Raw genomic sequence first — 56,697 nt, forward strand, 5'->3', positions numbered from 1 at the left:
AGGGTTCACCGTCATCGGAGAAACGATAGGCCTGACCGATGCGCCAGGCCCAGCAATTGTGATTGGCGGCGGGATCCGAGACGCTTGCGAGAAAAGCCTTGGCTTCGTCTTCGCTCGCGATCGGTGTCGCCTTGCCGATGAAGCGGCTCTTCTTGATGTCCTGGACGAATTCGACGGAAGTGACGAGCGTGTGGGGCATGGCCGGCTCAGCTGGGCTTCTCGTGGGCCGCGAGCCATTCGGCGAGCGCTGCGATTACCGAAAGCCGCAGGGACGCCTTCATGGCGAGTGCGCGGGTGAGCGAGGCATCGCGGCTGGAGAAACCGAGCTCGGCCATCACACCTGATGGGGAGAGTTTTCGGGCGCGCATCACCGATTCGATCCGCTCGATGGTCGAGGGCAGAAGATAGCGGCCATTGGCGATGAGGGCTGCGGCATCCTCCGGGACAGGCTCGGCGCCTGCAGGCTTCTCAGCACTGGGGCCTGCCGCGCGTGCGCCGGCCGAGACCAGATCGAGGAAGGCTTGGCGCTCCTCGGGATCTGCTGATGTCCAGGCCTTGAGGAGCTTCTTCAGCGGGCTGGGCTTCTCTTTCTTCGACATGACCGGCTTTCTGTTGGTGTCCGTCCATAGCCCGAGCGGGGAGCCGGTGCGAGAAAAAAACTTGAGCTCCCGCTTCTTCCAGTGCCGGGCAAAATTCGGCTTTGGCAACAGCGGCATCGGGGCTGAAAAGGGCCCGGACAGACCTCTCGTGCATTAGCTTTTTCTGCCGGACGGAAAGCGGTCGTTAACCTTTATTTTCTACTCAGATAGCTCAGTTTTCGCGTCCCCGTATCCCGTCAGAGTTCAGGTTTTCGATGCACCCTCCCCGTTCAAATTCCGCTTATCAGGCCAATCAGTTAGGGGACAACCAGGGTGAAGGTGCCGATCAGTCGGCGGCCAACCAGATCGAGGGACGCGAGGAAACGCCCGTCTGGCAGAAGGCCTTCGTGCTGGGACCGAATGTGCGCTTCACGCGCACGCCCGATCGCACGCCGGCCAAGCCGGAGGCCGCCCCAACTCCTGCACCTCAGCCGAGTGCGCCGACTGCGCGGACGGCACCTCCGCAGCAGCAGATGGCGCAGCAACCGCCAAGACAGCCGGTCACGCAGGCGAGCCAGCGCGTAACGGCAAGCCAGCCTCGGCACACGGCTGCACCGTCTACGAGCGTGCCTTATGCAGGCTTGCCGCGCACGGGCGCACCGGCTCCAGCGCCCGCGCCGAAGCCGGAAGCGCCGCGTATGCCGGCGTCTGTGACGCTGCCGCAGCCGCCGGATGCGATCGGCGCACGGGCACTCACCTACAAGCTTCGCCGGGAACTGGCGCGCCAGCAGGCCGAGCAGGCTGCCTGGGAGGCATCCATGGCAGACGGCGGCTTTGGCCAGATCGGACCCGCGCCACAATCACCACAGCCGGCACCACTGGTGCAAGGCATGCGGACCGTGCTCGCGAGCACCCAGGCCGCCAGCGTCGGCGCCACCGTGCAGCCGACAACTGCGGCCCATGTTCCGCCGCATCTGCAGCGATCGATCGCCCAGCAGGCGGAAGCTGCACGCCTTACCGCACAACAGGCAGCACCGGCAGCCCGCCCGCCGATGGTGCGCAACGCGTTCCTGCGCACACCGCCCGTGCAGGCCAATCCGGAGCAGGTTTCGGCACCGGCACCGGCGCCCGTGCAACAGGTTCCTGTCGCCGCAGCAGTCAGCCAGCCGCAAGGATCCGGTTTTGCCGCCTGGGCGCAGATGACCAATCCGCCTGCCCCGCAGGCCGAAGTGGCAGCGCCCATCGTCGACACCGGGGCGCAAGGCGTGCGGCCGCCGATCGCCTCGCTGCTGTCGGACCACGTCTTCTTCGAGGCGATGATCGCGCCTGTCGAGGCACCTCAGGATATCGAGATGGTGCGCCCGAGCGTGCACCAGCCGAGGATGCAGACACCCATGCGCCCGACACCCCAGCCTGTCCGTCAAATCGCACAGCCGGCGGTCCGCACCATGGCGCCGCAGGCTCCCGCTGCCATCCGGGCAGAAGTGGTACGGTATCGCCCCGATGCCCTTATGACCTCGGTGCAGCCTGTGACGGCCCTGCCGCGCAAGCCCGCTTTCGAGGCGACACCCGGATCGGTCGTTGCCCTTTACCGGGAAGTCGCCCACCGCGAGGTGTCGGCTGCCTACTTTGAGCCGACGCAGTCACAAACGCCCATGACGGAGACCGTCGCCCCCCTTGAGGCGGCTGTTCCTGCACCACTCCCGACGACCAATTCGTCAATTGCTCCCATGTCCGCTGCCCTGCCGCGCCAGCCGCTTTTCAAGGCGCAGGAAGCGCTCGGCGAAGGCGAATACGAGCTGCCCTATCTCGACTTCCTGCAGATGCCGCCGGTCCAGACGGGCGTCACGATGACGGCAGAGGCCCTCGAGCAAAGCGCCGGGCTTCTGGAAAGCGTGCTGGAGGATTTCGGCATCAAGGGCGAAGTGATCGACGTGCGTCCCGGCCCTGTTGTCACGCTCTACGAATTCGAGCCGGCACCGGGGGTCAAGTCCTCCCGCGTCATCGGCCTCTCCGACGATATTGCCCGTTCGATGTCGGCGCTGTCTGCCCGCGTCGCTGTTGTGCCCGGCCGCAACGTGATCGGCATCGAGCTGCCGAACCCGGTACGCGAGACGGTCTATCTGCGCGAGTTGATCGAGACGCCCGATTATGCAGAGACGCGCTACAAGCTGCCGGTCTGCCTCGGTAAGACCATCGGTGGCGAGCCTGTGATCGCCGAACTGGCGAAGATGCCGCATCTGCTCGTTGCCGGCACCACCGGCTCGGGCAAGTCGGTGGCGATCAACACGATGATCCTCTCTCTGCTCTACCGGTTCCGTCCGGACGAGTGCCGGTTGATCATGGTCGATCCGAAGATGCTGGAGCTCTCCGTCTATGACGGTATCCCGCATCTGCTCACCCCCGTCGTCACCGACCCGAAGAAGGCCGTCATGGCGCTGAAATGGGCGGTTCGCGAGATGGAGGACCGCTATCGCAAGATGAGCCGCCTCGGCGTTCGCAATATCGATGGCTACAATGCCCGTGCGGCACAGGCGCGCGAAAAGGGCGAAACGATCACCGTCAGCGTCCAGACCGGCTTCGACCGGCAGAGCGGCGAAATCGTCTATGAGGAGCAGGAACTCGACCTTTCGCCGATGCCATACATCGTCGTCGTGGTCGACGAGATGGCCGACCTGATGATGGTCGCTGGCAAGGAAATCGAAGGTGCAATCCAGCGGCTGGCGCAGATGGCGCGGGCGGCCGGCATCCACCTGATCATGGCGACGCAGCGTCCATCGGTCGATGTCATCACCGGCACGATCAAGGCGAACTTCCCGACTCGCGTTTCCTTCCAGGTGACTTCGAAGATCGACAGCCGCACCATTCTGGGTGAACCGGGCGCCGAACATCTGCTCGGCCAGGGCGATATGCTGCACATGGTCGGCGGCGGACGGATCGCCCGCGTGCACGGTCCCTTCGTTTCCGACGAGGAAGTCGAGAAGGTGGTCGCGCATCTGAAGATGCAGGGGCGTCCTGACTATCTGGGCACCGTGACTGAAGATGCCGACGACGTGGAAGACGAGCCGGAAGAGGACGTCGCGGTGTTCGACAAGAGCGCCATGGCGGAAGAGGACGGCAACGATCTCTACGACAAGGCAGTCAAGGTGGTGCTGCGCGACAAGAAGTGCTCGACCTCCTATATCCAGCGCCGGCTATCGATCGGCTACAACAAGGCCGCTTCGCTGGTCGAGCGCATGGAGCAAGAAGGCATCGTGGGCGCTGCCAACCATGTCGGCAAGCGGGCTATCATCGTCGGTGGCCGCGAGGTGAATTCCGAGGGCGATTTCGAAGGCTGAGCCTGCTAGCAACAGGTAAGGGACAGGCCACGTCCCTGACCGCCTTCATCGCCCGCTTGTCGGATGAAAACTCATTTCGTGAGGCCCTTCGTCAGGGCTTGTGACTCGGTATCAGTCCGGGCCAAATGGCGTCATGCGTCGCAGGCTGCGGCGCCTGGCAGGAGGAAGAGCATGAGTCGTCTGGATGGCAAAATCGCGGTTGTGACGGGGGGAACGCAAGGGCTGGGCGCCGAGGTTGCCCGGCTGTTTGCCGAGCGGGGCGCGGCGGGCCTGGTCATCTGCGGCCGTAGCGTCGCAAAGGGCGAGGCGAAGGCTGAGGAGATTGGCGCGCGGTATGGCACGCAGGTTCACTTCGTTGCCGCCGATCTGGCGCAGGTGGAGGATTGCCGCAAGGTGATTGCAGCGGCGCGCTCGCATTTCGGGCGGATCGATGCGCTGGTCAACGTGGCGGCCATCACGGATCGCGGGACCATTCTCGACACGGATCCAGAGCTGTTCGACCGGATGTTTGCGATCAACACGCGGGCGCCCTTCTTCCTGATGCAGGACGCAATCAAGCTAATGCTGGAGACGAAGACGGAAGGCACGATCGTCAACATATCCTCGATGTCCGCCATGGCAGGCCAGCCCTTCATCGCGGCCTATTGCGCCTCGAAGGGGGCGCTCGACACGCTGACCCGCAACACCGCCTTCGGGCTTCTCAAGAACCGCATCCGAGTGAACGGGCTGAATATCGGCTGGATGGCGAGCGACGGAGAGGATCGGATCCAGCGGGAGTTTCATGGCGCAGCCGACGACTGGCTGGCGGAAGCGGCCGCAAAGCAGCCGTTCGGCCGGCTGGTCGATCCGGCGGAAGTGGCACGCGCCTGCGCCTATCTCTCGTCACCCGAATCCGGCCTGATGACGGGAGCGACGATCAATTTCGACCAGTCGGTCTGGGGCGCCTATGAGGACAGCCCGCACCCCTCCAAGCCTTTCTGAGGTCAGGCCTGCACAGGCCGGATCACATCGATGGCGATCTCGCCGTCGACGATGCCGCGGCTGAGATCCACGCGGTCATGGGCGATTTCGATGACCGTGTAGAGCTTTGCAGAGCGGAAGGCGCTGGTTCATCAGCGCTGCGTGTTCGATGGTGCCAGGCATGTTCTTCTCCCTCTGGGCGCTTGTTGGGCTGCTTGCAGATCTGAATGGAACATGCCGGCAGGCGGACCGGTTTCTCCGAGAACAAGGAGCCAGACATGCCGCCCACGACGCCCGCACCCTCCCCGCTTGAAGCACGTCATATGGAGGACGAACGGGGGCGGGATGCGCAGAGCCCGGGCGAAATTCCGGCGCGCGGCCTTTGGGACGTATCGCTGAGGCTGCTGTCGCGTGTGACCTCCGACCGGGTGATGCTGGCCGCGGCGGGTGTTTCGTTTTACGTGATGCTGTCGCTGTTTCCCGGGCTCGCGGCGCTTGTATCGCTCTACGGCCTGATCGCCGACCCGACCACGATTGCGGGGCGGCTCGGTTTTCTCTCCGAACTTCTGCCCGCCGATGGCGTGGCATTGATCCTCGGCCAGTTGCAGTCGCTGGCCGACGAAAACGACAGCACCTTGAGTATCGGTTTTCTGGTCGGCCTCGGCGTGTCGCTGTTCAGTGCGCGCAACGGCATGGTCGCCCTCTTCGAGGCGATGAACATTGCCTATCAGGAGCCGGAGAAGCGCGGCTTCATCCAGACCACGCTACTGGCCATCGCGTTTACGCTGGGTGCCATGGCCATTCTCGCCATCATCGTCACGGCGCTGGCGATCCTGCCGATCGTCATCTCTCTCGTCTTCATCTCGGAGCGGGCCGAGATGATGGTCGGATTGATCCGCTGGCCGATCCTGATCTGCGTCGTCTGGCTCGGAACGGTGATGGTTTATCGATACGGGCCGAGCCGGGAGGATGCCAAGCTTCGATGGCTGACCTGGGGCACGCTGCTCAGTTCACTCGTCTGGCTGATCATGTCGCTCGGCTTCTCCTTCTATCTGGAGAATTTTGCCGACTTCAACGCCACGTATGGCGCCCTCGGTACCTTTATCGGCTTCATGTTCTGGACCTGGCTGTCGGTGGTGATCCTGATCGTCGGGGCGATGCTGAACGCGGAACTCGAACATCAGACGGCGGTGGATACGACGACGGGACCGACACAGCCGATGGGCTATCGGGGCGCGCATATGGCGGACACGATCGGCGAGTCGCAGTAGTCGGCAGCAGGTCCCAATGAAAAAGGGTGGCACCGGTGCCGCCCTTTTTTCTCAACACTGTCGTTGCCGCGAGCTTCAGGCGCTGCGGCGCTCCTGGGCGCGACTGCCGGGGAATAGGAGCTGGATGAAGCTCTCGGCCGTCGGCTGTGGCTCGTGATTGGCAAGCCCCGGGCGTTCATTGGCCTCGATGAAGACGTAGTCGGGCTTTGCGGGATCATGGACCATGAAGTCGATGCCGACGACCGGGATCTTGATAGCTTTCGCGATCCGGCAGGCGGCATCGACGAGGTCGGGGTGGACGGTCGCGGTGACGTCGTGGATCGTGCCGCCGGTGTGGAGATTGGCGGCCTTGCGCACGGTGATCTCGCGGCCCTCTTCCAACACGCTGTCGAGATCGAGGTCCTGTTCGGCGAGGCAACGCTTCGTCTCGGCATCAACGGGGATGCGGCTTTCACCGCCGGTTGCGGCAGAGCGGCGGCGGGACTGTTGTTCGATCAGCTTGCGGATGGACGAGCGGCCATCGCCGACGACGCGGGGCGGACGGCGGACGGCGGCGGCGACAAGCTTGTAGTCGATGACCACGAGGCGCAGGTCCTCGCCTTCGAAACAGGCTTCCAGAAGCACGCGGTCGCAGACCTGGCGGGCCATACGGATGGCTGCGTGCAGGGCATCCATTGAGGAGACGCCGACCGAGATGCCCCTACCCTGTTCGCCGCGCGCGGGTTTCACGACCAGCTTGCCGTGCTTTTCGAGAAACGCCTGCTTGTCGGCATCGGGGGAGTCAGCGGAGAGCTGTGCGGGGACGCTGAGGCCCGCCGACTGGGCGAAGCGGCGGGTGACGGCCTTGTCGTCGCAGATCGACATGGCGACCGAAGAGGTGAGATCCGAAAGGCTTTCGCGGCAATGAATGCTGCGTCCGCCATGGCTGAGACGGAAGAAGCCGCCCTCGGGATCTGTCACCTCGACATGGATGCCACGGCGAAGCGCTTCGTCGACGATCAGGCGGGCATAGGGATTGAGCGCCTCGTAGCCCTCGACCGGCTGGGCGAAGAATTTCTCGTTGATGGCGTTCTTGCGCTTCACGGCAAAGAGCGGCACGCGGCGGAAGCCGAGCTTTTCGTAGAGACCGATCGCCTTGTCATTGTCGTGCAGGACGGAGAGGTCGAGATAGGCGAGACCCCGCGCCTGGAAATGTTCGGCGAGGATGCGCACTAGGCCTTCGCCGATGCCCGGTTGACGGGCTTGCGGGTGAACCGCGAGGCACCAGAGCGAGGCGCCGCGCTCCGGGTCGTCGAAGAGGCGGTGATGGTCGATGCCGGTGACCGTTCCCACGATCTCGCCGGTCAGATCGTCCTGCGCGACGAAATAGGTGACGGGGCGGTTGTCGCGCTCGCCGGTAAAGAAGTCTTCGCGCACCTGGACCATGCCGCAGCTGGCATAGACCGCGTTGATGCCCGCCGCATCGCTCTCGGAGGAGAAGCGCCTGAAGGTGACGCCCTTCGGACGGCGGCCTCCGGCGCGATAGGTAGAGAGATCGAGGCGGAAGGTGTGGGACGGATCGAGAAAGATTTCCTGCGGGGCCTGGGCCAGCAGGACATGCGGATCGCCGACGTGGAAGGCGATGTCGCGGGTATCGGGGGCTTCCTCGCGGAGCGCATCAAGCAGGTCCTGATATCGGTCGAAGGTTGGGGTGAAAAGCAAACGGCCCCAGCCGCAATCGAGGGCGATGTTGCGGTTCCGGCCCTCCGTTTCAGAGGGCCGGCTGGTCGTGCCGTGGCTGCCGCTGCCAGGTGTGCGCAGGCGCGTCAGACGATGGGACAAAGCATTGCCGCGACGCGCCTTGCGCGGCTGGTTGGCGGGCTTCTTCTCTGTCTTGCTCACGTCAGTTCTCCTGCGCCTGCAACCACATTTCGAGAAGACCGATCTGCCAGAGCTCGGAGCCCTGCAGCGGCGTGATATGCGAGGCGGGATCGGCCACCAGACGATCGATGTAATCTTGGCGGAAGAGCCCACGTTCGCGGGCAGCCTTGGACGACAGGGCGTCGCGGAGCATGTCGAGATAGGGGCCGGCAATGTATTTCAGCTGAGGCACGGGGAAATAGCCCTTCTTGCGGTCGATGACCTCGGAGGGGATCACCTTGCGGGCGACGTCCTTGACGATGCCCTTGCCGCCGTCGCGGAGCTTTTCCTCAGGCGGAATGCGGGCGGCGAGTTCGACCAGTTCGTGATCGAGGAAGGGCACGCGGGCCTCAAGGCCCCAGGCCATGGTCATGTTGTCGACGCGCTTGACCGGATCGTCGACCAGCATGACGTTGCTGTCGAGCCGGAGCGCCTGATCGACCGGGGTATCGGCACCGGAGCGCAGCAGATGTTCGCGCAGCAGGTCGCCGCTGACGTCTCGATCGGCAATCCAGCGGTCCTGCAACTGGGTTGCGAGCGTTTCATGCGAGCGATCGCGGAAGGCGCGTCCGTAATCTCCGACGACGTCCGTGGAGCCGACCAGCGGCGGATACCAGTGATAACCACCGAAGACCTCGTCGGCGCCCTGGCCCGATTGCACGACCTTGATGTGTTTGGAGACTTCCTTCGAGAGCAGGTAGAAGCCGACATTGTCATAGGAGACCATGGGCTCGGACATGGCGGCGATGGTGCCGGGCAGTGCGCCCATCAGATCGGCCGAGGGCACGAAGATCTTGTGGTGGTCGGTGCCGAAGCGCTTGGCGATCAGATCGGAATAGACGAATTCGTCGCCCTTTTCGCCATTGGCTTCCTCGAAACCGACGGAGAAGCTCATCAGGCCGGTCTGGCCGGCTTCGGCCAGAAGGCCAACGATGAGGCTGGAATCGACACCGCCGGAAAGGAGGACGCCCACGGGCACGTCGGCAATCATCCGGCGCTTGACGGCGAGACGCAGCGCATCGAGCAATTGCTCCTGCCAGTCCTCGCGGCTCATACGGGCGTCTTCGGCGCGGCGCGTGTAGGCTGGATCCCAATAGCGCTTGTCCTCGAAGCTGCCATCGGGCTGGTAGACCCTGATCGTCGCCGGGGGAAGCTTGCGCACGCCCTTGTAGATCGTGCGCGGCGGCGGCACGACGGCGTGGAAAGCCATGTAGTGATGAAGGGCTGTCACATCGATCGCCGTATCGACGCCACCCGCCTTGACCAGGGCCGGCAGCGAAGAGGCGAAGCGCAGGCCGCCGGAGACCTCGGCGAGGTAAAGCGGCTTGATGCCGAACCGGTCGCGCGCCAGGACGACGCGACCGGTGTCGCGTTCGTGGATGGCAAAGGCGAACATGCCGTGGAAGCGGGATACGCAGTCCGTGCCCCAGGCATGCCAGGCCTTGAGGATGACTTCCGTGTCGCCATCGGAGAAGAAGCGGTAGCCCTTCGCTTCCAGTTCGCTGCGCAGCTCACGGAAATTGTAGATGCAGCCGTTGAAGACAAGCGAGAGGCCGAGATCGGGATCGACCATGGGCTGCTGCGATTTGTCGGAGAGGTCGAGGATGCGCAATCGTCGATGGCCGAGCCCGACATTGCCCCTGACCATCACGCCGGCCGAATCCGGCCCTCGTGGGGCCAAGACGTCCGCCATGATCGAAACTGCCGCTACCGATGGCGACGCGCCATCGAATCTCACTTCTCCACAAATGCCACACATGAACTGGGCTGAAACCTCCGTTGAAAAATCAAACGCAAACGTGCCGGCGCGCCGATCAACGATCGTCGGCGTACCGGTCACATGGTTTGCAAATGACGGAGCGGTTCCATTGTTCCAATTTTTTTTGCGGAACATGGCTGGAAGCGAGGCGACGTCCCGGGCGGCCCGGGGCGTCGAATTCGGATCAGCTTAAGGCCTTCTTCAGCGGAGCAACGTGGCGGAAAACCAGGAGGTCGAGAAGGAGGACCGCCAGGAGAACAGCGCCGGAGAGCGGGAAGAGGAGCGCTGTTGCGAGCATGACCAAGGCGCCGGTCTTCCAGAGGGGGCCGGGCTCGCCGACTGAAGGGGCCACCAGGCGGGCTGCACCCTTCGGACGGCGTTTCCACCACATGACGAAGCCGCTGACCGAGAGGAAGATGATCGACAGACAGAAGACGTTGACGAAGACCAGGTTCCAGAGGCCCATGTCGCCCTCGTGAAAGGCGACACCGGCGGCCATGGCCTTGCCGGCTGGGCCGTAGTCACCAAAACCGACATCGGCAAGGATGCGGCCGGTATATTGGTCGATATGGACGGTCCGATCATCAAGCGGATTGGCGCTGTCATTGCTCATTGTGTCGCGGGAGATGGTCCAGACGGCCGTGTCATCTCCGGGGAAAGCCAGCTGGAAGCGCTGGTCGAAACCGAGCGTGCGGGCAAGCGTAACGATGGCATCGAGATTGACGGGCTCGCCATCCGGCGTGCCAGTGACACCGGCATCCGAGCCGGATGCCGGCATCGGGGTCTGCTCCAGCGTCCACGGGACCTGCTTGATGCCGCCATGGTTCATGCTGGCATGGGTCTTGTCCGACAGGGGCACATTGTCCCACTTCTCCGCCGGGAAGGTGCTCCAGGCCTGGGTGAACTTCTCGCCCCAGATGCCGGCCCAGGTGAGGCCCGACAGCAGGAAGACAACGAGAAAGAGCGAGGCATAAAAGCCGATGCTCAGATGCAGCGACTTCCAAAGCTGGCGACCCTTGGCAGAGAGCTGCGGGACAAGCACCGAGCCGAAGCCGCGACCGTCACGCGGCCACCACAGATAAAGGCCGGTGACGACGAGCATGATGGCGAAGCCGGCGGCAATCTCGATCAGGCGGTCTCCGAGATCGCCGATCAGGAGCGTGCCGTGGATGGTGTCGGCGAGATCATAGAGACCATTGCGACGTTCCCAGTTGCCAAGGACCTCGGCCTTGTAGGGATCAACGGCCACCATGAAGGAGGCGTCGCCCTGGTTGATGCGAAAGAGTGCGGCCTGCTCCGGCGTGCGCGGTGCGATGTACTGGATGATCTGGCCGGGGATCTCCAGGGTCGCGGCTCCCGCCTGGGCGGAAACGGAGGCAAGGGTCGCCTGGGGTTCGACCGAATAGATCTTCTCGCCATCACGGCCGAAGAGCGTGGCCGTCCAGAGCATGATCAGGCCGGTGACGGCGAGCATGATCAGGAAGGGAGCCACGTAGAGGCCGGCATAGAAATGCCAGCGCCAGGCCGTGATGTAGAAGCGGCGCGACAGATCCTTGCTGTTCGCCTTGGTGGGGGAGAGGTCGGAAACGATGGTCATCCTGGGTCTCGACTGGTTGGAGAGAGGTTCAGTGGGAAAGCGAGCGATCGCCGGCGGCGAGGCCCGAGAGCTGTTGCGGGTCGAGCACGGTGACGAGATCGCCGCGCTCGATGTCGATGAGGCCTGCCTTCTTGAGGCGGGTGAAACACCGGCTTACGGTCTCGACGGTGAGGCCGAGCCAATCGGCGAGGTCGCCGCGGGTGGGATAAAGATGGAAGGTGATGGCGCCGCGTCGCTTGTCGCGCGCCGGGCGACCGAATTGCCGGGCGAGATCAAGCACGGCAAAGGCCACGCGTTCGGGCGCCGTCTTGCGGCCAAGCAACATGACCAGGCCTTGAGAGCGGGCGAGCATTTCGCTGAGCGCCAGGTCCCGTTCGCTCTGGCTGATGGTGTCAGACACGGCTTCCAGGCGGGTGAAGCCGAGGGTTTCGGCCGAGTATCTGGTGTGTTCACCGAGCCCGAGGCCGATCAGCCGGCCGGGTCCGACAAGGTCGATGATCTGGCGCCGCCCATCCGAGAGGGTCTGTGCTGTGGCGACACAGCCGTCGACCACGCGGTATTGCGGCGAGCCGGCGAGGCCTTCGAGGAAAACCACGGTTCTCGGCGGCAGAAGCGGGCCGGCCAGGGTAGATCTTGTTGGCCTGGGTATTGCGGAAGACGCGGGTGGAAACGCAGGCGACGGCCCACGATCGGCAAGGATTTGCAGCATGACAGACATCCGATTTCGACCGGAGCTGCAAAGCGTGCAAACTCACCGGCCTGACGACACTGGTGACCGGACGCGAGGACGCGCCGGCCGTGACCTTCGATCAGGCGGTGACGGGTGGTGCGCGGGGATGGGTGTCGGGCGGGAAAAGCTGGCGGTAATGCGCCTCTGCCCGCGGCGGCAGGGCGACGGAGGTGACCATGGCCAAACGCGTGCCGACGGCATCGGCAGGCGCCGGCAGGAGGACGGCGGCCGAGATACGGCAGGCCTCGCAATCGGAGGCACCGGCATGGGGCTTCGCCTTACCGTCATCCGACGGCAGGCAGAGCTCCGGCAGACTGCCGTCCGGCAGCATCAGGGCAGCGATTTCTTCCGGGGAGAATTGCGTCGCAGGTGCGGCGACCGGTTGATGCGCGAGGCCGAGCAGAACGAGCGCGATGACGCAGATCATGCGTATCGCTCGCTCAAAGCTCATCCGGACGGCCGTTTCAGTCATTCTATCCCCCGACAGATTTTCCGTGGATAGCATCGGGCAGCGCTGCTCACAAGACGGTGATCTCGCCGCATGTCGTCGCAGCGAGCACCGCTAAAACAGCGGCAACTGAAGCACTGGAGGTCAGGCGGCGGGATGGCTGCGCATCTGGCCGGGTGTGCGGCCATAGGTGCCCTTGAAGACGCGGGTGAAATGCGAAGTGTTCTGGAAACCGACCTGCAGGGCGATATCGATCAGCGAGGCATTGGTCTGCGTGACCAGCATCTTGGCGCGCTCCATCCTGAGCTTCGTGTAGATCCGGGCGGGCGATACATCGATCTTCTGGGCGAAGAGACGCTCCAGCTGGCGGCGCGACAGGCCGACGGAGCGGGCGAGCTGATCAATGGTCAGCTCGTTTTCCAGGCTCTGTTCCATCAGGATCAGGACGGCCTTCACCCGGGGATCGTCGCATTCGATCGTCAGCGGCCTTCGGACCTGGATATCCTTGTTTGTGCGGGCCTTTTCGATCTGCAGGACTTCAAGCGCGTTGCGCTCGGCGTCATGGCCGAGATACTGGCGCACGATAAAGGCTGCGAGATCGGCCGAGCTGCTGCCGCCGGCACAGGAGCCACGGCGGCGATCGAGATTGAACAGGCGATCGGAGCGGACCTCGTGATCGGGGAAACGGTCGCGAAACTCCTGGTAATGCAGCCAGCTGACACAAGTCTGGTGGTTTTTCATCAGGCCGGCTTCGGCGAGGATGAAGGTGCCGGTGCAAAGCCCGATCAAAGGCACCTTCTGCGCATCGGCCTTCTTCAGGAAGGCGATGGTCTGGTCGTCCACCGCCGGCTGGCGGCCGAGCAGGCCGCCGACCACGACGATATAGTCGAAGCGGCTGGGATCGACGAAATCGCTGGTGGGCGCCACCTGCACGCCGCAGCTCGAGGTGATCAGATGGCGTGTGCTGCCGATCACCTGCCAATCGGCGAGAACGCGGCCGGAGCGATCATATTCGTCGCTTGCAAGCCGGATGGTATCGATGAAAAGCGCAAAGGCTGACAGCGTGAACGACCGCGACAGCACGAAGCCGATCTTCAGCCGCGGCCTTTTTGTCGCCTCGTCACCCGCCATTGCCTGATTCTCCGAATTCCGGCGAAATCGCCGAGATAAACGCTAGCAGCGGGCGGATGTCGCTGCAATCACGACTCGTCGGGTTCGTCTGCTTTCAGGCTCTGCCGTGCAGGCTCGACCTTCTGCCGGGTGAAGCCGCGCAGCCCCGAGACCTCTTCGGAATCACGCTCGATCTGCACCTCGCTCGCCGTATAGTAGACCACGAGCTTTGCCACCGACATCAGAGCGTGGAGGTGGATGCGCTCATAGCCGTGGGAGGCATCGACGCCGAAGGCCAGGAGGGCCGTGCGTACGTCATGCCCGGCTTCCACCGCCGAGGCCGCATCGGAGCGGTAATAGCGGAAGACGTCTTTCTGGACCCTGATGCCGTTTTCTGCGCAGAGATCGTAGAGCTTCTTCGACAGATGATAGTCGAAAGGGCCAGTCTGATCGGCCATGGCAAGCGTCACGCCGAACTCGTCGGAATTCTGGCCGGGCGCCGTCGTGCCATTGTCGATGGCGACCAGCGAGGCGATCTCCGGCACAAGGGCGGCAGAGGCGCCGACGCCGACTTCCTCGCCGATGGTGAAGAGCCAGTAGGTATCGACAGGGGTTTCGATCTCTTCGCGCTGCATCGCCTCGATTGCAGCCAGCATGATCGCCACGCCCGCCTTGTCGTCCAGGTGCCTCGATACGATGAAGCCGTTGTCGAGGAATTCCGGCAGGGGGTCGATGGCGACGATATCGCCGATATCGATGCCGAGCTGGACGATGTCGTTTCTGTCGCGCGACAGTGCATCGATACGCAACTCGACATGGCGCCAACCGGTGGGTTGCGTGTCGACTTCCTCATTGAAGGTGTGGCCGGAGGCTTTCAGCGGCAGGATGGATCCGCGGTAGATGCCTTTGGTCGAAAAGATCGAGGCCCGTGCGCCCTCGGCAAAGCGCGCCGACCAATGGCCGATCGATACAAGTTCGAGCCGACCATTGTCCTTGAGCGCCTTGACCTGTGCGCCGAGCGTATCGAGGTGCGAGACGATCGCGCGGGCCGGTCGTTCGGCAGCGCCCGGCCGCCTCGCGCGGATCGCGCCACGGCGGGTCAGCTTGACTTCGAGGCCGAGACGCTCAAGTTCGCGCGCGGTGTAGCGGACGGCCTCGTCCGTGAAGCCTGTCGGGCTCGGGATGGCCAGCAATGCCTTCAGCCGAGACCTCAAATAATCCGGGTCGATGGTGATCGGTGTCTGCATGGGAGCCTTGCTACGGTTGCTTCGGGTATGAAGATGGCGCCGTTGTCACCTCATGGGCGCGGGGTGCCGTGCGAGGCACTCGAACGCACATCATCAAGCCTTGTGGAGAGCCTGCGGCTTATGGGCTGCCCGTTTGCCCGTCTTTGTGCTTTCGACAATGTATTGCGGATCGGACTTGGAAGCCTTGACCGGATGGTCCTTGATGGTGCTGGGTGTCGTCCGCTTCTTGACGACCTTGCCTTGGGTCGTGCCCTGGCTGGTTTCCCACTCGACCTTGTCGCCCTTGCGCAGATCCTTCGCCACGTCCGGCTCTCCCTTGTCCTTGTCGATGCGCAGCGGCGCATGTCCGTCATTCTGGAGAACGACAGACATGGTGCGAGGTTCCAAGCGGCAACTCGGGGCTTGGGTAGGATGGAGATGTCTTGATGGGGATAGATGGCGGACAGGGTGGGATTCGAACCCACGGTACGCTTTCACGCACACACGCGTTCCAGGCGTGCGCCTTAAACCACTCGGCCACCTGTCCAGGGGGATCGCGGGGAAAAACCACCGCGGTTGGTCGGGCGGGATATATACCGAGGAATTTCGGCGGATCAACCGAAATCTATCAGAATTTTGACATCGGCCGACAATTCCCTATCTATAAGGTCGAGCGCGGCGGATTGCAGGCCGTGACGGGCTTCAGCCGGAGACTTTGGTCGTGCGTTTCCTCTTCAGGATCTTGAGTTTGCTTGCGCTTTGCGTCGGCGTCGTGTTCGGCGTGGTGGATTCGATTGCGTCGGTTTCGGCATCGCAGGTCATCCTGACGCCGATTTCGGAGGCCTGGATCGATGCAAATCCGGGTTCGCTCATGACGCTTGAAGGACTGGTCGAGACACGGTTGGGTGCCGGCGCATGGCTTGCCTTGCGCGACGTGGTGCTACCGCAGCCGGCATCGGCCGCCTTCCTCGTTCTGTCGCTTGTACTCTGGATGATCGGCTACAAGCGGCCCTCGCCTGCCGGGCGCTTTGCGGCCTGAGCCGGGACTTCCTTGGCGCGCGGGACAAGCGGTCCCTCGTGCCGGTTGTAAGTTTTAAGCGGGCCCCGCGACTAAGAACATAGAAACAGGAGCTGCAGACAGTGCAGCTTCCAGCGATCCCGCCTCTGGCGGAGCTTCAGACGAACCAGCAGGCCAAGTCCTGGCCTCAGGAGGTAAAAGATGTTCCTGATCGACATGTTCAACAAGAAGACTGTGATGCCAACGGCGGAGAACGCCCTTCCCGGCCGGGCCGAGCCGATCCCGACGGCCGCCACCCATTTCGTGTCCGGCCTGCCCCTCAAGGGACCGGCACCTGAGGGCATGAAGACCATCTATCTCGGCATGGGCTGCTTCTGGGGTGCGGAGCGGCTGCTCTGGCAGACGCCGGGCGTCTATCTCACCGTGTCCGGCTATCAGGGCGGCATCACGCCCAATCCGACCTATCAGGAAACCGTCACAGGGCTGACCGGCCATACTGAGGTGGTGAAGGTGGTCTATGATCCTGCGAAGATCTCGCTGGAAGGGCTGCTGAAGATCTTCTTCGAGGCGCATGATCCTACCCAGGGGATGCGTCAGGGCAATGACATCGGCACAACCTATCGCTCGGCGATCTATGTCGAGGACGAGGACGACATGGCGCTTGCCATCGCCGTTCGCGACCGGTTCCAGGAAGCACTGGTGAAGGCCGGGCGCAACAGCCGGGTGACGACCGAAATCGCCCATGCCGGTCCGTTCTACTATGCCGAGGATTATCACCAGCAGTATCTGGCGAAGAATCCGAATGGTTACTGCGGCCTGCGCGGCACCGGCGTCGCCTGCCCGATCTCGCCCGCTGCTTAAGGGCGAATGCCCAAAGGTGCAGCATAAATCCCATTGATCTGACTGATTTTTCAGCGCGCGGCGCTGAAAAATCAGCAGGCTTGTGAATCTTTACCAGATGAAAAAAATCTGGTGAATTTTGAAACGAGCCATGCAAGGATGAAAGCCAGCCAGGACCTCCGGAAAAGGGGGCGGCGGTTCCGCAGACATGTCTTTCTCATGAGGAAGGCTTGCGGGAGGACCCAACAAGATCAATAGCAACAACAGGGCTGCACCATGAAGAAAACCCTCCTCAGTCTCTTTGCCTTGGCCGCGATGTCGGCGACCGCGCTTGCGGCCGACGTCAAGCCGGCGCTGGTCTACGGCACGGGCGGCAAGTTCGACAAATCCTTCAACGAAGCCGCTTACGGTGGCGCCGAGAAGTTCAAGGCCGAAACCGGCATCGACTACCGCGACTTCGAGCCGACCAGCGACACGCAGGGCGAACAGGCTATCCGCAACTTCGCTTCGCGCGGCTTCAACCCGGTTGTCGCCGTATCCTTCGCCTGGACCTCGGCCGTCGAAAAGGTTGCCGCTGAATTCCCGGATACCCAGTTCGTGATCGTCGATTCCGTCGTCGACAAGCCGAATGTCCGTTCGGTTGTCTACAAGGAAGAGGAAGGTTCCTACCTCGTTGGCCTGCTGGCCGGCATGGCTTCCACCACCGGCAAGGTCGGCTTCGTCGGCGGCATGGACATCCCGCTGATCCGCAAGTTCGCCTGCGGCTACGAGCAGGGCGCACGCGCTGCCAAGGCTGACATCCAGGTCTTCCAGAACATGACCGGCACGACCGGTGCTGCCTGGAACGACCCGGTTCGCGGCGGCGAGCTGACCAAGAACCAGATCGACCAGGGTGCTGATGTCGTTTACGCGGCAGCCGGTGCAACCGGTCTCGGCGTTCTGCAGACAGCTGCCGACAACGGCAAGCTGTCGATCGGCGTCGACTCCAACCAGAACCACCTGCATCCGGGTTCGGTTTTGACCTCGATGGTCAAGCGCGTCGACCTCGCCGTCTACAACGCTTACTCGGATTCGAAGAACGACAAGTTCACGCCCGGTCTGCAGGTTCTCGGCGTCGCACAGGAAGGTGTTGCCTACGCCCTGGACGACAACAACGCCAAGCTGATCACCGAAGAGATGAAGGCTGCTGTCGAGAAGGCCAAGGCCGACATCGCTGCCGGCACCATCAAGGTCCATGACTACATGTCGGACAATTCCTGCCCGAAGTGATCTGAAAGCCGGGCGCAGGACGGCGACATCGTCGTCCTGCGCCCTTTTTGTATGTCTGGGGGACCGGAATGAGTGCAACGAACCAGGCACCCGCGATCGAATTGATCGGCATCGACAAGAAGTTCGGTGCGGTGCATGCCAACAAGAACATCAATCTGACGGTCGCCAAGGGCTCCATCCACGGCATCATCGGTGAAAACGGCGCCGGCAAATCGACGCTGATGTCGATCCTCTACGGCTTCTATCAGGCCGATCAGGGATCCATCCAGATCGACGGCAAGCCGATCACGATCAAGGATAGCCAGGCTGCCATCAATTCCGGGATCGGAATGGTGCACCAGCACTTCATGCTGGTCGAGAATTTCTCCGTGCTCGAAAACCTGATGCTCGGCGCCGAAGGCGGCGCTCTGCTCGGCAAGGGTACGGATGCCGCGCGTGCAGCGCTGAAGAAGCTGGAAGAAGACTACGAGCTGGAAGTGGATCCCGATGCGATCATCGAGGAGCTGCCTGTTGGTCTGCAGCAGCGCGTCGAGATCCTGAAAGCCCTCTATCGCGGCGCCGAGATCCTGATCCTCGACGAACCCACGGGCGTTTTGACGCCGGCGGAAGCCGACCACCTGTTCAAGATCCTCGGTGTACTGCGCGACCAGGGCAAGACGGTCATCCTGATCACCCACAAGCTGCGCGAGATCATGGCGATTACCGATACGGTGTCGGTCATGCGCCGGGGCGAAATGGTCGCGACCCGCAAGACGGCGGAAACGACGGTGGAGGAACTCGCCGAGCTGATGGTCGGCCGTCGGGTTCTGCTGCATGTGGAGAAGAAGCCGGCCAATGCGGGCGAGATCTTCCTCTCGGTGCGCAATCTGACCGTCAAGGACAACCGCGGCGTCGTCATGGTCGATAACGTCTCCTTCGATGTGCGCTCCGGCGAGATCGTCGGGATCGCCGGCGTGGCCGGCAATGGCCAGAGCGAACTTCTCGAAGCAATCACCGGCATTCGCAAACCAACCTCGGGTGAGATCTGGATCAACGGCAATAATGTTGCCGGCCTCGACCCGGCGGAACTGCGCGGCATCGGTGTGGCGCATATCCCGGAAGATCGCCACCACATGGGTCTCGTGCTTCCCTTCGAGGAAAGCCAGAACGCGATCCTCGGCTATCACCGCGACGAGCGCTATGGGAAGGGTATGTTCCTGAACCCGGACCTCATTCGAAAGGCTGCGGTTGAAGAGATCGAGAAATACGACATCCGCCCGCCGAACCCGCGGCTGAAGACCGCCAACTTCTCGGGCGGCAACCAGCAGAAGATTGTCGTTGCCCGCGAAATCGAGCGTGATCCGAAGCTCTTGATCGTCGGCCAGCCCACACGCGGCGTCGACATCGGCGCGATCGAATTCATTCACAAGCGGATCGTCGAGACGCGCGACGCCGGCAAGGCCGTGCTGCTCGTCTCCGTCGAACTGGACGAGATCCGCTCACTCTCCGACCGTATCCTGGTAATGTTTGCCGGCAAGGTCGTCGGCGAGAAGACGCCTGATACAGGCGAACAGACACTCGGCCTGATGATGGCCGGCATTGCCGCTTGAGGATTTGATGAGCACTGCATCCGTACCACTTCCAAACTGGATCAATTATGCGCTGCTGCCGCTGATCAACCTCACGCTCGCCTTTCTGGTGTCGGGCCTCGTGGTCTGGATCATCGGGGAGAACCCCTGGGAGGCGCTGAAGCTGATGCTGGAAGGCGCGCTTGGCAGCGGCGAAGGCATTGGGTTCACGCTGTTTTATGCGACGAACTTCATCTTCACCGGGCTTTCTGTCGCGGTTGCCTATCATGCCGGCCTGTTCAATATCGGGTCGGAAGGTCAGGCCTATCTTGGGGGCTTAGGCGCAGCACTCGCGGCGCTTGCGCTCGATCACTACGTGCCGTGGTATGTCACCATGCCGTTTGCGATCATGGCGGCAGCCCTTTTCGGTGCGGCCTGGGCGCTGATCCCGGCCTGGCTGCAGGCGAAGCGCGGCAGCCATATCGTCATCACCACGATCATGTTCAATTTCATCGGCGCAGCGCTGATGGTCTATCTGCTGGTCAACGTGCTGATCGTTCCCGGCAAGATGGCGCCTGAGACCCGCACCTTCCTCGAAGGCGGCCAGCTGCCGAAGCTTGACTGGCTGATTGCCATGTTCGGCGGCACGCTCGGACCTGCCCCGTTCAACGTGTCCTTCCTGATCGCGCTGGTCATGTGCGTTGTCGTCTGGGTGCTGATCTGGCGCACCAAGCTCGGCTACGAGATGCGCACGCTCGGGATCAGCCGCTCGGCGGCCGCCTATGCCGGCATTCCCTATGTGAAGATCGTCATGATCACCATGCTGATCTCCGGCGGTCTCGCCGGCATGATGGCGCTGAACCCGGTGCTCGGGGCCTCCGCCCGCCTGCAGGTGGAATTCGTGGCTGGCGCCGGTTTCGTCGGGATCGCTGTGTCGCTGATGGGGCGCAACCATCCGCTCGGCATCCTGCTTGCCGCCATCCTGTTCGGCATCCTCTATCAGGGCGGTGCGTGGCTTTCCTTTGATATGCCCAACATCACCCGCGAGATGATCGTGGTCATCCAGGGCCTAGTAATCCTGTTTGCCGGCGCGCTCGAATTCATGTGCCGGCCGATGATCGTGCGCATCTACCAGTCACTGACAAAGGCCTGAGGACGCGACCATGGAATCATTTGACATGCTCATCAGCATCCTCGGCTCGACGATCCGTCTGTCGATCCCGCTGATCCTGGCGGCCCTTGCCGGCCTCTATTCGGAACGCGCCGGTGTCTTCGACATCGGGCTTGAAGGCAAAATGCTGGCGGCAGCCTTTGCGGCAGCCTGCGTTGCCTATCTCACCGGTTCGGCCTGGCTGGGGCTGTTCTCGGGTATTGCCGTTTCGCTCGTTTTCTCGCTGATCCACGGCTTTGCCTCGATCACCAATCGCGGCAACCAGATCGTTTCCGGCGTGGCGTTGAACTTCGTGGCGGCCGGCCTGACTGTCGTGCTTGGCCAGGCCTGGTTCGGCCAAGGCGGACGCACGCCACAGGTTTCGGGCGACGGGCGTTTTGCCCCGATCATCCTGCCGGGTGCCGACATGATGCGTGAGGTGCCGATCATCGGGCCGCTCTATTCCAACGTCATCTCCGGCAACAACATCCTGACCTATATCGCCTTCCTGGCGGTGCCGATCTCCTGGTGGGTGCTTTATCGCACGCGCTTTGGCCTGCGGCTCCGCGCTGTCGGTGAAAATCCGGGTGCGGTCGATACGGCCGGCATTTCGGTGACTTTCCTGCGCTACCGCGCCGTGCTGGTGGCGGGCCTGCTCTGCGGCATTGCCGGAACCTATCTGGCGATCGCCCAGTCGGCGGCCTTCATCAAGGACATGTCGGCGGGCAAGGGCTTCATCGCGCTTGCAGCCCTCATCTTCGCCAAGTGGAAGCCAGTGCCGGTGATGTTCGCCTGCCTGCTGTTCGGCTTCCTCGATGCGCTGGCAAACTTCATGCAGGGCAAGGAGATCCCTGTCATCGGCGAAGTGCCGGTGCAGCTCTTCCAGGCCCTGCCCTATATTCTCACCTGCATTCTGCTTGCGGGCTTCATCGGCTCTGCCAATCCGCCGAAGGCCGGTGGCGTCGCATATTCCAAGGAGCGTTGATCATGGCGCATGATCTTTTCGAAGCCGCGCGTGACGCGATGAAATTCGCGCATGCGCCCTATTCGAAGTTCCCGGTAGGGGCTGCGATCCGTGCCGATGACGGGCGCATCTATACCGGCGCCAATATCGAGAACCTCTCCTTCCCACAGGGCTGGTGTGCCGAGCCGACGGCGATCGGCTGCATGATCATGGGCGGCGGCAAGAAGATCATCGAGATGGCCGTGATTGCCGAGAAGCTGGCGCTTTGCCCGCCCTGTGGCGGTTGCCGTCAGAAGATCTCGGAATTCGCATCCGCCGACACCAAGATCTTTCTCTGCGACGAAGTGGGTGTGCAGAAGACCATGACCATGGACGAGCTTCTGCCGCTCAGCTTCAAGACGGACATCCTCGGATGAAGGCGGCCGTCGATCTGCTCGTCGAGCGGCTCAACGGGCTCGTTCCGCGCCATGCGATCGTGCTCGGCTCGGGCTTGGGATCGCTGGTCAACGAGGTCCGCGATGCGGTGCGCGTTCCGTATGCGGAGCTTCCCGGATTTCCGTTGAGCGGCGTGTCGGGCCATGCGGGCGAGATCGTTGCCGGTTACCTGGGACGCACGCCCGTCATCATGCTCGCCGGACGCATGCATTACTACGAGCACGGCGATGCGAATGCGATGCGCAAGCCGATCGAAGTGCTAATGGGGCTTGGCGTGAAGTCGCTGATCCTCACCAATGCGGCGGGATCGCTGCGTGAAGACATGCCGCCCGGATCGGTCATGCAGATCACCGATCACATCAACTTCTCCGGCAAGAACCCGCTGATCGGCGAGCCAAGCGACGGGCGCTTCGTCGGCATGACATCGGCCTATGATGCCGAGCTGCAGGCAGCCATGCGGGCAGCCGCTGAAGCAGAAGATGTGCTGCTCTCGCAGGGCGTCTATATGTGGTTCTCGGGCCCGAGCTTCGAGACGCCGGCAGAGATCCGCATGGCGCGTGTGTTGGGCGCCGACGCCGTCGGCATGTCGACCGTGCCGGAGGTTATTCTCGCCCGGTTCTATGGCCTGAGGGTTGCAGCTGCCTCCGTGATCACCAATTATGGGGCAGGCATGACCGGTGGCGAACTGAGCCACGAGGAAACCAAAGACATGGCGCCGATCGGCGGCAAACGTCTGGCCACCATCCTGAAACGGATGATCGGCGGAGGAAATGACATTGGATAATCAAGAACTGCGCGCTGTCGCTTCGCGGGCGCTTTCGCTGCTCGACCTCACCAACCTGAAGGACGACTGCACGCCCGAACAGATCGTGACGCTGTGCGGGCGTGCCCAGAGCGCCTTTGGACCGACGGCTGCGATCTGCATCTGGCCGCGCTTCGTTATGCAGGCGCGCACCCTGCTTGGCCCCGACAGCCCGATCCGGATTGCGACCGTCGTCAACTTCCCCTCGGGCGAGATGAAGACCGAGGACGTGCTGGCGGAAACGCGGGATGCCGTGGCTGATGGCGCTGACGATATCGATCTGGTGATCCCTTACCGGGCGCTCGCCAACGGCGATGAAAAGGCGGTGAAGGACATGGTTTCGGCGGTGAAAGCTGCCTGTGGTCCGGCGATCCTGAAGACGATCCTGGAAACGGGTGAGCTCAAGGATATCTCGCTGATCCGCCGCGCCTCGGACCTTTCGATCGCGGCCGGTGCTGATTTCATCAAGACCTCGACCGGCAAGGTCGGCGTCAATGCGACGCTCGAGGCGGCCGACATCATGCTGCAGGCGATCCGCGACAGCCGCAAGAAGGTGGGATTCAAGCCGGCCGGCGGTATTTCGACGGTGGCGGATGCGGCGCTCTATCTCAGCCTCGCCGATACGATCATGGGTGAGGACTGGGTGATGCCCTCGACCTTCCGCTTCGGCGCATCGGGCCTGCTTGACGATATCAACGCCGTGCTCTCAGGCGAGCGCTCGACGGCTGCGGCATCGGGATACTGAGCCATGCTTCCCCAGGAGATCATCCGGCGCAAGCGTGATGGCGGGACCCTGAGCGGGCAAGAGATTGCCGGCTTCATCGAGGGGCTTTCCAAGGAAACGATTTCCGAGGGGCAGGTCGCGGCCTTCGCCATGGCCGTCTTCTTCAAGGGCATGACGCCGGACGAGATCGTAGCGCTGACGCTTGCCATGCGCGATTCCGGCGACGTGCTCTCCTGGGCAGGCGTCGGCAAGCCGGTCGCCGACAAACATTCGACCGGCGGCGTGGGCGACAATGTCTCGCTGATGCTGGCGCCGATCGTGGCAGCCTGCGGGCTCGCTGTCCCGATGATATCAGGGCGCGGGCTCGGCCATACGGGTGGCACGCTCGATAAGCTGCAGGCGATCCCCGGTTACGACGTGATGCCTGACAATGTCACCTTCCGCCGGACGGTTGACCGCGCGGGCTGCGCGATCATCGGACAGACGGGCGATCTGGCACCGGCCGACAAGCGGCTCTATGCGATCCGCGACGTGACGGCGACGGTCGAATCCATTCCGCTGATTACCGCCTCCATCCTGTCGAAGAAGCTGGCGGCCGGGCTTGAAAGCCTGGTTCTCGACGTGAAGGTCGGCAACGGCGCCTTCATGGCGAAGAGCGAAGATGCAGAGGCCTTGGCGCGTTCGCTGGTTCGGGTCGCCAATGGTGCGGGCGTGAAGACCACGGCGCTTTTGACCGACATGAACGAGCCGCTCGCCGACTGTGCCGGCAACGCGATCGAGGTGCAGAACGCCGTGGATTTCCTCAAAGGTCAGAAGAGCGGTACGCGGCTGGAAGAGGTGACGCTGGCGCTCGGTGCCGAGATGCTGGTGAATGCCGGCGTGGAGACGGACCAGGCGGCGGCACTTGCTCGCTGCGCAAAGGTGCTCGCCTCCGGCCAGGCGGCAGAGATCTTCGGGCAGATGGTCAGCGAACTTGGCGGGCCTGTCGATTTCATGGAGAAGGCGGAAGGCTATCTGCCGCGCGCCAAGGTCGAAGTGGCCGTTCTTGCCGAGCAGGACGGTTATCTGAGCGCCTGTGACACGCGCGGGCTTGGGCTTGCCGTTGTCGCCCTTGGTGGTGGTCGCCAGCGTCCGAGCGACACGATCGACCACGGCGTGGGTCTCTCCGGCTTCAAGCCGCTGGGAACGAAGGTGGCGAAGGGTGAGCCAATCGCCTTCGTGCAGGCCAATCACGAGGCTGCCGCAACTCAAGCTGCGAGCACAGTGGCCGAGTGCTATCGGATCTCGGAAACGAAGCCGGCTGCAACGCCGGTTATCGGGCTGCGCATCGGCGCAGAGTGAGGGCCAGAGGCCTTATACCAAGTCTCGATGATAGAAACCTATAGGATCGGCTCGATCGCCCCTGCTGGCTAGGAGAGGTTCGAAGAGCGATGCTGGCGCATCGGTCGAGGAACTCGACGACGCCAGAAGGGACGAGAAGTCGACCGAAGGTGGCTTATGGCGGGCCTCTGGCGTTGTTGCGCCGCTTGGTCGATGCGACAGCATCGCCCGGCGCGTCGCGCCTAGCCAGCGACCCGCCAAAAGCCATCCTATAGGTTCCTATCACAGAGATTTGGTATTACTGGATCATCCGCAGGACGCGCTTCTCGGCGGTATAGGACTTGAGCTTGCTCATGAAGCTCATGCCAACGAGTGTCGACGTAAGCGCCTCGTCGCTCAGGACGAAGGCATCGACTTCCTTCACCCGGATGCTGCCGATCTCGACACGGTCGAGCACGACATGGGCGGCCTTGATCGAGCCATTGGCGGTGTTGACGTTGTGACGGAAATCAAGCGCTGCTGGGCTGAAGCCAAGCCGGCGGGCGGTGGAAACATTGATCGCCACCGTGGAAGCGCCCGTGTCGACCATGGCGTCAACAGGCTTGCCATTCATCTTGAACGTCCCCGTGTAATGGCCGCCAGGTCCCATGGGGAGAACCATCTGACCGGCATGTCCCACTGAGGGCTTGGCCGCAACCTCTTCGGGAGCGTTCGCTTCGCGTTCATCCAGCATGGCCTGGACCTTCTCCACGATGGTCGGCCACTGGCTGGCGGACAAAGCGAGCATCAGGACTGTGAACAGCGTGCGAGCGAACATCTGAAATCCCCGTGGATCGATGCCGGATGGTAGCAGTCGCTGATCAGAAATTGGATAAGGCACCACGCAAAACGGCCCGAAACCGGGGTTTCGGGCCGTCAAACCTTGCGATCTGGTTAAGAAATCACTTCGTTCCGTACATACGGTCGCCGGCATCGCCGAGGCCGGGCATGATGTAGCCCTTCTCGTTCAAGTGGCTGTCGATCGATGCGGTGAAGATCGGCACGTCCGGATGGGCGGCGTGGAAGTTCTTGATACCTTCGGGTGCGGCCAGCAGGCAGAGGAAGCGAATGTTCTTCGCGCCGCGCTCTTTCAGCTTTTCGATGGCGGCGATCGAGGAATTGCCGGTGGCGAGCATGGGATCGACAACGATGATCAGACGCTCCGACAAGGCTTCCGGCGCCTTGAAATAGTATTCGACGGCCTGCAGCGTCTCGTGATCGCGGTAGACGCCAACATGGGCGACGCGGGCGGCAGGAACCAGCTCCAGCATGCCTTCCAGGAGGCCATTGCCGGCGCGCAGGATCGAGGCGAAGACCAGCTTCTTGCCCTCGAGGATCGGCGACTGCATCTCGGTCAGCGGCGTCTCGATCGTCTCCATGGTGAGCTCGAGATCGCGGGTGACCTCGTAGCAGAGGAGCGTCGAGATTTCCCGCAGCAGGCGGCGGAAGCTTGAGGTCGACGTTTCCTTGCGGCGCATAATCGTCAGCTTGTGCTGCACGAGGGGGTGATTGATGACTGTTACGCCGTCCATGGTCGAGCCTTCTTTTCTTGTTTTCTGAGGTGCTTCTATTTTCACGTTCTCTGAAGAGGCCGCAAGAGCGATGCCGCTTTTTGGTCGGTCTTCAACAGTTGCGGCATCACAACCGGGCGAGAAGCCGCGCACGCGTCTCCTCGTCGACGAAGGCCGCCTCTATGGCTGTGCGCGTCATGCCGTCGATTTCGGCAGGGGTGAAGCCGAATTCGCTCGAAGCCCACTCGTATTCCTGGGCGAGCGACGTGCCGAAGAAGGGTGGGTCGTCGGAATTTATGCAGACCTTCACACCGGCCTCGTGGAATTTCCTGAGCGGATGGCTGGCCAAATCGGGGAAGACCTTCAGCGCGATGTTGGAGCCTGGGCAGACTTCGAGCACGGTGCCGAGATCGACGAGACGGCGGACGAGCTCGGGATCCTCGATGGCGCGCACACCATGGCCGATGCGGGCGGGTTTAACGAGGTCGAGTGCATCCGTGACGCTGAAAGCGCCACAGACTTCACCAGCATGGATGGTGAGGCCGAGACCGGCCTCGCGGGCGATGTCGAAGGCGCGGGCGTAATCCGCCACGCGGCCCATGCGCTCTTCGCCGGCCATGTTGAAGCCGGTGATGAGCGGGTTGTTGCTGCGGGCTGCATATTCGGCAGCGGCAATCACGCTTTCAGGCCCGAAATGGCGCTCGCCAGTGACGATGATGCGGGCTTCGATGCCGGTCGCGGCCTTGGCGGCCTCGATGCCGGCAGTGATGCCGGCGAGGTAGGTATCGGCGCCGAGACCAATCCGGTCGCCGTGATCGGGCGAGACGATGATCTCGCTGTAGATCGTATCCACCGCCGCAAGCTCGCGCAGATAGGTCTCGGTCAAGAGTGCGTAGTCCTCTTCCGTGCGAAAGAGAGCCGCCACACGGTCATAGGCCTTGATGAATTCGGCGAAATCGCTCCAGGCATAGATGCCGTCGCGCATGAAGGTCTCAGGGTCCACGCCGTATTTTTCGGCCTGGGACAGCGCCAGCGCTGGCGGCGCCGCACCCTCGATATGACAGTGCAGTTCGGCCTTCTTCAGTCGGTTCGTCACAGGAAGCTCCGTCCATAGCGACCGGGGGCGATCCCCAGATGCGCCGCGATCGTTTCGCCGATATCGGCATAGGTGTTGCGAACGCCGATGTTGCGCGAGCGCACACCGGGGCCAAAGCACATGATCGGCACCCGCTCGCGGGTGTGGTCTGTGCCGCGCCAGGTGGGATCGCAGCCGTGGTCCGCGGTCATGAGAACCATGTCCCCGGGCTTTAGCTTGCGATGGACCTCCGGCAGGCGGCGATCAAAGGCTTCGAGTGCCGCGGCATAACCCGGCACATCCCGGCGGTGACCGAAGAGCATGTCGAAATCGACAAAATTGGTGAAGACAAGATCGCCGTCTTCCGCCTCATCCATGACCTTCAACGTCGCGTCCATCAGCGCCATGTTGCCATTGGCCTTGATGACACGGGAGACGCCCTGATGGGCGAAGATATCGCCGATCTTGCCGACGGCATGGACCTTGCGGCCGGCGTCTATCAGGCGGTCGAGCAGCGTGGGTTCGGGTGGCAGGACGGAATAGTCACGGCGATTGCCTGTGCGCTCGAAGGTCTGGACAGTTTCGCCGATGAAGGGACGGGCGATGACACGGCCGATATTCAAGGGATCGAGCAGTTTGCGGACGTTCTGGCAGAGTTCGAGCAGGCGTTCGAGACCGAAATGGGTTTCGTGGGCTGCGATCTGGAAGACGGAATCGCTCGAGGTGTAGCAGATCGGTTTGCCAGTGCGGACATGCTCATCGCCGAAGCGGGTGATGACTTCGGTGCCCGAGGCGTGGCAATTGCCGAGGATGCCAGGGAGGTTTGCCTCACGACAGATCGCCTCGACGAGATCAGCCGGAAAGGCTTCCTCGCCTTCGGGGAAATAGCCCCAGTCGAACATGACGGGGGTTCCAGCGATTTCCCAGTGGCCAGAGGGGGTATCTTTGCCTTTCGACACTTCGCTGGCTGCGCCATGCAACCCAAAGACCCGCTCGGGGATCGGCATGCCATGCGGCGTGCTGCCCGTGGAGAGCCTGGCTGCGGCAAGCAGGCCAAGCGCCGACATATTGGGGAGCACCAGTGGGCCCTGGCGCAGGCCTTTCCGGTCACCGGCGCCAGCCGCGCAGAATTCGGCGATATGGCCGAGGGTATCAGAGCCGTCGTCACCATAAGCGGGTGCATCGGGTGCACCACCGATGCCGAAGGAATCGAGAACGAAGAGGAAAGCGCGTGCCATGTGCAACTCACGGCCGGGTCTGGTTTGTTGTGTTTGCCGGCCTTCGCCAGCATCCTTAGCGCCTGTCCAAGGCCTTGGCAAACCTGCTCAGCAGTCGCTGCAGGTGACTTCCGTACCGAGGCGCTGGCGGAAATAGAACTCGCGGCCGATCGTCAGGCTTTTGGCCTGCGTGCCGGACAGGCCGGGCAGGTACATCATCAATTCATGCGTGACGCTGAGTTCGCTGCGGATAAGAAAGGTATCGGCCACCAGCATGTCGGCGGGCACGGGAGCCGTTGTTCCGACGGCATAGGGCGCCACCCCGGTGGTCGACCAGGACCACGCCACCTTGGGAGCCTTGGTGGAGTCGATCTTGATCGCGCTCACCTTGATGACGAGATTATTGGAGGGATAGGGAACGAAGACGGCTCCGGACACATCCGCCATGGTGGCGAGGAAGGTCTTGTTGACCTTTTCCTGGCGGGCGACGAGATCGGCCACGGTGCTGCTTGCCATCGACGTCTTTTTGGCGACGCTCAGACCCATGGTGAGTTCGAAAGCCATGAGATAGAGGACGATGAGCATGGGCGCGATGATGGCGAATTCCACGCCTCCGACACCCTGCCGGTCATGCAGGAAGCGCTTGAGCGTGCTTCGAGCACCCGCCACTCCGCGCTGCAGAGAGGCCACGCTTCGTATCAGCAAGGACATATCTCGGCCGCTGGTACTCATGGATAGTTCTCGTTTTGGAAGGCGGTGGTTGCGACGATCAGGAAGTCTGACGGCATGGAGCCATCGGCGGGGCGAATGGTCGTGATGTAGGGGCGGACGAGATCCGTGATCACCTGCCAGCGGTAGTAGGCGCGCAGCATATTGATCGTGGAGGGGCCGCCGGGCGTGAACTTGAAGCTGGTCGGATCGATATCTGCGTAGCTGGCCGTCGAGACACGCGGGATAGTTTTCGGAATGGCAGCGAAACTCGCAAAGGTCCGGGCGTCGATATAGAGCTTGCTCGGCGTGGTGATTTCACTCTCCGAGCACTGGATCATGATGTTCACCTCGTTGCAGAAGGCTCTGCGGAACTTCGTCACATCCATATCCGTGTCGACACGGTTTAGCTGGTAGGTAATCTGTCCGGTGCGCAGCTGCCGGCCGAGCGTATTGACCGCGTTGGTCACAAGCTGCTCGGCGGCAAAGGCAACAAAGGTCTCGATGATCGCGAAGATGATCAGGAAGTAGGGAATCGCCAAGATCGCGAATTCAATGGCAGCCGCGCCATCTCTCGACCGCGCAAGTTTCCGCCAGAGACGGAAGCGTGGTCTACGGATGCGCTCAATCCTTTGATGTCGATCGATATGCTGGCTCGTCATAGCCTTGTTCACCCTCAAAGATGAGGAGAAGCTACGGGCCAAATGTTGATTTTCCGTTTCCCGAATATTTACACTTTGCAGAGCCGGCTGAACCGAAAACTCGCAAACGTTACGGAGTAGCGCCGGTCTGGGCGTGTTCCTCACAGTTCGGCGTGCAGGAAAGGACGGTGCGTGCCGTCGACTTGAACACGCGGACGGTGCTCGCTTCGTCGATGGACACGAGGATCCGCTCATCGACAATCGCATTGCCATCGGCATCGAGCAGGACGAGGTTGGTGGTTCCGTAAGAGCGGCCGGTCAAGACGATCGTCTTTGAATCGGCGACCGTGGCATCCGCCACCTCCGCATTCCCGACGATAACCTTGCTTACGGGACGATCCAGCTTCAGGACCCGCGCGCTATTCATATAGACACGCAGGATGCCTTCATCCTCCGCAAGCACTGCGGGCGCGGGCGCGACCATGGCAATGGCCAGGATCATGGCTGCGGCAGCGGCGAAACGACGATCGGACATGGACGTGCCTTTGGAATACGCGCGTGAAGAGGTGCCGTGAGGATGCAGGCTTTAGGTGAATGAAGCGTTAAACCGGTGAGAAGGCCGACTCGGGGCCCGTCCCGTCGCCCGCGCACGCCTTTTTCATCGCCAGCGCATGCCCGGAACCCTCAACCTGTGCCATCCCGATACGAAAAAGCGGCAGGACTTGTTAACTCGGCTCTTGCCCCCGTCTGCCAAGCGGGCACGTGCTGCGGCGGATACGCCGTCATGGAAGGCAAAAAGCCGGAAACCCAGGGCATTTCGCGGCATCTTAACAGTCGTCTCCAGCATTCGTTTACCACGGCGACTGCTAGCGGCGTTTCACGATCTGCTAACCGTTTTTCTTAAGTCGATGGCAACACGGCGGCGTTTAGTTTGGCGACATCCGAGCAACGGCAAACAGTTGCCGGCAGTGCTGATCAACCTCGCGGAGTAGGAGAAATAACATGACCAAGCTTTTCGCACGTTTCGTCAAGGACGAGTCCGGCGCAACCGCCATCGAATACGGCCTGATCGCCGCCCTGATTTCCGTAGCGCTCATCACCGGTGCGACGACCCTGGGTACGGCTCTGAACAACACGTTCCAGGGCGTATCGACCAAGATGACCGCCGCCGAAGCCAAGGCTAAGTAATACCGGTTTCGACATTGCATGATAAAGGCCGCCTCAAAGGCGGCCTTTATCAGTTTATGAAGACGTTCACGGCTTCGCTGTTTGCCATTTGCAAACAGATTTCAGCCAGAATGGCGATCTGACTGGGAGCTTCACATGTACAATGCGGCCGTCTTTCTCATTCTTCCGATCTGCCTCGTCCTTGCGTCGTTGACAGACTTCCTGGAGATGAAGATCCCCAACAGGATCCCCGCTCTCCTTGCCGCTTCCTTTGTTGTGATCCTACCGTTTAGTGGACTCAACCTTGTTGAGGTCGGCTGGCATCTGGCGGCGGCCCTGATGGTCTTCAGCGTCTGCTTTACCCTTTTTGCTTTCAATGTCATGGGTGGAGGGGATGCAAAGATCCTCACCGCGGCGGCCCTGTGGTTTGGCTTCAACACGTCCCTCTTCGAGTTCCTGGTGTTTACCGGCTATCTCGGCGGTCTATTGACGGTTGCCGTGATCCTGCTGCGCGCCAACTGGGACAAGCTGGCGACGGTCGGGATGAAACTTCCCCAGACCCTGATGGTCGCCAAGAAAATTCCTTACGCGATTGCCATTGGCGCTGCAGGGTTGATATCGTACCCCAGCTCCCCGCTGGTCGTAGCGGCGATCCAGAACGTCCGCTGAGGCTTGGAAGAAACCTTCCGTTAACTACAATTGTAAGCGGCTTATTAACCATAAGTACACCAATTCCTGATCAATCTTGCCGGCAGAACCTATTGCGTCGCCCGAGGATTGATCATGAAACCCGCCCGCCTCATCATACTCGCTGTCGCCGTCGTGGCCGCCGGTATGGCCGGTCTCCTCGCCATGCGGCTGAGCGGCAATCAGACCGTCATCGTTCAAGACTCTGCCGTTGAGAAGGAACCGACGATCGACGTTCTGGTCTCGGCCAAGAACCTGCCCGTCGGTGCCCGGCTCGATGAAACCTCCATGCGCTGGATGCCTTGGCCGGAGGGGAGCCTCGTCGACGGCTTCATCACCTCTTCCACACGGCCTGACGCGCTCACGGAACTGACGGGCGTCGTCGTGCGCCTGCCGGTTTTCGAGGGTGAACCCTTGCGCCGGGAAAAGATCGCCGATTCTTCGTCCCGCATCCTGTCTGCGCTGCTGCCTTCTGGGAAGCGCGCCGTCTCGACCGAAATCTCGGTTGCGACCGGCGCCGGCGGCTTCATCCTGCCGAATGACCGGGTCGACGTGATCATGGTCCGCAAGGGCGAAGAGGACAACTTTCTGACGGAAACCGTTCTGTCCAACGTGCGGGTTCTGGCAATCGACCAGCAAATCGAGGAAGCGCCCGATGGATCCAAGTCGGTCATCGGTACGACCGCGACGCTGGAGCTGACACCGGACCAGACCAAAGTGATTACAGTTGCCCAGCAGATGGCCGACCGCCTGTCGCTGGCACTTCGTTCCGTCGCCGATGCCCAGGAGGAAGACACTTCCGCCGCCGAGCATCTTTTGAGCGGCGGAGACGGCCAGCCGACCATCCAGGTCATCAAGTCCGGCGAGGTCGTCAAATCGACCGCCTCGCCCGCCAATTCCATGCAGTGAGTGGGGACGCATCGTGGCCAGTCTGACGCACAAACTTCGAGTTTCCCTGACCGCCAGCATTGCCTTTGCTGTGGCAATCAGTGGCGTACCGAACTCATTTTCCAAGCACGAATCGCCCGTTCCCGCCGCTGAAGCAGCACAGGATACGGTACTCCGGATCACCAATTCAGGCCCTGGCGCACGCAGGGCCATCAAGTTGGGCCTGAACAAGGCTCTGGTCGTCGATTTGCCGGCGGACGCACACGACATCCTCGTTGCCGACCCTGTAATGGCCGACGCCGTGACGCGCTCATCTCGCCGGATCTATCTGTTCGGCAAGATGGTCGGCCAGACGAATATCTTCATCTTCGGTGCCGACGGCAACGAGATCGTTAGCCTCGATATCCAGATCGAGCGCGATATCTCGGGTCTTGAAACCAATTTGCGGCGCTTCATTCCAGAATCCGACATCAAGGTCGAAATCGTCTCCGATAACATCGTGCTGACGGGCACCGTGCGCACGCCACAGGATGCGGCTCGCGCCGCCAGCCTTGCCGAAGCCTTCCTCAAAGGCGGTGAAGCGACCACCCGCAACACAACCGCGACAAGCGAGAGCAGCGGCGACGGCGCCGTGGCTATCTATGCTGAACAGAGACAGACGTCACAGATCGTCAATCTCCTGACAATCGAGGGCGAGGATCAGGTGACGCTCAAGGTTACCGTGGCGGAAGTAAGCCGACAGGTGTTGAAACAGCTCGGCTTCTCGGGCAGCATTTCCGATGGGTCGACCGGCATCAGCTATGCCAACCCTTCGAACCTCGGCAATGCGATCGATCCGACCGGTACTGCCACGATTTCCGCCGGTATCGGCGGCCTCGGGATCAACACCTACATCAATGCCATGGAACAGGCCGGCGTCATGCGGACGCTCGCAGAGCCCAGCCTCACCGCGATTTCGGGTGAGCCAGCAAAGTTCTATGTCGGCGGTGAGTTCCGACTCGCCGGGCAGCAAGAAGTTACCAGCGACGAAGAGGGCATATCCATCGACCGCACGACACAGTCGATCGACTACGGGATCGAGCTGAACTTCCGTCCTGTGGTGCTCGCCCCCGGCCGGATCAGCCTGCAGATCGAGACCAATGTCTCGGAACCTACCTGGGAAGCGTCGCAGGTGACGGGCAACATCCTGAACCAGGTCCCCGGTTCGACCTATCTCTCGATCCGCAAGCGCGAAGCGTCGACCACGGTAGAGCTGCCGTCCGGTGGTTCGATCGTCATTGCCGGTCTCGTGCAGGACAACATTCGCCAGGCAATGTCGGGCCTGCCGGGCCTTTCCAAGGTTCCGGTGCTGGGCACGCTGTTCCGTAGCAAGGACTTCCAGCGCAACGAGACCGAACTCGTCATCATTGCGACGCCCTATCTGGTGCGGCCTGTGGCGCGTGGCGCCCTGTCGCGGCCGGATGACAATTTCAACCCCGAGAACGACGGTGCGACCTTCTTCCTGAACAAGGTGAACAAGGTCTATGGCCGCCGCGAGAACAGCGAACCGACCGGCCAATACCATGGCGCGGTAGGCTTCATCTACAAGTGAACGGCGCGAGGATCGTGATGAAACACTCGGCACGTCAAGTCAGGGAAAGTCGGCCAGCCATGGCATCCGCACGTCAGTCATTCCAGCGTCTCGTCCTTTCCAGCCTGCTTCTGGGTTCAGCCGCCGTGCTCACCGGGTGCGGCAGCATGAAGGACCAGATGTCGACATCGGCCGTTCCGGACGACTACCGCACGCGCCATCCGATCATGCTGAGCGAGGTCGAGCACACGCTCGACGTTCCGATCGCCTCCGGCGACCATAGGCTGACGGTGAGCGTGCAGGATTCGATTGCAGGCTTTGCCGCAGACTATCTCTCGGCTTCGACAGGCACGATCCAGGTCATGGTTCCGCACGGCTCGCCGAATACGGGCGCGGCCTCGGCCATGCGCAAGCAGATCCGTCAGGTTCTGACCACGCGCGGCGTGCCTTCGAACCGGATCATCGAGACATCGTATCAGGCTGAGGCGAACAGCAATGCCGCACCGGTGCGGATCAGCTATGTGGCGATCACGGCGATGACCAACCCTTGCGGCGAGTGGCCCGAGGACCTGCAGAACAACACCTTCAGCAACAAGAACTACCACAATTTCGGCTGCGCGACGCAGAGCAACCTCGCCGCTCAGATTGCCAATCCGATGGATCTCGTTACCCCCCGCGACATGGCACCGATCGACGCGACCCGGCGGTCGACCGTCATCGGTCTTTATCGCGACGGAAGTGACACCTCCACGAACTGATGCGGCAGCGGTCCAAGAGGACGGGATGAGAGCATGAACGCGATCGATTATGACATCGGCGATACCAATGACGGATATCACGGAGCTTCCGCGACCGTTACGGCTGGAGACGTCGAGAACCTGCGGCCACTGCCACGCATTTCCATCCATGCCTTCTGCATCAGCGAGACGGTGCATCGGACGATGGAGCAATGCGCAGGCGATCGGCGCATGGCGCGCGTCAGCATGCGCGTTACGCATGGCAATATCTCTGCTGCGGCTAACATGTTCTCGTCGACGCCGACGCCGAACCTGATCATTCTGGAAACGGACGCGGCGCCACGGGATCTCTTGAGCGAACTCGCACCTCTGGCCGAGGTCTGCGACCCGAGTTCTCGCGTCATCGTGGTCGGTCGGCACAACGATATCGCGCTCTACCGCGAGCTCATCCGCAGCGGCATTTCGGAGTATATTGTAGCACCCTTCAGCATGGCCGACATGATGGTGGCGATTGCCTCTATCTTCGTCGATCCCGAGGCTGAACCGCTCGGCCGCAGCATTGCCTTCATCGGCGCCAAGGGTGGTGTGGGCTCTTCCACGATCGCGCATAACTGCGCCTTCGGCATCTCCTCGCTGTTTTCGACCGAAACCGTTCTCGCCGACCTCGATCTCCCCTTCGGCACCGCCAATATCGACTTCGACCAGGATCCAGCCCAGGGCATGGCGGAGGCCGTGTTTTCGCCGGAGCGATTGGACGAGGTTTTCCTCGACCGCCTGCTGACGAAATGTGGTCAGAACCTTTCGCTGCTCGCGGCACCCTCGATGCTTGACCGCGGCTATGACTATGAGCGTGGGGCCTTCCAACCGATCCTCGATGTGCTCCAGCGCAGCGCGCCGGTGACCGTGCTCGACCTGCCGCATACCTGGGCGGACTGGACGCGTGCGGTGCTAGCCGATGTCGACGAGATTGTCATTACCTGCGCGCCCGACCTCGCCAACCTGCGCAACATGAAAAACATGATCGACGCGCTGAAGAAGCTGAGGCCGCAGGACAAGCCGCCGCATCTGATCCTCAATCAGGTGGGGATGCCCAAACGGCCGGAGATCGCGCCGTCTGATTTCTTCGAGCCGCTCGAGCTTGAGCCGGTCGCGATCATTCCCTTCGATGCGCAGTTGTTCGGCACCGCGGCCAATAGCGGTCGGATGATCAGCGAGATGGATGGAAAGTCGCCGACGGCGGAGACCTTCTCGCAGCTTGCCCATCTCGTCACGGGCCGCGCGACGATCAAGAAACCCAAGAAAGCGGGCCTCGGCTCGTTCATCGAGAAACTGCGCAAGAAGTAGACCGGTAACAGGAACAGGTAGAGCTCATGTTTGGCAAACGCGGAAACGACGGTTTCGGCAAAGGCGGGGCGGGCATCGGCACGATCCCGGCACAGCCGGCTGCTGCCGCGCCTGCGGCACGCTCCAGCACGCTGATCGAGCCCGGCAGCCCTGAGGTCAGCAACCGGCAGCAGGTGACACCGCCTTCGATGCAGACCCCGAGCCGCAAGAAGCCACCGCGGACGGAAGACTACTACGACACCAAGAGCCAAGTCTTTTCGGCGCTGATCGACACGATCGATCTGTCGCAGCTGGCCAAGCTCGATGGCGAAAGCGCGCGTGAAGAAATCCGCGATATCGTCAACGATATCATCACGATCAAAAATTTCGCGATGTCGATCTCCGAGCAGGAAGAGCTGCTCGAGGACATCTGCAACGACGTTCTGGGCTATGGTCCGCTCGAGCCTCTGCTGGCACGCGATGATATCGCCGACATCATGGTCAACGGGGCTGGCCAGACCTTCATCGAAGTCGGCGGCAAGACGATCGAATCGGAGATCCGATTCCGCGACAACTCTCAGCTTCTGTCGATCTGCCAGCGCATCGTCAGCCAGGTTGGCCGTCGCGTCGATGAATCGAGCCCGATCTGCGACGCGCGTCTGCCCGACGGTTCGCGTGTCAACGTCATCGCTCCGCCGCTTGCGATCGACGGGCCGGCACTCACCATTCGTAAGTTCAAGAAGGACAAGCTTAATCTCGCGCAGCTCGTCAAGTTCGGGGCGATCACACCGGAAGGTGCAGAAGTTCTGCAGATCATCGGCCGCGTTCGCTGCAACGTCGTCATCTCTGGCGGTACTGGCTCGGGTAAGACGACACTTCTCAACTGCCTGACGGGTTTCATCGATCAGGACGAGCGCATCATCACCTGCGAAGATACGGCAGAACTGCAGCTGCAGCAGCCGCACGTCGTGCGACTTGAAACGCGCCCGCCGAACATCGAAGGCGAGGGCGAAATCACCATGCGTGACCTCGTCAAGAACTGCCTGCGTATGCGCCCTGAACGCATCATCGTCGGTGAAGTGCGCGGACCTGAAGTTTTCGACCTTCTTCAGGCGATGAACACCGGCCACGATGGCTCGATGGGCACGATCCACGCCAATACGCCGCGCGAATGCCTGAGCCGTATGGAATCGATGATCGCCATGGGCGGCTTCTCGCTGCCGGCCAAGACCGTGCGCGAAATCATCTCCGGTTCGATCGACGTCATCATCCAGGCTGCCCGCCTGCGCGACGGTTCGCGCCGCATCACCCACATCACCGAGGTGATCGGGATGGAAGGCGACGTGATCATCACCCAGGACCTGATGCGCTACGAGATCGACGGCGAAGACGCTGGCGGCAAGATCATCGGCCGGCACATGTCGACGGGCATCGGCAAGCCGCATTTCTGGGATCGCGCCCGTTACTACAACGAGGATCGGCGTCTTGCGGCCGCTCTGGATACGATGGAACAGAAGTCGAAGGGGATCTGACCAGCATGTTCGGCATCGATCCCACCATTCTCGCCATTGTGCTCCTGGTCGCCGTCTCGACCGGTGCCGTGGCCTATGGTGTGCTCTTTTCACGGATCGAAACCGACAAGAAGACGTCAAATCGTATCAACCGCGTCAGATCCGCCGAGACGGACACCAATCAGGTGAAGGCAGCACGCGACCGCGTGCAGGAAGTCTCCAAGCGCCGCAAGTCGGTCCAGGACTCTTTGAAAGAGCTTGAAAAGAAGCAGCAGCAGGAGAAAACCAAGAAGGCCAATGCCACGAGCCTGAAGGCCAAGCTGGCGCAGTCAGGCCTGTCGGTGACGCTGACACAGTTCTATCTGATGAGTGCGGTTCTCGGTCTTGTCGTGCTCGCAATGACCTTCCTTTCCGGCATGCCGCCGCTCGTGATGGCTGGCGCCTCCTTCGTTGCGGGCCTCGGTCTGCCGCGCTGGATCGTCGGCTTCCTCGTCAAACGGCGGCAGAAGAAATTTCTCGAGGAATTTCCCAACTCGCTCGACGTCATGGTGCGTTCCATACGGTCAGGCCTTCCCCTGAACGATGCGATCCGGATGATCGCCTCGGATGGTCAGGAGCCGGTCAAGGCCGAATTTCGCCGTATGGTGGAGTCGCAACAGCTTGGTCTCAGCGTGCCCGATTCAGTCGCCCGCATGCACCAGACCATGCCGCTCAACGAAGTCAGCTTCTTTTCCATCGTCATCGCGATCCAGGGTCAGGCGGGCGGCAACCTTTCGGAAGCCCTATCGAACCTCTCCCGCGTGCTGCGCGATCGCAAGAAGATGAAGGCCAAGGTCAATGCGCTTTCGATGGAAGCGAAGGCTTCGGCTGCAATCATCGGCGCCCTGCCCTTTATCGTCGCGCTTCTCGTCTACCTGACGTCGCCAGCGTACATCATGATCCTCTTCACCGATTCCCGCGGACATCTGATCCTCGGCTTCTCGGCGGTCTGGATGAGCATCGGGCTACTTGTGATGCGCAACATGATCAACTTCGAGATCTAAGGAACGGGTGAGATGACGGAAGACTGGGCCGCACAAGTCACCGACCCCGCCCTGCTGATTGCCGTGCTCGTGGCGCTCGCGGTTTTCGGGACCTTTTACACCATCGCGATGCCCTATCTGGAGCGCGGCGACCTGAACAAGCGCATGCGCGCCGTCTCGACCGAGCGCGACCTGATCCGGGCCCGGGAGCGGGCGAAACTGAATGCGGAAACCGCGCAGAGCCGCGCGTCGCTCAGAACGACCAACAACAAGTCCGCGCTGAGTATCGTTGAGCGCTTCAATCTGCGCAAAGCGCTTGTCGACGACACGACCGTCGACAAGTTGAAGGCAGCCGGCCTCAGATCGCAGAACGCACTGAACGTGTTTCTGGTTGCGCGCTTTCTTTTGCCCTTCGCGACCCTTGCGCTCACGGCGTTCTGGATCTTCGTGATGGGAAATCTGGCGGAAAAGCCTCTGCCGATCCGACTTTTTGCCACCATCGTCGGCGGCTATATCGGTTTCTATCTGCCGAACATCTATATTTCGAACCGCATCAGCAAGCGGCAACAGTCGATCAAACGGGCCTGGCCAGATGCGCTGGACCTGATGCTGATTTGCGTCGAATCGGGCATTTCGCTGGAGGCCTCCATGCGACGCGTGTCGGAGGAGATCGGCGAGCAGTCGCCGGAGCTGGCAGAAGAAATGGTGCTGACAACGGCAGAACTTTCGTTCTTGCCCGATCGGCGGCAGGCTCTCGAAAATCTCGGGACACGCACGCAGCTGGACGGCGTCCGGAACGTGGTTCAGGCCCTCATCCAGGCCGATCGATACGGTACCCCGGTTGCCCAGGCACTTCGTGTTCTGGCTCAGGAGGGTCGCGACGAGCGCATGAACGAGGCGGAGAAGAAGGCCGCAGCCCTGCCTCCGAAGCTCACCGTTCCAATGATCCTGTTCTTCCTGCCCGTACTGATCGCAGTCATTCTCGGCCCTGCCGGAATTCAGGTTTCCGACCGGTTCTGATCACCGGTCGAAGCAGGTCAGTGAACGGTCGCGAGTTCTTCTTCGAGGAGCTTCAGCGCATCCTGCAGCGCTTCCACCAGGATATCCGTCAGTTCATCGGATTTGTTCTCGAGAAGCATCAGCTTGACTGCCATGTCCTGCTGCTCGAAATACTGATCAGGTCCTTCGTTCATCGTCATGTCCCCTTAAGGCCGAATCATCTCGGCTGGTTCCACGATGATGATCTTTCCTTGCGCAGGGCTTTCACCGTATTGCCGACGTGCGGTCAAGCTTCCGCCTTCACGTCACCGGCCGTGACGGCGGCGCTGAAGTTCGAGAAGAATTCGCCGGCCAGTTTCTTCGAGGTCGATTCGATCAGGCGGCTTCCGAGCTGAGCGATCTTGCCGCCGACTTCGGCTCTCACCGTATAGGTCAGCAGAGTGGCACCGTCCTCTTCGGACGCGAGCGTGACGTCGGCACCGCCCTTGGCAAAGCCTGCAAGGCCACCCTTGCCCTCACCGGCGATGGTGTAGGAATGCGGCGGGTTGAGGTTCTGCAGTTCGACAGCACCTTCGAACTTTGCCTTGATCGGCCCGATCTTGAGGACAACTTTGGCAGTCATGTGGGTGTCCGAGCTCTTTTCCAGGCTTTCGCAGCCGGGGATCGATTGACGCAGGATCTCGGGGTCGTTGAGCGCCTGCCATACGGTCTCGACCGGCGCCTCGATGCGCTCGCTGCCTTGCATGTCCATCCGGCATTCCTCCCTTGCAGATCGCGGGCTCCCTCCCGCAGCGATCAGACTGCATGGCGAAGGCGGCGGATGCAAGACTGCTAAAGCATCAGAGGGAAATGGTCAGACGAGGACGGCTTGTTCCACGCGGTCCTTGGACCCGAAGAAGCGGAGATAACGCTCGACCTCTGCCGGATCTCCGGTTGCCTTGCGCGGATTGTCCGAGAGCTTAACGGCCGGGCGGCCGTTGGCTTCCGACACCTTGCAGACGATGGAAATCGGCTTCAGACCGGCGATTTCCACGGGCGCGCAGCCGGCGAAATCATTGGTGAGATTGGTGCCCCAGCCAAAGGACATGCGCACGCGACCGGCGAAATGTCGGTAAGTGTCGATGATCGCATCGACATCGAGGCCATCGGAGAAGATCAGCAGCTTCTTGCGCGGATCGCGCCCCATTTTCTTCCACCAGTCGATGATCTTCTCACCACCCTCGATCGGCGGCGCGCTGTCTGGGCGGAAGCCGGTCCAGTCTGCCACCCATTCCGGAGCGTGTTCGAGGAAGGATGTGGTGCCATAAGCATCGGGAAGAACGATCAGAAGGTTGCCGCCGTAGAGACGGTTCCAGTCTTTCAGGACCTGATAGGGTGCTGCCGCCAACTGTTCGTCACTCTTGGCAAGTGCCGCAACGACCATAGGCAGTTCGTGAGCATTCGTACCGACCGCTTCGAGATCGGAATCCATGGCCAGCAGGACATTGCTGGTGCCCGTGAAGGCCGGACCGATGCCTTCCTTCAGGGCATCGACGCACCAGCGCTGCCAGAGGAAGCTGTGGCGGCGGCGGGTGCCGAAATCGGAAATGCGCAGGCCAGGAAGTTCACGCAGGCGCTCGACCTTGGACCACATCTTGGCCTTGGCGCGCGCATAGAGCACGTCGAGTGTGAAATAGCCGAGGGTGCGCATGGCAGCGCGCGAGCGCAGCTCGTTGATGATGGCAAGTGCCGGGATTTCCCAGAGCGTCGTCTCCATCCAGCTGCCATGGAAGGTCAGCTCATATTGGCCGTCGCGCTTGGCCAACTCGTATTCGGGAAGCTGGAGATTGCCGAGCCAGGCGAGGAATTCCGGTTCGAAGATCTGGGCCCGGCCATAAAAGGTGTTACCCGCAAGCCAGATCATTTCCTTCTTGGTCAAACGCAGTGAACGGACATGATCGAGCTGATCGCGCAGCTCCTGCTCGTCGATCTCATCGGCGAGACGAACCGAGGTCGTGCGGTTGATCAGCGTGAAGGTTGCGTTGACTTCGGGATAGAGCTTCCAGATCATCTGGAGCATCAAGAGCTTGTAGAAGTCAGTGTCGATGAGGCTGCGGATGATCGGATCGAGCTTCCAGGTGTGATTGTAGACCCTGGTCGCGATATCTGTCTTGGTCATAATCCACTGCCTTCCCACCCGCAGCAGTCGCTGCGGCGAGCGACCGGAATCTTCGGTCGCTTCCGCAGCAGTTATCGGCAATCGATTTCGGATTGTCCAGTGAGCGAGGTGCACTCATCGGACAGGTTGCGATTACTGGCCCGGGGTCGGGTTAGACTGCGGCATGTTCTGGCCTTCGCTGGCCGTGCCGCTCGGAGATGGAGCGGGAGCGGTCTGCTGTGATTCATTGGCCGGGTTATCAGGCGCAATCGAATTGCCCCACCATTCAGCGGGGATCCAGACCAGCATGGCGAGGATCAGGCCGCCAAGAAGGACGATCAGTACGGGCTTGCCGCGGAAGCCCTGGCGGGCCTCGACCGGGGTCATGGGCTCAGGCTTCAGGCCACGGGTCCGACGATCGGTCGTGTCGGGCATATCGGTTCTGTTGCTCATGGTGATGCTCCCATTGTTCCGAGGCGCTCAAGGCGCCTTTCATCAGGACAAACGGGGGCTATCGCGGTTTGTTCCGCGAATTCGGCCGTTGCTCAGTAGCCGGATGTGCGGTCGACAACGAATTCCAGCGAATTGCCGGCTTCCAGACGGGCGATCTGCGCTTCCACATGGCGAAAGAGTGCCCGAACATCCGACGCCGCTGCTGCGTGGGGCGTGACAATCACATTGGGCATCGACCAGAGTGGGCTATCGGCGGCGAGCGGCTCCTTTTCGAAAACATCGAGGGATGCTGCCTTCAGTGTTCCGTCGGTGAGGCACTCGACCAGCTCGGCTTCCTTCTGACTGCCTCCGCGACCTGCATTGAGAAAGATCGGACCACCCAAGGCGCCGCCGCGGCGGAGCTTGGAGAAGAGCGCACGATCATAGATGCCGCGCGTGTCGTCCGTCAGCGGGAGGAGGCCGACCAAGACGTCGGCTCGGTCGAGGAAGGCGTCGAGGCTTGTGGCATCGAAGGTTTCGACACCCTCAATTGCCTTCGGTCGACGCGACCAGCCGATGACATCGAAACCCATGACCTTGAGCCTGCGGACGGCGTCTGCACCGAGTACGCCGAGGCCCATGACGCCGACGGTTACATCGCGGGCTTCGGGCTGATCGGCGATCTCGTGCCAGACGCGATCCCGCTGCTGGCCGGCGTAGGCGGAGCCGTTGCGCAGGTGGTGAAGGCATTGCCATACGACCCATTCGCTCATGCGATCCGTCAGGCTGCGATCGACGAATCGGACGATGGGGAGGTCCGGCAGTTCATAGGCCGAGAGGATGTGATCGACGCCCGCGCCGCCGGAGAAGATGGCCTTCAAGCCAGACGCCCGCTGGAACAATGCCGGGTCCGGCTTCCAGACGACAGCGAATTCGGCATCCGAGAGGCCGCGGTCAGCATTCGCCGGATCGCCCATGTCGATGACAGGTCGATCCTTGAAGGCGGAGTGGAGGGCGGAGACCACGCTTTCGCGCGCGAAACGAAGGTCGATGACAACAGGGCGTTTGTCGGACATGGGGAACTCACATTATTGACGGATGCCGCCGGCCTCGACGGCTTCCAGATTGAAGGCTGCGGCCATGAGGGCGCGGGTGTAATCGGCCTTCGGGGCGGCAAAGACTTCTGCTGCAGGACCCTTTTCGACGACCTTGCCGCCGCGCATGACGATCAGCTCGTTGGCGAGAGCCTTCACCACCTTGAGATCATGGCTGATGAAGAGATAGGCGAGGTCGTGCTTAGCTTGCAGGTCGCGCAGGAGATCGACGACCTGAGCCTGGACCGTCATGTCGAGGGCGGACGTCGGTTCGTCGAGCATGACGAGACGGGGTTTCAGAACCATGGCACGGGCAATTGCGATGCGCTGGCGCTGTCCGCCGGAGAATTCATGCGGGTAGCGCCAGCGGGTGGCGGGATCGAGGCCGACTTCTTCGAGCGCCCAGGCAACGCGGCTGTCGCGCTCTTCCGCCGTGAGCTGTTTTTCGTGGACCTTCAGTCCTTCGGCGATGATCTCGCCCACCGACATGCGGGGACTGAGCGAACCGAAGGGATCCTGGAAGACGATCTGCAGGCGATCGCGCAAGGGGCGCATCTCGCTGTAGGAGAAGGCGTGGATGTCCTTGCCGATGAAGCTGATGCGGCCCTTCGACGAGATGAGGCGCGAAAGCGCGAGGCCAAGTGTCGTCTTGCCCGAGCCGGATTCGCCGACGACGCCGAGTGTCTGGCCGGCTCTGAGCGTCAGATCCACGCCGTCGACCGCCTTCACGTGATCGACGGTGCGACGGAGGAAGCCTGCCTTGATCGGGAACCATACGCGGATGTCTTCGCCCTGCATGACAATGGGCTTTGTCTCGTCCAGCAACGGCGGTTCGCCGCGCGGCTCGGAGGCGAGCAGCTTCTTCGTATAGGGATGCTGCGGGCGCTCGAAAATCTCTTCGACCGCGCCCGCCTCAACGATCTCGCCCTTGGTCATGACGCAGACGCGATCGGCAAACTTGCGGACAATGCCGAGATCGTGGGTGATGAACAGCATCGACATGCCATGCTCGGACTTCAGGCGACCAAGAAGATCGAGGATCTGGGCCTGAACGGTGACGTCGAGCGCGGTCGTCGGCTCGTCGGCAATCAGGAGCTTGGGACGGTTGGCAAGCGCCATGGCAATCATCACACGCTGGCGCTGGCCGCCGGAGAGCTCGTGCGGAAAAGCTGTCAGCCGCTTTTCCGGCTCGCGGATGCCGACCTGATGCAGCAGTTCGAGCACTCGGGTACGCGCTGGAGCGCCTTCGAGACCCTGGTGAAGCCCTAATATCTCGCCGATCTGCCGCTCGATCGTGTGGAGCGGATTGAGCGAGGTCATCGGCTCCTGGAAGATCATCGTGATGTCGTTGCCGCGCACCGCGCGGAGCTCGGGCTCGCTCGCCGTCATCAGGTCGCGGCCGTCGAAGAGGATCTCACCCGAGGGGTGGCTCGCGGACGGATAAGGCAGGAGCTTCAGGATCGACGCGGCGGAGACGGACTTGCCCGAGCCGGATTCGCCGACCAAAGCGACGATCTCACCACGGCCGATGTCGAAGGAGACGCGGTCGACCGCCAGGCTCTCCCGCCCGCCCTGATGGAAGGCGACGGAGAGATCGCGCACGGAGAGCAGGGGCTTCATATGTTCGCTCATCGGAAGGTCTTCCTTGGATCAAACGCATCGCGCACGGCTTCGCCGACAAAGATCAGCAGGGAGAGCATGATCGACATGGTGAAGAAGGCAGTGAGGCCGAGCCAGGGGGCCTGGAGGTTACGTTTGCCTTGAGCGATGAGTTCGCCGAGCGAGGGCGAGCCGGGGGGCATGCCGAAGCCGAGGAAGTCGAGCGAGGTGAGCGTCGTGATCGAGCCCGAGAGGATGAAGGGCAGGAAGGTCAAGGTCGCGACCATGGCGTTCGGCAGCAGATGGCGGAACATGATCGTCCAATTACCGACACCGAGGGCGCGGGCCGCATTTACATATTCGAAGTTTCGCGCGCGCAGGAACTCGGCGCGGACGATGCCGACGAAGCCGACCCAGGAGAAGAGCAGCATGATGCCGAGCAGGACGAAGAAGCCGGGCGGCAGGATGGCGGCGATGATCAACAGGATGTAGAGGACCGGCATCGAGGACCAGATCTCGATGAAGCGCTGCATCAGAAGATCGGTCCAGCCGCCGAAATAACCCTGCACGGCACCGGCCGTCACCCCGATCGCGGCAGAGGCGAGCGTCAGCGCGAGACCGAAGAGGATCGAGATGCGGAAGCCGTAGATCATCCGGGCCATGACGTCGCGCGCCTGGTCGTCTGTGCCGAGCCAGTTCATGTTGCCGAGCACGCAGTTCGGGTCTTCCGCCTTCAGCGGATAGGCGGCGCAGCGGGTCTCCTTGTCCATCAGCCAGAAGGGCGCGGTTGGTGCCGAATGCGGCACCTCGGAATTCACAGTGCGGTAGGAATAGCGGATCGGCGGCCAGACCATCCAGCCGTTGGCGTTGATCTCGTCGGAGATGAACGGCGACCGATAGTCCGTGACAGCGAGGAAGCCGCCGAATTTTTCTTCCGGATAATCGACGACCACGGGAAAGAGGATCTCGCCCTTGTAGGAGGCGATGATTGGCCGGTCATTGGCAATGAACTCGGCAAACATGCTCAATACGAACAGGACCATGAAGATCCAGAAGGACCAGAAGCCACGGCGGTTCGCCTTGAAGTTTTCAAGGCGGCGAGCGTTGGTAGGCTTGAGCCAGGTCTTTTTCGGCGGCGTGATGGAGGCGGTTTCGACGGCGGACATCAGACATCCCTCCGGTCGAAATCGATGCGCGGATCGATCCATGTGTAGATCAGGTCGGAGATCAGGCCGACGACGAGGCCCATCAGCGAAAAGATGTAGAGCGTGGCAAAGACGATCGGGTAGTCGCGGTTGACGACCGCGAGATAGCCGAGGCGGCCGAGGCCATCCAGCGAGAAGATGTTCTCGATCAAAAGCGAGCCGGTGAAGAAGGCGGAGATGAAGGCTGCAGGGATCCCTGCGATGACGATCAGCATGGCGTTGCGGAAGACATGGCCATAGAGCACCTGGCGTTCGCCGAGACCCTTGGCGCGGGCGGTGACGACATACTGCTTCTTGATCTCGTCGATGAAGGAGTTCTTGGTGAGCAGTGTCGTTGTTGCAAAGGCCGAGAGCAGGAGTGCGGTCAGCGGCAAAGCAAGGTGCCAGAAGTAGTCGATGATCTTCTCCCACCAGGAGAGTTCGGCGAAATTGTCGGAGGTGAGACCCCGAAGCGGGAACCAGTCGAAGAACGAGCCACCGGCGAAAAGGACGATCAGCAGGATGCCAAAGAGGAAGCCCGGGACGGCATAACCGATGACGATGACGCCTGACGTCCATACATCGAAACGTGAGCCGTCGGAGACGGCCTTCCTGATCCCAAGCGGGATGGATATCGCATAGGAGATCAAGAGCACCCAGAGGCCGAGCGAGATCGACACCGGCATCTTCTCGATGATGAGATCAATGACGGAGGTGTTGCGGAAGAAGCTCTCGCCGAAATCGAAGCGAATGTAATTCCACATCATTTCGAGAAAGCGCTCGAGCGGCGGCTTGTCGAAGCCGAACTGCTTTTCGAGTTTGGCGATCAGTTCCGGATCAAGGCCCTGGGCGCCGCGGTAACGGGAGCCGCCCTCCTCCGTTCCGGCCGACTGGTTCAGCATATCGCCGCCGCCAGACAGACGAGCGTCGGCGCTATCGCCCTGGCCGCTCAACTGCGCGATGACCTGTTCGACCGGGCCACCGGGGGCGAACTGGATGACGATGAAGGAGATGCCCATGATGCCGATCATTGTGGGTATCATCAGCAGCAGACGCCGGAGAATATAGGCGGTCATGCGCGACGTCCCGCTTCAGGGTCGGGTCTCACCATGATGTCCAAGCTCGTTTCGTCCGCCAATATCAGCCGCTCCGTTGTCCAGCGATTCGCCCCCTACATTCCTAGAGTCTCACGCTCCCGGCGCAAGCCCCGAGGCGGGTCACGGGCTTTTCGCCCACCAGATCGAGGGGAAGCCAGTGCTGTAGGTCGGCAGTTCGGCCGGGTGCTCGAACTTGTTCCAGAAGGCATAGCGGGCCGTGCCACCGTAGTAGAGCGGGATGACGTAGTCACGGGACAGAAGCACGCGGTCCATGGCTTTGGTAGCCGCGATCTGTTCATCGCGGTCGGCGGGGAAGATGATCTTTTCGATCAGGGCATCGACGGCCGGATCGGAAATGCCCGCATAGTTCTGGGAGCCTTCGCGGTTCACCGATGTCGATCCCCAGTAGTCGCGCTGCTCGTTTCCGGGGTTGAGCGTCTGGGCCCAGACGGTCCAGGTCATATCGTAGTCGAACGTGCGGGTTCGATTGGTGTATTGCGAGGGATCGACCGTGCGCACGGCCATTTCCACACCGATCTTGCGTAATTGCTGCTGATAGGGAACCGCCACGACCTCAAGCTGGGGATTGGACAGCAGGAGTTCGAAGCGGAAGGGCTGCCCAGTCTGCGAATCGACCATGGCATTGCCACGGAGCTCATAGCCTGCCTGCTTGAAGAGCTCGACTGCCTTGCGCAGATTGTCGCGCGAGGCCTGCGGAGAACCGCCGACGGGGTTGGCGTAGGGCGTATCAAAGACAGAGGCCGGAACCTTGTCCTTGAGGGCTGTCAGGAGCTCCAGTTCCTGGCCTTGGGGCAGGCCGCTGGACGCAAGCTCCGTTCCGCTGAAAAAACTACTGACGCGGAAATAGGCATTGTAGAAGACGGTGCGGTTCAGCTCCTCGAAGTCGAGGGCATAATTCAACGCCTTCCGGACCCTCTGGTCCTTGAACATGTCGCGCCGCATGTTCGGCACCAGCGCCTGCATGACGCCTGTCGCCCGGTACGGATTCTCGTATTCTTCCTTCTTGATGCGGCCATCCTGGGCAGCAGGGAAGTCGAAACCGGTTGCCCTGCGGGCGGCACGTGTCTCCTGCCAGAAATCGGTGTTGCCGGAGCGGAAGGCCTCGAACTCGACGTCGCGGTCGCCGAACATCGTGTAGGTGACATTGCGGAAGTTGTTGTAGCCGACGTTGACGTTGAGATCCTTGCCCCAATAGTCGTCGCGCAGCTCGTAGCGGATCGTGGCGCCGGCCTTGAACTCGGCGATCTTGTAGGGTCCGGAGCCCATGACCGGCTCAAGCGTAGTCCGCGAAATGTCGCGCGGCTTGCCGTCGGCGCCGTTTGCTTCCCACCAATGTTTGGCGACGACTGGGAACTGGCCGAGGATCATCGGCAGTTCGCGGTTGTTCTTCTGATCGAAGCGAAAGGTGATATCGTGGTCGCCGGTCTTTTCGGCGGAGATCACATGGCTGTAGTAGCTCATGTAGAGCGGGTTCAGCTCCTTCAGCTTTTCGAAGCTGAAGATGACATCCTCAGGCTTCACCGGCTCGCCATCGGCAAAGCGCGCTTCGGCCCGGAGCCGGAACGTGGCGCTGGAGATATCTGCCGGGAAGGAGACGCCTTCGGCGAGAAGCCCGTAACCGGTGGAGATCTCGTCGCTGGTGTCCTTGAGGAGCGTATCGAAGACGTTGGCAAGGCCGGGGGCTGCCTCACCCCTGTCGAGCACGGGATTGAACGTATCGAAGGTTCCGGTCGAGGACATACGCAAGGTGCCGCCCTTGGGCGCCTCGGGGTTCACGTAATCGAACCGGGCAAAGCCGGGCGGATACTTGACGTCGCCGAGAATTGAAACGCCGTGGCGGAATGGCTCCGCGGGTTCCTGCGCTTGGGCGATAGTGGAGGCCATCATGGGGGCCAGCCCCAGACTGGCAATGACACCCCAAATTGCAACGCGCTTGTTCCTCAAACTCATCACCCAAGATCCCCTTATTCTTTTCCGTGGTTGCGAAGCAGAATAGGACAAATGGAGGCAAAATACAGACGACTGACAGAGAAGTGAGCGTGAGCGCCTCCGCAGATTCACCCCATTTCCGTTTCAGGCTAGACTGACAGGTGATTCACCCGGCACCGCGCCGAGGGGAATCCGGACAGACCGGGGACAAACAGACGATGAAAAAGACCTGGGGCACCCGCCCGATCGCCACCGCCTTGATGCTTGCGGCGGCTTTTGCGAGCGTCATCAGCGATACGGCGCTGGCCGAGGGGCGGCCGGCAAAGGAGCTTTTCGGCGGTATGGCTTTGCCGGCGAAGGCCGCGCCCTCGCCCTATGGATCCTATGCCAAGGGCTGTATCGCCGGTGCGGTTGCTATCCCGACCGATGGCCCGACATGGCAGGCGATGCGGCTTTCGCGCAACCGTCGCTGGGGTCATCCGCAGATGATTGCGCTGCTCGAGCGCTTCTCTCGGGATGCCGTGCAGCTCGGTTGGGGATCCGGCATTCTGATCGGCGACATTTCGCAGCCGCGCGGCGGGCCGATGCTGTCGGGCCATGCTTCGCACCAGATCGGGCTGGATGCCGATATCTGGTTCACGCCGAAGCCGGCGAACCCGCTTTCAGCGCAGCAGCGCGAGGATATGCCTTTCACCTCAATGCTGCAGAAGGACAAGTTCCTGACCGTGGACCGGCGTCTCTGGACGAACACCCATGCGCAGGTCGTCGTGCAGGCGGCAAGTTATCCTCAGGTGGAGCGCATCTTCGTCAATCCGGCGATCAAGAAGAAGCTCTGCGACACCTGGACCGGCGACCGCTCGGTGCTGGGCAAGATCCGGCCGATCTATGGCCATGACGCGCATTTCCATATTCGCATGCGCTGCCCCGACGGCGCTAGCGGCTGCAAGCCGCAGGCGGCCGTGCCGCCCGGCGATGGCTGCGACAAGTCGCTGGCCTGGTGGTTCACCCAGGAGCCCTGGGCGGCGCCGAAGAAAGACCCGAACGCCAAGCCGGCTCCGAAGCCGAGAGCCATGCAGGTTTCCGACCTGCCGAAGGCCTGCGCCATGGTCCTGGACGCTCGGGGGCCATCGAGCGAGATGGAAGCGACCTATCAGGCGGGCGGCGGTTCAATGCCTGATAGCACTGCCTCGGCCTTTGTCGCGCCGCAAGCGGCAGCGGGCCAAGCCTTCGAATTGCCAGCAGTCGTTCCCGTGCCCGCCGCGCGTCCCTCGGGCTGGTGAACCATCGACCGCTGGACGTCTTTTCAAGTCCGGCAGGCTGCGCTAGATGGGTTTATCAAATCGATTTAAATGAGCTGGGGACCTGTCGTGAGCCGCACCCGTTGCATCGCCCTGATCGCGCATGACCAGAAGAAGGACGATATGGCGGAATTTGCCAGTCGTCATCAGGCCAAGCTGATGAACTGGCGGATCGTGGCGACCGGTACGACGGGCGGTCGGATCAAGGACGCGGTTCCCGAGCTCGACGTCACACGGTTGAAGAGCGGGCCTCTTGGCGGCGACCAGCAGATCGGCGCACTGATCTCGACCGGAGAAGTGGACATGCTGGTCTTCTTCGTCGACCCCTTGACTCCCATGCCCCATGATGTGGATGTCAAGGCATTGATGCGGCTTGCGACCGTGTACGACATTCCGATGGCGCTGAACCTCGCAACCGCCGACATCCTGATGCAGACCCTGACTGCCTGAGGCAGCGGGGCCCAAGACCGGACAGACCATGGCCCAGACACATCGCGACGACCAACTCCCCTTCCCGATCCTGATCGGCGACATCGGCGGCACCAATGCCCGCTTCTCGATCCTGATCGACGAAAGCGGCGAGCGGATCAGCTTCCCCAATGTGGTGAACAAGGATTTCGCCACGATCGACGATGCGATCCGCACCTGCGTTCTGGAGACGACGAGCCATAAGCCGCGCTCGCTGATCCTGGCGCTGGCCGGGCCGATCAAGGGCGACGAGGTGCCACTCACCAATTGTCCCTGGGTGGTTCGTCCCAAGGTCCTGATGGCTGATCTCGGCTTTGCCGAAGTTCTGCTGCTCAATGACTTCGAGGCCCAGGCGCTGGCGGCCGCGACACTGGAAGCCAGCGACCGGCAGAACCTTGGCTCGATCAGCGAGGCGCCGCTCGGTTCACGCGTCGTGCTTGGTCCAGGTACGGGTCTCGGTGTTGCCGGCCTCGTCAGAGCGCGGGACATGTGGTTTCCGGTTCCGGGCGAAGGCGGGCATGTGGATGTTGGTCCACGGACTGCCCGCGATCACCAGATCTGGCCGCATTTGACACCGGTGCGCGATCCGAATGCCGCCCTCGGGCGCATTTCCGCCGAGGAGCTTCTGTCCGGACGCGGGCTGATGAACATCTACCGTGCGCTCTGCAAGGCGGATGGCAATCTGACCCCGCGTTATGACGAGCCCGCCGAAGTATCGGCCGCGGGTATCTCTGGCGCAGATGCAAGGGCGGGCGAAGCGCTCAGCCTGTTTGCAACCTATCTCGGCCGGTTGGCCGGCGATCTCGCGCTGATCTTCATGGCAAAGGGTGGCGTGTTCCTGGCAGGCGGCATTTCGCCGAAAATCCTGCCGGCGCTGCAGAGTGGCGAATTCCGCGCCGCCTTCGAGGACAAGGCGCCGCACCAGGCCCTGATGCACGGCATCCCGACCTTCGTCGTCACCCATCCGCAGGCGGCCCTGCATGGGCTTGCCGCCTTTGCAACCTCACCGGCTGACTTCGGTCTGGCGACCGAGGGGCGGCACTGGCGCTAAGCGTCGAAACCGCCCGCCTATGGCCAAAGGCGCCGCGACTGGCTATAGAGCGGCGGCGCCTGCGCGGGCGTGAAAGAGCAATCGCACAGGACATTTCTTCTTGGACGCCAGGAACACCGAAAGCCGCAAGACGGACATCGAAAGCGTCTCCGCCATCCTCAAGCGCGTGATCGCGGAAAACGGACGCGAACACGTCAAAGGCTATGCCTTTGCGATCGTCTGCCTGCTGACAGTCGCGGCGACCACGGCTTTCACCGCCTGGATCATGGAGGCAGTGATCAACGAGGCGTTTGCCAATCGGCGGGCCGACCTCGTGTGGATCATCTGCGGATCGATCTTTGCCGCTTTCGTCATCCGCGGCTTTGCCGGCTACGGACAGGCCGTGACGCTGTCGAAGATCGGCAACAACATCGTTGCGCGCTATCAGCGCCGACTGTTTGGCCATCTGATGTCGCTCTCCGTCGGCTATTTTAGCGAAGCGCGCTCCGCGAGGCTGGCCGCTCAGATCAATGAGAACATCAACGGGGTTCGGGATGTCCTGAACCTCACCGTGACCTCGCTTGCCCGCGATCTGGTTACGCTTGTCGCCCTGATCGGGGTCATGCTGTTCCAGGATCTGGTTCTGACGCTGATCGTCTTTACGGTGGCGCCGCCGCTTCTGATCGGGCTGCGGTATCTCTCGAGACGGCTGCGCAGCGCGACCAAAGAAAGCATCATCCTCAATTCCCACGTTCTTGGCGCAGTCCAGGAAACCGTCCAGGGTATCGCCATCGTCAAGGCCTTCACCATGGAGGCCCAGCTGCAGGAGCGGATCCAGTCGACGATCGACCAGGCCGAATGGCGTGCCAACAAGATTGCCCAGTTGAGCGAACGCAACGGTCCGATGACGGAAACGGTGGCCGGCTTCTCGATTGCCGGCGTCATGGCCTATGCCGCCTATCAGGCGATTTATGGCGGCGTGCTTCCCGGCGCCTTCTTCTCCTTCGTCACGGCGCTTCTGCTCGCCTATGAGCCTGCCAAGCGGCTCGCGCGCCTGCAGGTGCAGATGGAACGTGCTGCCGTCAACGCGCGCATGATCTACGAAATCCTCGACACCCAGCCGCACCAGCGCGACAAGCCGGGTGCGGCAGCGCTTTCGGTGACGGATGCCCGGATCGAATTCCGTGACGTGACCTTTGCCTATGGCGCCAACCCGCCTGTGCTGCGCAAGCTGAACTTCACGGCCGAGGGTGGCAAGACGACGGCTCTGGTGGGTCCTTCCGGCGCTGGCAAGTCTACCGTCATCACGCTCGTTCCGCGCTTCTACGATCCGGCCAGCGGCGAAATCCTGATCGACGGGCAGAACATTGCCGACGTGACGAAGTCGTCGCTCCGCCAGCACCTCGCCTATGTCTCGCAGCAGCCTTATCTCTTCGAAGGCTCGATCCGCGACAACATCCGCTATGGCCGCCCCGAGGCGAACGATACCGAGATCGAGGATGCAGCGCGTCTGGCCAATGCGCATGATTTCATTCTTGCCCAACCGCAGGGCTATGATACGCCCGTCGGCGAAAACGGTGTGACGCTCTCCGGTGGTCAGCGGCAGCGGCTCTCGATTGCGCGCGCTCTGGTGCGCAATGCGCCGATCCTGCTGCTCGACGAGGCGACCTCCGCGCTCGACACGGAATCGGAAGCCGCCGTGCAGCAGGCGCTGGACGCTGCAATGGCCGGACGCACCGTCATCGTCATCGCGCACCGCCTGTCGACCGTCGTCAATGCCGACAAGATCATCGTCATGCAGGCGGGCGAAGTGGCCGAGGAAGGCACGCATCAGAGCCTTGCACAGCAGCCGGGCGGTCTTTACGCTCGACTCAACAACCTCCAGGCCGCGCCCAACGGCCCGCTCAGCATTCAGGAATAGACCCGCATGGATACGCCCATGAAGCTCGTCGTCGTCGGTGCCGCCGGTCGCATGGGCAAGACGCTGATCAAACTGATCAGCGAGACAGAGGGCGTGGTGCTGCATGCGGCGGTCGAACGGGCGGGCTCTGCCGTTGTCGGACAGGATGCCGGCGAACTGGCTGGCGTGCCAAAGCTCGGCGTTACAGTGACAGACGATCCGCTGGCGGCTTTCGTGCATGCGGATGGCGTCATCGATTTTACCACACCGGCTTCGACCGTCGAATTCGCCTCCCTCGCAGCGCAGGCGCGCATCGTGCATGTGATCGGCACCACCGGCTGCTTGCCGGAACATGAGGATAAGATCGATGCTGCCGCCCGGCATGCGCGGGTCGTCAAATCCGGTAACATGAGCCTCGGCGTCAACCTGCTCTCGGTTCTGATCAAGCAGGCAGCGCGCGCGCTCGATGCCGCCGGCTGGGATATCGAAGTGCTCGAAATGCACCACAAGCACAAGGTCGACGCACCCTCCGGCACGGCGCTGCTGCTTGGCGAAGCAGCGGCAGAAGGTCGTGGAATTTCGCTTGCGGAAAATTCCGTCCGCGTGCGCGACGGTCATACCGGACCGCGCGAGGAAGGCTCGATCGGCTTTGCCACGCTGCGCGGCGGCTCCGTGATCGGCGAGCACTCCGTGCTGTTTGCCAGCGAAGGCGAAATGGTCACCCTGTCTCACAGCGCGACCGACCGTTCGCTCTTTGCTCGTGGTGCGCTGAAGGCCGCCACCTGGGCCCGGGACAAGAAGCCCGGCCGCTATACCATGCTCGACGTGCTCGGGCTCAACTCCACCCCCTGATCGTCAAGAGAGGAATTGTCGATGACCGGTACACTCGTGCTCGTGCGCCATGGCCAGAGCGACTGGAACCTGAAGAACCTGTTTACCGGCTGGCGTGACCCGGATCTCACCGATCTCGGCGTGCAGGAAGCCAATGCCGGCGGCAAGGCGCTTGCCGATTACGGCATCAAGTTCGATATCGCGTTCACGTCCGTCCTCACCCGTGCGCAAAAAACCTGCAACATCATCCTCGAAAACGTCGGCCAGACCGGTCTTGAGACAATCAAGGACGAGGCGCTGAACGAGCGCGATTACGGTGATCTCTCGGGTCTCAACAAGGACGATGCCCGCGCCAAGTGGGGTGAGGAGCAGGTGCATATCTGGCGCCGTTCCTACGACATCCCGCCGCCGGGTGGCGAAAGCCTGCGCGACACAGGTGCGCGCGTCTGGCCCTATTACATGACCGAAATCCTGCCGCGCGTGTTGCGCGGCGAGAAGGTGCTGGTGGCTGCCCACGGCAATTCGCTGCGCTCGCTGGTGATGGTTCTCGACAAGCTGACCAAGGAGCAGATCCTCAGCGTCAACCTCGCGACCGGCGTTCCCATGGTCTACAAGCTGAATGCGGATTCGACGGTGGCTTCGAAGGAAGTGCTGGGCGACATGTCCGGCGCGCATTGAGCGCAAACTACCCTCTCCGAAATGAAAGAAGCCGCCCATGAGGCGGCTTCTGCATTTTCAGTGACTGTTCTCAGTTCGCCTGCTTGCGCATGAAGCCCTGGATCAGTTCGGCGAGCGCTTCCGGCTGTTCGACCGACGGGATATGGGCGCAATCGTCGATCACCTCGAAGCGGGCGCCGGGCACGAGTTGCGAGCCGGCCTCGACTGTTGCTGGCGGCGTGGAGCCGTCCTGGTCGCCGACGACGAAGAGCGTGGGCACGGTCACTGTCGGAAGGACGTCGGAGAAATCCGTGTCGCGCAGGGCCGCACAGGTCGAGAGATAGCCGGAGAGAGACTGGCGCGTCATCATCAGGCGATAGCCGGCGAGTTCATCCGCGCGGTCTTCGTGGAAGGCCGGCGTGAACCAGCGCGCCATGGCGTTGTCGGCAGCACTGTCCAAGCCGCCCTTCTCGATTCCGGCGATGCGCTCGGCCCAGATTTCGGCAGATCCGATCCGGGGAGCCGTGTCGCAGAGGATGAGCTTGCGGAACAGATCCGGCCGCTCGTGCCACAGACCCTGGCAGACGAGGCCGCCGACGGAGAGGCCGCAGAAGGTGGCCTTGCGGATGCCGAGTTCGTCGCAGAGGGTCGCGAGATCCGAGACCAGATCGGCCATGCCGAAGGGCTTGTCGGCACCGCCGGACAGGCCGTGGCCGCGGCTATCGTAGAACAGCACCGAGACGTCGTCGCCGAGTTCATCGAAGAGCGGCAGCCAGATGCGGAAGTCGGTGCCGAGGCCATTGGAGAAGACGATCAGGTTCTTGGCTTTCGCCTCGCCGATCAGTTCGTAATGGACGACATTGCCGTTAATGGTGGTGAAAGCCAAATCTCATACTCCTGTGGGGCTGTTTGCGCCCCGTTGTTGTGGTTCCGGCCAGGC

The 56,697-nt window shown here is 62.0% G+C and carries 56 protein-coding genes and 1 tRNA gene (1 of these 57 running past the window's edge); 29 read left to right on the forward strand and 28 right to left on the reverse strand.

All coding sequences use genetic code 11. From position 1 onward, the window contains the following. Both AC02Y0_RS17635 and AC02Y0_RS17640 read right to left on the reverse strand, forming a co-directional pair. Nucleotides 1-199 carry the 5' portion of an IMPACT family protein gene (locus AC02Y0_RS17635; protein WP_476380134.1) on the reverse strand. Its footprint begins 389 nt before the window's first position, so 199 of the gene's 588 nt are visible here — the first part of the coding sequence; the start codon lies at nt 197-199; the stop codon falls past the left edge of the window. A gap of 7 nt (nt 200-206) precedes the next feature. Beyond that, entirely contained in the window at nt 207-599 is a 393-nt protein-coding gene (locus tag AC02Y0_RS17640) for a hypothetical protein (protein WP_476380135.1), read from the reverse strand. Between the two features lie 254 nt (nt 600-853). On the opposite strand from AC02Y0_RS17640, the gene AC02Y0_RS17645 reads away from it, so the two are divergent. The 3 genes from AC02Y0_RS17645 (at nt 854) to AC02Y0_RS17655 (ending at nt 6,147) form a co-directional block, all read left to right on the forward strand. Beyond that, entirely contained in the window at nt 854-3,916 is a 3,063-nt protein-coding gene (locus AC02Y0_RS17645; RefSeq protein ID WP_476380136.1) for a DNA translocase FtsK, read from the forward strand. Between the two features lie 171 nt (nt 3,917-4,087). Beyond that, the gene (locus AC02Y0_RS17650; RefSeq protein WP_476380137.1) at nt 4,088-4,897 is read left to right on the forward strand and encodes an SDR family oxidoreductase; all 810 of its coding nucleotides are present in this window, start codon (nt 4,088-4,090) and stop codon (nt 4,895-4,897) included. 257 nt (nt 4,898-5,154) lie between these two features. Next, on the forward strand, nt 5,155-6,147 hold the full coding sequence (locus AC02Y0_RS17655) for a YihY/virulence factor BrkB family protein (RefSeq protein ID WP_476380138.1): 993 nt from the start codon (nt 5,155-5,157) through the stop codon (nt 6,145-6,147). Between the two features lie 75 nt (nt 6,148-6,222). On the opposite strand, the gene ngg is transcribed toward AC02Y0_RS17655, so the two are convergent. Together ngg and AC02Y0_RS17665 are read right to left on the reverse strand one after the other, a co-directional pair. Further along, entirely contained in the window at nt 6,223-8,028 is a 1,806-nt protein-coding gene (gene ngg / locus AC02Y0_RS17660; RefSeq protein WP_476380139.1) for an N-acetylglutaminylglutamine synthetase, read from the reverse strand. A gap of 1 nt (nt 8,029) precedes the next feature. Then, a complete protein-coding gene (locus AC02Y0_RS17665; protein WP_476384072.1) occupies nt 8,030-9,805 on the reverse strand; it encodes an N-acetylglutaminylglutamine amidotransferase in 1,776 nt (591 codons plus the stop codon). On the opposite strand from AC02Y0_RS17665, the gene AC02Y0_RS17670 reads away from it, so the two are divergent. Further along, nucleotides 9,738-9,998, forward strand: coding sequence for a hypothetical protein (locus tag AC02Y0_RS17670; protein WP_476384116.1), 261 nt, complete (start codon nt 9,738-9,740; stop codon nt 9,996-9,998). The two genes, AC02Y0_RS17665 and AC02Y0_RS17670, sit on opposite strands and share 68 nt — an antisense overlap. Here the strand turns inward: AC02Y0_RS17670 and AC02Y0_RS17675 are convergent. The 7 genes from AC02Y0_RS17675 to AC02Y0_RS17705 form a co-directional block, all read right to left on the reverse strand. Continuing rightward, nucleotides 9,990-11,402, reverse strand: coding sequence for a PepSY-associated TM helix domain-containing protein (locus AC02Y0_RS17675; protein ID WP_476380140.1), 1,413 nt, complete (start codon nt 11,400-11,402; stop codon nt 9,990-9,992). The genes AC02Y0_RS17670 and AC02Y0_RS17675 overlap by 9 nt on opposite strands. Before the next feature lie 28 nt (nt 11,403-11,430). Continuing rightward, nucleotides 11,431-12,111 (reverse strand): Crp/Fnr family transcriptional regulator, encoded by a 681-nt coding sequence (locus tag AC02Y0_RS17680; protein ID WP_476380141.1) that lies wholly within the window; start codon nt 12,109-12,111, stop codon nt 11,431-11,433. A gap of 100 nt (nt 12,112-12,211) precedes the next feature. Beyond that, complete coding sequence (locus AC02Y0_RS17685; protein ID WP_476380142.1) at nt 12,212-12,604, reverse strand: hypothetical protein; 393 nt, start codon at nt 12,602-12,604, stop codon at nt 12,212-12,214. Nucleotides 12,605-12,724: 120 nt separating this feature from the next. Then, nucleotides 12,725-13,711 (reverse strand): GlxA family transcriptional regulator, encoded by a 987-nt coding sequence (locus AC02Y0_RS17690; RefSeq protein ID WP_476380143.1) that lies wholly within the window; start codon nt 13,709-13,711, stop codon nt 12,725-12,727. Between the two features lie 68 nt (nt 13,712-13,779). Continuing rightward, nucleotides 13,780-14,937, reverse strand: coding sequence for an osmoprotectant NAGGN system M42 family peptidase (locus tag AC02Y0_RS17695; RefSeq protein ID WP_476380144.1), 1,158 nt, complete (start codon nt 14,935-14,937; stop codon nt 13,780-13,782). A gap of 93 nt (nt 14,938-15,030) precedes the next feature. Further along, nucleotides 15,031-15,240: a hypervirulence associated TUDOR domain-containing protein gene (locus AC02Y0_RS17700; protein ID WP_476384073.1), complete on the reverse strand. Its 210-nt coding sequence runs from the start codon at nt 15,238-15,240 to the stop codon at nt 15,031-15,033. Nucleotides 15,241-15,373: 133 nt separating this feature from the next. Continuing rightward, nucleotides 15,374-15,463, reverse strand: a tRNA-Ser gene (locus tag AC02Y0_RS17705). A 174-nt stretch (nt 15,464-15,637) separates the two neighbouring features. Between AC02Y0_RS17705 and AC02Y0_RS17710 the strand changes: the two genes are divergently transcribed. The 10 genes from AC02Y0_RS17710 (at nt 15,638) to deoA (ending at nt 25,006) form a co-directional block, all read left to right on the forward strand. After that, nucleotides 15,638-15,955 carry a hypothetical protein gene (locus tag AC02Y0_RS17710; RefSeq protein ID WP_476380145.1) on the forward strand — a complete coding sequence of 106 codons (318 nt, stop codon included), beginning with the start codon at nt 15,638-15,640 and terminating at the stop codon, nt 15,953-15,955. Nucleotides 15,956-16,135: 180 nt separating this feature from the next. Next, complete coding sequence (msrA, locus tag AC02Y0_RS17715) at nt 16,136-16,795, forward strand: peptide-methionine (S)-S-oxide reductase MsrA (RefSeq protein ID WP_476380146.1); 660 nt, start codon at nt 16,136-16,138, stop codon at nt 16,793-16,795. Nucleotides 16,796-17,050: 255 nt separating this feature from the next. Then, on the forward strand, nt 17,051-18,043 hold the full coding sequence (locus tag AC02Y0_RS17720; RefSeq protein WP_102020616.1) for a BMP family lipoprotein: 993 nt from the start codon (nt 17,051-17,053) through the stop codon (nt 18,041-18,043). Nucleotides 18,044-18,111: 68 nt separating this feature from the next. Next, nucleotides 18,112-19,632: an ABC transporter ATP-binding protein gene (locus AC02Y0_RS17725; RefSeq protein ID WP_102020615.1), complete on the forward strand. Its 1,521-nt coding sequence runs from the start codon at nt 18,112-18,114 to the stop codon at nt 19,630-19,632. A gap of 7 nt (nt 19,633-19,639) precedes the next feature. Continuing rightward, a complete protein-coding gene (locus AC02Y0_RS17730) occupies nt 19,640-20,743 on the forward strand; it encodes an ABC transporter permease (RefSeq protein WP_444558285.1) in 1,104 nt (367 codons plus the stop codon). A gap of 10 nt (nt 20,744-20,753) precedes the next feature. Further along, nucleotides 20,754-21,725, forward strand: a complete 972-nt coding sequence (locus tag AC02Y0_RS17735; protein WP_102020613.1) for an ABC transporter permease — start codon at nt 20,754-20,756, stop codon at nt 21,723-21,725. A gap of 2 nt (nt 21,726-21,727) precedes the next feature. Next, nucleotides 21,728-22,120, forward strand: a complete 393-nt coding sequence (locus AC02Y0_RS17740) for a cytidine deaminase (protein WP_102020612.1) — start codon at nt 21,728-21,730, stop codon at nt 22,118-22,120. Next, a complete protein-coding gene (locus AC02Y0_RS17745) occupies nt 22,117-22,923 on the forward strand; it encodes a purine-nucleoside phosphorylase (RefSeq protein WP_476380147.1) in 807 nt (268 codons plus the stop codon). Before AC02Y0_RS17740 ends, AC02Y0_RS17745 begins: the two co-directional genes overlap by 4 nt. Beyond that, complete coding sequence (deoC, locus tag AC02Y0_RS17750) at nt 22,910-23,686, forward strand: deoxyribose-phosphate aldolase (RefSeq protein ID WP_476380148.1); 777 nt, start codon at nt 22,910-22,912, stop codon at nt 23,684-23,686. Before AC02Y0_RS17745 ends, deoC begins: the two co-directional genes overlap by 14 nt. A 3-nt stretch (nt 23,687-23,689) precedes the next feature. Further along, a complete protein-coding gene (gene deoA, locus AC02Y0_RS17755; protein ID WP_476380149.1) occupies nt 23,690-25,006 on the forward strand; it encodes a thymidine phosphorylase in 1,317 nt (438 codons plus the stop codon). Between the two features lie 277 nt (nt 25,007-25,283). On the opposite strand, the gene AC02Y0_RS17760 is transcribed toward deoA, so the two are convergent. From AC02Y0_RS17760 to AC02Y0_RS17790, 7 genes are all read right to left on the reverse strand, one after another. After that, entirely contained in the window at nt 25,284-25,802 is a 519-nt protein-coding gene (locus AC02Y0_RS17760; protein WP_476380150.1) for a TIGR02281 family clan AA aspartic protease, read from the reverse strand. Nucleotides 25,803-25,926: 124 nt separating this feature from the next. After that, nucleotides 25,927-26,556, reverse strand: a complete 630-nt coding sequence (gene upp / locus AC02Y0_RS17765) for a uracil phosphoribosyltransferase (protein ID WP_102020607.1) — start codon at nt 26,554-26,556, stop codon at nt 25,927-25,929. A gap of 106 nt (nt 26,557-26,662) precedes the next feature. After that, the gene (locus AC02Y0_RS17770) at nt 26,663-27,631 is read right to left on the reverse strand and encodes an adenosine deaminase (RefSeq protein WP_476380151.1); all 969 of its coding nucleotides are present in this window, start codon (nt 27,629-27,631) and stop codon (nt 26,663-26,665) included. Beyond that, the gene (locus AC02Y0_RS17775) at nt 27,628-28,848 is read right to left on the reverse strand and encodes a phosphopentomutase (protein ID WP_476380152.1); all 1,221 of its coding nucleotides are present in this window, start codon (nt 28,846-28,848) and stop codon (nt 27,628-27,630) included. The genes AC02Y0_RS17770 and AC02Y0_RS17775 overlap by 4 nt, the downstream gene beginning before the upstream one ends. An 87-nt stretch (nt 28,849-28,935) precedes the next feature. After that, nucleotides 28,936-29,559: a TadE/TadG family type IV pilus assembly protein gene (locus AC02Y0_RS17780; RefSeq protein ID WP_476380153.1), complete on the reverse strand. Its 624-nt coding sequence runs from the start codon at nt 29,557-29,559 to the stop codon at nt 28,936-28,938. After that, nucleotides 29,556-30,197 carry a TadE/TadG family type IV pilus assembly protein gene (locus AC02Y0_RS17785; protein WP_476380154.1) on the reverse strand — a complete coding sequence of 214 codons (642 nt, stop codon included), beginning with the start codon at nt 30,195-30,197 and terminating at the stop codon, nt 29,556-29,558. Before AC02Y0_RS17785 ends, AC02Y0_RS17780 begins: the two co-directional genes overlap by 4 nt. Before the next feature lie 109 nt (nt 30,198-30,306). Continuing rightward, nucleotides 30,307-30,678 carry a pilus assembly protein N-terminal domain-containing protein gene (locus AC02Y0_RS17790; protein ID WP_476384074.1) on the reverse strand — a complete coding sequence of 124 codons (372 nt, stop codon included), beginning with the start codon at nt 30,676-30,678 and terminating at the stop codon, nt 30,307-30,309. 500 nt (nt 30,679-31,178) lie between these two features. On the opposite strand from AC02Y0_RS17790, the gene AC02Y0_RS17795 reads away from it, so the two are divergent. From AC02Y0_RS17795 to AC02Y0_RS17835, 9 genes are all read left to right on the forward strand, one after another. Then, nucleotides 31,179-31,364: a Flp family type IVb pilin gene (locus tag AC02Y0_RS17795; protein ID WP_476380155.1), complete on the forward strand. Its 186-nt coding sequence runs from the start codon at nt 31,179-31,181 to the stop codon at nt 31,362-31,364. A gap of 135 nt (nt 31,365-31,499) precedes the next feature. Continuing rightward, the gene (locus tag AC02Y0_RS17800; protein WP_476380156.1) at nt 31,500-32,012 is read left to right on the forward strand and encodes an A24 family peptidase; all 513 of its coding nucleotides are present in this window, start codon (nt 31,500-31,502) and stop codon (nt 32,010-32,012) included. 114 nt (nt 32,013-32,126) lie between these two features. Further along, complete coding sequence (cpaB, locus tag AC02Y0_RS17805) at nt 32,127-32,939, forward strand: Flp pilus assembly protein CpaB (RefSeq protein ID WP_476380158.1); 813 nt, start codon at nt 32,127-32,129, stop codon at nt 32,937-32,939. Between the two features lie 13 nt (nt 32,940-32,952). Beyond that, nucleotides 32,953-34,509: a type II and III secretion system protein family protein gene (locus AC02Y0_RS17810; RefSeq protein ID WP_476380159.1), complete on the forward strand. Its 1,557-nt coding sequence runs from the start codon at nt 32,953-32,955 to the stop codon at nt 34,507-34,509. A 59-nt stretch (nt 34,510-34,568) separates the two neighbouring features. Beyond that, nucleotides 34,569-35,246: a CpaD family pilus assembly protein gene (locus tag AC02Y0_RS17815; RefSeq protein ID WP_476380160.1), complete on the forward strand. Its 678-nt coding sequence runs from the start codon at nt 34,569-34,571 to the stop codon at nt 35,244-35,246. Between the two features lie 33 nt (nt 35,247-35,279). After that, entirely contained in the window at nt 35,280-36,569 is a 1,290-nt protein-coding gene (locus AC02Y0_RS17820) for a CpaE/TadZ family protein (protein WP_476380161.1), read from the forward strand. 26 nt (nt 36,570-36,595) lie between these two features. Further along, nucleotides 36,596-38,080, forward strand: coding sequence for a CpaF family protein (locus AC02Y0_RS17825; RefSeq protein ID WP_476380162.1), 1,485 nt, complete (start codon nt 36,596-36,598; stop codon nt 38,078-38,080). A 5-nt stretch (nt 38,081-38,085) separates the two neighbouring features. Continuing rightward, the gene (locus tag AC02Y0_RS17830; protein WP_476380163.1) at nt 38,086-39,102 is read left to right on the forward strand and encodes a type II secretion system F family protein; all 1,017 of its coding nucleotides are present in this window, start codon (nt 38,086-38,088) and stop codon (nt 39,100-39,102) included. A 12-nt stretch (nt 39,103-39,114) separates the two neighbouring features. Then, complete coding sequence (locus AC02Y0_RS17835) at nt 39,115-40,101, forward strand: type II secretion system F family protein (RefSeq protein ID WP_476380164.1); 987 nt, start codon at nt 39,115-39,117, stop codon at nt 40,099-40,101. A 17-nt stretch (nt 40,102-40,118) separates the two neighbouring features. Here the strand turns inward: AC02Y0_RS17835 and AC02Y0_RS17840 are convergent, their stop codons facing one another. The 9 genes from AC02Y0_RS17840 to AC02Y0_RS17880 form a co-directional block, all read right to left on the reverse strand. Further along, nucleotides 40,119-40,274, reverse strand: a complete 156-nt coding sequence (locus AC02Y0_RS17840) for a hypothetical protein (protein WP_167494934.1) — start codon at nt 40,272-40,274, stop codon at nt 40,119-40,121. Between the two features lie 92 nt (nt 40,275-40,366). Beyond that, the gene (locus AC02Y0_RS17845) at nt 40,367-40,831 is read right to left on the reverse strand and encodes a CoxG family protein (RefSeq protein WP_476380165.1); all 465 of its coding nucleotides are present in this window, start codon (nt 40,829-40,831) and stop codon (nt 40,367-40,369) included. A gap of 102 nt (nt 40,832-40,933) precedes the next feature. Then, nucleotides 40,934-42,238, reverse strand: coding sequence for a nicotinate phosphoribosyltransferase (gene pncB / locus AC02Y0_RS17850; protein ID WP_476380166.1), 1,305 nt, complete (start codon nt 42,236-42,238; stop codon nt 40,934-40,936). 132 nt (nt 42,239-42,370) lie between these two features. Next, nucleotides 42,371-42,670, reverse strand: coding sequence for a hypothetical protein (locus AC02Y0_RS17855; protein WP_476380167.1), 300 nt, complete (start codon nt 42,668-42,670; stop codon nt 42,371-42,373). 92 nt (nt 42,671-42,762) lie between these two features. Next, nucleotides 42,763-43,725, reverse strand: a complete 963-nt coding sequence (locus tag AC02Y0_RS17860) for a 2-hydroxyacid dehydrogenase (protein WP_476380168.1) — start codon at nt 43,723-43,725, stop codon at nt 42,763-42,765. A 12-nt stretch (nt 43,726-43,737) separates the two neighbouring features. Beyond that, entirely contained in the window at nt 43,738-45,375 is a 1,638-nt protein-coding gene (locus AC02Y0_RS17865) for an ABC transporter ATP-binding protein (protein ID WP_476380169.1), read from the reverse strand. Further along, nucleotides 45,372-46,508, reverse strand: coding sequence for an ABC transporter permease (locus AC02Y0_RS17870; protein WP_476380170.1), 1,137 nt, complete (start codon nt 46,506-46,508; stop codon nt 45,372-45,374). The genes AC02Y0_RS17865 and AC02Y0_RS17870 overlap by 4 nt, the downstream gene beginning before the upstream one ends. Beyond that, nucleotides 46,508-47,602 carry a microcin C ABC transporter permease YejB gene (locus AC02Y0_RS17875; protein ID WP_476380171.1) on the reverse strand — a complete coding sequence of 365 codons (1,095 nt, stop codon included), beginning with the start codon at nt 47,600-47,602 and terminating at the stop codon, nt 46,508-46,510. The genes AC02Y0_RS17870 and AC02Y0_RS17875 overlap by 1 nt, the downstream gene beginning before the upstream one ends. A 141-nt stretch (nt 47,603-47,743) precedes the next feature. After that, nucleotides 47,744-49,531 carry an extracellular solute-binding protein gene (locus AC02Y0_RS17880; protein WP_476380172.1) on the reverse strand — a complete coding sequence of 596 codons (1,788 nt, stop codon included), beginning with the start codon at nt 49,529-49,531 and terminating at the stop codon, nt 47,744-47,746. A gap of 260 nt (nt 49,532-49,791) precedes the next feature. On the opposite strand from AC02Y0_RS17880, the gene mepA reads away from it, so the two are divergent. From mepA to AC02Y0_RS17910, 6 genes are all read left to right on the forward strand, one after another. Continuing rightward, nucleotides 49,792-50,853, forward strand: coding sequence for a penicillin-insensitive murein endopeptidase (gene mepA / locus AC02Y0_RS17885; protein WP_476380173.1), 1,062 nt, complete (start codon nt 49,792-49,794; stop codon nt 50,851-50,853). A 69-nt stretch (nt 50,854-50,922) separates the two neighbouring features. Beyond that, nucleotides 50,923-51,321, forward strand: a complete 399-nt coding sequence (locus tag AC02Y0_RS17890) for a methylglyoxal synthase (protein ID WP_476380174.1) — start codon at nt 50,923-50,925, stop codon at nt 51,319-51,321. A gap of 28 nt (nt 51,322-51,349) precedes the next feature. After that, nucleotides 51,350-52,390 (forward strand): glucokinase, encoded by a 1,041-nt coding sequence (locus AC02Y0_RS17895; RefSeq protein ID WP_476380175.1) that lies wholly within the window; start codon nt 51,350-51,352, stop codon nt 52,388-52,390. A 100-nt stretch (nt 52,391-52,490) separates the two neighbouring features. Further along, complete coding sequence (locus AC02Y0_RS17900; RefSeq protein WP_476380176.1) at nt 52,491-54,290, forward strand: ABC transporter ATP-binding protein; 1,800 nt, start codon at nt 52,491-52,493, stop codon at nt 54,288-54,290. A gap of 6 nt (nt 54,291-54,296) precedes the next feature. After that, a complete protein-coding gene (dapB, locus tag AC02Y0_RS17905; protein WP_476380177.1) occupies nt 54,297-55,121 on the forward strand; it encodes a 4-hydroxy-tetrahydrodipicolinate reductase in 825 nt (274 codons plus the stop codon). Nucleotides 55,122-55,142: 21 nt separating this feature from the next. Then, a complete protein-coding gene (locus AC02Y0_RS17910; RefSeq protein WP_476380178.1) occupies nt 55,143-55,778 on the forward strand; it encodes a 2,3-bisphosphoglycerate-dependent phosphoglycerate mutase in 636 nt (211 codons plus the stop codon). A gap of 70 nt (nt 55,779-55,848) precedes the next feature. Here the strand turns inward: AC02Y0_RS17910 and pcaD are convergent, their stop codons facing one another. Then, a complete protein-coding gene (gene pcaD / locus AC02Y0_RS17915) occupies nt 55,849-56,643 on the reverse strand; it encodes a 3-oxoadipate enol-lactonase (RefSeq protein ID WP_476380179.1) in 795 nt (264 codons plus the stop codon). Between the last annotated feature and the right edge of the window lie 54 nt (nt 56,644-56,697).

The organism is Allorhizobium sp. nf9_anc, assembly GCF_056323085.1.

Bases quoted from the DNA above. Each gene is read 5' to 3' on its own strand.
- AC02Y0_RS17640 (WP_476380135.1), bottom strand. From the start codon at position 599: ATGTCGAAGAAAGAGAAGCCCAGCCCGCTGAAGAAGCTCCTCAAGGCC.
- AC02Y0_RS17645 (WP_476380136.1), top strand. From the start codon at position 854: ATGCACCCTCCCCGTTCAAATTCCGCTTATCAGGCCAATCAGTTAGGG.
- AC02Y0_RS17650 (WP_476380137.1), top strand. From the start codon at position 4,088: ATGAGTCGTCTGGATGGCAAAATCGCGGTTGTGACGGGGGGAACGCAA.
- AC02Y0_RS17655 (WP_476380138.1), top strand. From the start codon at position 5,155: ATGCCGCCCACGACGCCCGCACCCTCCCCGCTTGAAGCACGTCATATG.
- AC02Y0_RS17670 (WP_476384116.1), top strand. From the start codon at position 9,738: ATGATCGAAACTGCCGCTACCGATGGCGACGCGCCATCGAATCTCACT.
- AC02Y0_RS17665 (WP_476384072.1), bottom strand. From the start codon at position 9,805: ATGTGTGGCATTTGTGGAGAAGTGAGATTCGATGGCGCGTCGCCATCG.
- AC02Y0_RS17675 (WP_476380140.1), bottom strand. From the start codon at position 11,402: ATGACCATCGTTTCCGACCTCTCCCCCACCAAGGCGAACAGCAAGGAT.
- AC02Y0_RS17680 (WP_476380141.1), bottom strand. From the start codon at position 12,111: ATGCTGCAAATCCTTGCCGATCGTGGGCCGTCGCCTGCGTTTCCACCC.
- AC02Y0_RS17685 (WP_476380142.1), bottom strand. From the start codon at position 12,604: ATGACTGAAACGGCCGTCCGGATGAGCTTTGAGCGAGCGATACGCATG.
- AC02Y0_RS17690 (WP_476380143.1), bottom strand. From the start codon at position 13,711: ATGGCGGGTGACGAGGCGACAAAAAGGCCGCGGCTGAAGATCGGCTTC.
- AC02Y0_RS17695 (WP_476380144.1), bottom strand. From the start codon at position 14,937: ATGCAGACACCGATCACCATCGACCCGGATTATTTGAGGTCTCGGCTG.
- msrA (WP_476380146.1), top strand. From the start codon at position 16,136: ATGTTCCTGATCGACATGTTCAACAAGAAGACTGTGATGCCAACGGCG.
- AC02Y0_RS17720 (WP_102020616.1), top strand. From the start codon at position 17,051: ATGAAGAAAACCCTCCTCAGTCTCTTTGCCTTGGCCGCGATGTCGGCG.
- AC02Y0_RS17725 (WP_102020615.1), top strand. From the start codon at position 18,112: ATGAGTGCAACGAACCAGGCACCCGCGATCGAATTGATCGGCATCGAC.
- AC02Y0_RS17730 (WP_444558285.1), top strand. From the start codon at position 19,640: ATGAGCACTGCATCCGTACCACTTCCAAACTGGATCAATTATGCGCTG.
- AC02Y0_RS17735 (WP_102020613.1), top strand. From the start codon at position 20,754: ATGGAATCATTTGACATGCTCATCAGCATCCTCGGCTCGACGATCCGT.
- AC02Y0_RS17740 (WP_102020612.1), top strand. From the start codon at position 21,728: ATGGCGCATGATCTTTTCGAAGCCGCGCGTGACGCGATGAAATTCGCG.
- AC02Y0_RS17745 (WP_476380147.1), top strand. From the start codon at position 22,117: ATGAAGGCGGCCGTCGATCTGCTCGTCGAGCGGCTCAACGGGCTCGTT.
- deoC (WP_476380148.1), top strand. From the start codon at position 22,910: ATGACATTGGATAATCAAGAACTGCGCGCTGTCGCTTCGCGGGCGCTT.
- deoA (WP_476380149.1), top strand. From the start codon at position 23,690: ATGCTTCCCCAGGAGATCATCCGGCGCAAGCGTGATGGCGGGACCCTG.
- AC02Y0_RS17760 (WP_476380150.1), bottom strand. From the start codon at position 25,802: ATGTTCGCTCGCACGCTGTTCACAGTCCTGATGCTCGCTTTGTCCGCC.
- upp (WP_102020607.1), bottom strand. From the start codon at position 26,556: ATGGACGGCGTAACAGTCATCAATCACCCCCTCGTGCAGCACAAGCTG.
- AC02Y0_RS17775 (WP_476380152.1), bottom strand. From the start codon at position 28,848: ATGGCACGCGCTTTCCTCTTCGTTCTCGATTCCTTCGGCATCGGTGGT.
- AC02Y0_RS17780 (WP_476380153.1), bottom strand. From the start codon at position 29,559: ATGAGTACCAGCGGCCGAGATATGTCCTTGCTGATACGAAGCGTGGCC.
- AC02Y0_RS17785 (WP_476380154.1), bottom strand. From the start codon at position 30,197: ATGACGAGCCAGCATATCGATCGACATCAAAGGATTGAGCGCATCCGT.
- AC02Y0_RS17790 (WP_476384074.1), bottom strand. From the start codon at position 30,678: ATGATCCTGGCCATTGCCATGGTCGCGCCCGCGCCCGCAGTGCTTGCG.
- AC02Y0_RS17795 (WP_476380155.1), top strand. From the start codon at position 31,179: ATGACCAAGCTTTTCGCACGTTTCGTCAAGGACGAGTCCGGCGCAACC.
- AC02Y0_RS17800 (WP_476380156.1), top strand. From the start codon at position 31,500: ATGTACAATGCGGCCGTCTTTCTCATTCTTCCGATCTGCCTCGTCCTT.
- cpaB (WP_476380158.1), top strand. From the start codon at position 32,127: ATGAAACCCGCCCGCCTCATCATACTCGCTGTCGCCGTCGTGGCCGCC.
- AC02Y0_RS17815 (WP_476380160.1), top strand. From the start codon at position 34,569: ATGGCATCCGCACGTCAGTCATTCCAGCGTCTCGTCCTTTCCAGCCTG.
- AC02Y0_RS17820 (WP_476380161.1), top strand. From the start codon at position 35,280: ATGAACGCGATCGATTATGACATCGGCGATACCAATGACGGATATCAC.
- AC02Y0_RS17825 (WP_476380162.1), top strand. From the start codon at position 36,596: ATGTTTGGCAAACGCGGAAACGACGGTTTCGGCAAAGGCGGGGCGGGC.
- AC02Y0_RS17830 (WP_476380163.1), top strand. From the start codon at position 38,086: ATGTTCGGCATCGATCCCACCATTCTCGCCATTGTGCTCCTGGTCGCC.
- AC02Y0_RS17835 (WP_476380164.1), top strand. From the start codon at position 39,115: ATGACGGAAGACTGGGCCGCACAAGTCACCGACCCCGCCCTGCTGATT.
- AC02Y0_RS17840 (WP_167494934.1), bottom strand. From the start codon at position 40,274: ATGAACGAAGGACCTGATCAGTATTTCGAGCAGCAGGACATGGCAGTC.
- AC02Y0_RS17845 (WP_476380165.1), bottom strand. From the start codon at position 40,831: ATGGACATGCAAGGCAGCGAGCGCATCGAGGCGCCGGTCGAGACCGTA.
- pncB (WP_476380166.1), bottom strand. From the start codon at position 42,238: ATGACCAAGACAGATATCGCGACCAGGGTCTACAATCACACCTGGAAG.
- AC02Y0_RS17855 (WP_476380167.1), bottom strand. From the start codon at position 42,670: ATGAGCAACAGAACCGATATGCCCGACACGACCGATCGTCGGACCCGT.
- AC02Y0_RS17860 (WP_476380168.1), bottom strand. From the start codon at position 43,725: ATGTCCGACAAACGCCCTGTTGTCATCGACCTTCGTTTCGCGCGCGAA.
- AC02Y0_RS17865 (WP_476380169.1), bottom strand. From the start codon at position 45,375: ATGAGCGAACATATGAAGCCCCTGCTCTCCGTGCGCGATCTCTCCGTC.
- AC02Y0_RS17870 (WP_476380170.1), bottom strand. From the start codon at position 46,508: ATGTCCGCCGTCGAAACCGCCTCCATCACGCCGCCGAAAAAGACCTGG.
- AC02Y0_RS17875 (WP_476380171.1), bottom strand. From the start codon at position 47,602: ATGACCGCCTATATTCTCCGGCGTCTGCTGCTGATGATACCCACAATG.
- AC02Y0_RS17880 (WP_476380172.1), bottom strand. From the start codon at position 49,531: ATGATGGCCTCCACTATCGCCCAAGCGCAGGAACCCGCGGAGCCATTC.
- mepA (WP_476380173.1), top strand. From the start codon at position 49,792: ATGAAAAAGACCTGGGGCACCCGCCCGATCGCCACCGCCTTGATGCTT.
- AC02Y0_RS17890 (WP_476380174.1), top strand. From the start codon at position 50,923: ATGAGCTGGGGACCTGTCGTGAGCCGCACCCGTTGCATCGCCCTGATC.
- AC02Y0_RS17895 (WP_476380175.1), top strand. From the start codon at position 51,350: ATGGCCCAGACACATCGCGACGACCAACTCCCCTTCCCGATCCTGATC.
- dapB (WP_476380177.1), top strand. From the start codon at position 54,297: ATGGATACGCCCATGAAGCTCGTCGTCGTCGGTGCCGCCGGTCGCATG.
- AC02Y0_RS17910 (WP_476380178.1), top strand. From the start codon at position 55,143: ATGACCGGTACACTCGTGCTCGTGCGCCATGGCCAGAGCGACTGGAAC.